The sequence below is a fragment of the Paenibacillus sp. FSL R5-0810 genome (genome assembly GCF_038002285.1).
GTDB classification, from domain to species: domain Bacteria; phylum Bacillota; class Bacilli; order Paenibacillales; family Paenibacillaceae; genus Paenibacillus_AQ; species Paenibacillus_AQ lactis.
The window spans coordinates 6243258-6299585 of sequence record NZ_JBBOCF010000001.1 but is presented as its reverse complement, the minus strand read 5'-3'; the positions used below and the strand labels follow the sequence as shown (position 1 = coordinate 6299585).

The 56328-nt window shown below is 53.8% G+C and carries 56 protein-coding genes and 2 riboswitches (1 of these 58 cut by a window edge); of the genes, 15 read left to right on the top strand and 41 right to left on the bottom strand.

Translation table 11 applies throughout. The features are described from left to right. The 7 genes from MKX76_RS28175 to MKX76_RS28145 all read right to left on the bottom strand — a co-directional run. Window positions 1-144 carry the beginning of a phage tail tube protein gene (locus MKX76_RS28175; RefSeq protein ID WP_028404834.1) on the bottom strand. Its footprint begins 264 nt before the window's first position, so the window shows 144 of its 408 coding nt (coding positions 1-144); its start codon is at window positions 142-144; its stop codon lies beyond the left edge, outside the window. A gap of 154 nt (window positions 145-298) precedes the next feature. Beyond that, complete coding sequence (locus MKX76_RS28170; RefSeq protein ID WP_251535647.1) at window positions 299-1768, bottom strand: phage tail sheath family protein; 1470 nt, start codon at window positions 1766-1768, stop codon at window positions 299-301. A gap of 2 nt (window positions 1769-1770) precedes the next feature. Then, on the bottom strand, window positions 1771-1980 hold the full coding sequence (locus MKX76_RS28165; RefSeq protein WP_251535649.1) for a hypothetical protein: 210 nt from the start codon (window positions 1978-1980) through the stop codon (window positions 1771-1773). A gap of 12 nt (window positions 1981-1992) precedes the next feature. Continuing rightward, window positions 1993-2847, bottom strand: coding sequence for a hypothetical protein (locus MKX76_RS28160; protein WP_251535689.1), 855 nt, complete (start codon window positions 2845-2847; stop codon window positions 1993-1995). A gap of 328 nt (window positions 2848-3175) precedes the next feature. Beyond that, window positions 3176-4132 carry an alpha/beta fold hydrolase gene (locus MKX76_RS28155; RefSeq protein WP_251535650.1) on the bottom strand — a complete coding sequence of 319 codons (957 nt, stop codon included), beginning with the start codon at window positions 4130-4132 and terminating at the stop codon, window positions 3176-3178. A 268-nt stretch (window positions 4133-4400) separates the two neighbouring features. Further along, window positions 4401-5198, bottom strand: a complete 798-nt coding sequence (locus tag MKX76_RS28150; protein ID WP_251535651.1) for a TetR/AcrR family transcriptional regulator — start codon at window positions 5196-5198, stop codon at window positions 4401-4403. A 318-nt stretch (window positions 5199-5516) separates the two neighbouring features. Beyond that, window positions 5517-6026 carry an ArpU family phage packaging/lysis transcriptional regulator gene (locus MKX76_RS28145; protein WP_007132041.1) on the bottom strand — a complete coding sequence of 170 codons (510 nt, stop codon included), beginning with the start codon at window positions 6024-6026 and terminating at the stop codon, window positions 5517-5519. Between the two features lie 277 nt (window positions 6027-6303). Between MKX76_RS28145 and MKX76_RS28140 the strand changes: the two genes are divergently transcribed. After that, on the top strand, window positions 6304-6744 hold the full coding sequence (locus MKX76_RS28140; RefSeq protein ID WP_186311104.1) for a transcriptional regulator: 441 nt from the start codon (window positions 6304-6306) through the stop codon (window positions 6742-6744). 76 nt (window positions 6745-6820) lie between these two features. Beyond that, window positions 6821-7246 (top strand): ImmA/IrrE family metallo-endopeptidase, encoded by a 426-nt coding sequence (locus tag MKX76_RS28135; RefSeq protein ID WP_007132039.1) that lies wholly within the window; start codon window positions 6821-6823, stop codon window positions 7244-7246. A gap of 179 nt (window positions 7247-7425) precedes the next feature. Here the strand turns inward: MKX76_RS28135 and MKX76_RS28130 are convergent, their stop codons facing one another. From MKX76_RS28130 to MKX76_RS28085, 10 genes are all read right to left on the bottom strand, one after another. Beyond that, window positions 7426-7986, bottom strand: a complete 561-nt coding sequence (locus MKX76_RS28130) for a TetR/AcrR family transcriptional regulator (RefSeq protein WP_251535652.1) — start codon at window positions 7984-7986, stop codon at window positions 7426-7428. Continuing rightward, window positions 7983-8402: a YvaD family protein gene (locus MKX76_RS28125; RefSeq protein ID WP_007132037.1), complete on the bottom strand. Its 420-nt coding sequence runs from the start codon at window positions 8400-8402 to the stop codon at window positions 7983-7985. Before MKX76_RS28125 ends, MKX76_RS28130 begins: the two co-directional genes overlap by 4 nt. Before the next feature lie 417 nt (window positions 8403-8819). Next, window positions 8820-9557 carry a hypothetical protein gene (locus MKX76_RS28120; RefSeq protein ID WP_251535653.1) on the bottom strand — a complete coding sequence of 246 codons (738 nt, stop codon included), beginning with the start codon at window positions 9555-9557 and terminating at the stop codon, window positions 8820-8822. A 330-nt stretch (window positions 9558-9887) separates the two neighbouring features. Next, complete coding sequence (locus MKX76_RS28115; protein ID WP_007132035.1) at window positions 9888-10667, bottom strand: AraC family transcriptional regulator; 780 nt, start codon at window positions 10665-10667, stop codon at window positions 9888-9890. 6 nt (window positions 10668-10673) lie between these two features. Continuing rightward, window positions 10674-11270 carry a LysE family translocator gene (locus tag MKX76_RS28110; protein ID WP_007132034.1) on the bottom strand — a complete coding sequence of 199 codons (597 nt, stop codon included), beginning with the start codon at window positions 11268-11270 and terminating at the stop codon, window positions 10674-10676. Window positions 11271-11396: 126 nt separating this feature from the next. Further along, the gene (locus MKX76_RS28105) at window positions 11397-11765 is read right to left on the bottom strand and encodes a DMT family transporter (protein ID WP_007132033.1); all 369 of its coding nucleotides are present in this window, start codon (window positions 11763-11765) and stop codon (window positions 11397-11399) included. 4 nt (window positions 11766-11769) lie between these two features. Next, window positions 11770-12339, bottom strand: coding sequence for a TetR/AcrR family transcriptional regulator (locus MKX76_RS28100; protein WP_007132032.1), 570 nt, complete (start codon window positions 12337-12339; stop codon window positions 11770-11772). Window positions 12340-12701: 362 nt separating this feature from the next. Continuing rightward, a complete protein-coding gene (locus tag MKX76_RS28095) occupies window positions 12702-13508 on the bottom strand; it encodes an energy-coupling factor transporter transmembrane component T family protein (RefSeq protein WP_028404826.1) in 807 nt (268 codons plus the stop codon). Then, window positions 13505-15301: an ABC transporter ATP-binding protein gene (locus MKX76_RS28090; protein ID WP_251535654.1), complete on the bottom strand. Its 1797-nt coding sequence runs from the start codon at window positions 15299-15301 to the stop codon at window positions 13505-13507. The genes MKX76_RS28095 and MKX76_RS28090 overlap by 4 nt, the downstream gene beginning before the upstream one ends. Continuing rightward, window positions 15294-15914: an ECF transporter S component gene (locus MKX76_RS28085; protein ID WP_244869264.1), complete on the bottom strand. Its 621-nt coding sequence runs from the start codon at window positions 15912-15914 to the stop codon at window positions 15294-15296. Before MKX76_RS28085 ends, MKX76_RS28090 begins: the two co-directional genes overlap by 8 nt. Before the next feature lie 107 nt (window positions 15915-16021). Next, window positions 16022-16134, bottom strand: a riboswitch (TPP riboswitch). 167 nt (window positions 16135-16301) lie between these two features. On the opposite strand from MKX76_RS28085, the gene asd reads away from it, so the two are divergent. Next, complete coding sequence (asd, locus tag MKX76_RS28080; RefSeq protein ID WP_028404823.1) at window positions 16302-17147, top strand: archaetidylserine decarboxylase; 846 nt, start codon at window positions 16302-16304, stop codon at window positions 17145-17147. 79 nt (window positions 17148-17226) lie between these two features. Here asd and MKX76_RS28075 read toward each other — a convergent pair whose 3' ends face one another. The 3 genes from MKX76_RS28075 to pdxR all read right to left on the bottom strand — a co-directional run bounded on the left by MKX76_RS28075 (window position 17227) and on the right by pdxR (window position 21026). Further along, entirely contained in the window at window positions 17227-18078 is an 852-nt protein-coding gene (locus MKX76_RS28075; protein WP_251535655.1) for an SDR family oxidoreductase, read from the bottom strand. A gap of 642 nt (window positions 18079-18720) precedes the next feature. After that, window positions 18721-19506 (bottom strand): helix-turn-helix domain-containing protein, encoded by a 786-nt coding sequence (locus tag MKX76_RS28070; RefSeq protein ID WP_251535656.1) that lies wholly within the window; start codon window positions 19504-19506, stop codon window positions 18721-18723. A gap of 23 nt (window positions 19507-19529) precedes the next feature. After that, window positions 19530-21026 carry a MocR-like pyridoxine biosynthesis transcription factor PdxR gene (gene pdxR, locus MKX76_RS28065; RefSeq protein WP_251535657.1) on the bottom strand — a complete coding sequence of 499 codons (1497 nt, stop codon included), beginning with the start codon at window positions 21024-21026 and terminating at the stop codon, window positions 19530-19532. Between the two features lie 123 nt (window positions 21027-21149). Between pdxR and MKX76_RS28060 the strand changes: the two genes are divergently transcribed. The 3 genes from MKX76_RS28060 (at window position 21150) to MKX76_RS28050 (ending at window position 23448) form a co-directional block, all read left to right on the top strand. After that, window positions 21150-21764, top strand: a complete 615-nt coding sequence (locus tag MKX76_RS28060) for a pyridoxamine 5'-phosphate oxidase family protein (protein ID WP_007132024.1) — start codon at window positions 21150-21152, stop codon at window positions 21762-21764. 127 nt (window positions 21765-21891) lie between these two features. Then, window positions 21892-23190 carry an aminotransferase class I/II-fold pyridoxal phosphate-dependent enzyme gene (locus MKX76_RS28055; protein ID WP_007132023.1) on the top strand — a complete coding sequence of 433 codons (1299 nt, stop codon included), beginning with the start codon at window positions 21892-21894 and terminating at the stop codon, window positions 23188-23190. 132 nt (window positions 23191-23322) lie between these two features. Continuing rightward, window positions 23323-23448 carry a sporulation protein YjcZ gene (locus MKX76_RS28050; RefSeq protein ID WP_077568058.1) on the top strand — a complete coding sequence of 42 codons (126 nt, stop codon included), beginning with the start codon at window positions 23323-23325 and terminating at the stop codon, window positions 23446-23448. A gap of 185 nt (window positions 23449-23633) precedes the next feature. Here MKX76_RS28050 and MKX76_RS28045 read toward each other — a convergent pair whose 3' ends face one another. The 3 genes from MKX76_RS28045 to MKX76_RS28035 all read right to left on the bottom strand — a co-directional run bounded on the left by MKX76_RS28045 (window position 23634) and on the right by MKX76_RS28035 (window position 27098). After that, window positions 23634-24854 carry an ABC transporter permease gene (locus tag MKX76_RS28045; RefSeq protein ID WP_210094551.1) on the bottom strand — a complete coding sequence of 407 codons (1221 nt, stop codon included), beginning with the start codon at window positions 24852-24854 and terminating at the stop codon, window positions 23634-23636. Continuing rightward, a complete protein-coding gene (locus MKX76_RS28040) occupies window positions 24851-25603 on the bottom strand; it encodes an ABC transporter ATP-binding protein (RefSeq protein WP_007132021.1) in 753 nt (250 codons plus the stop codon). The genes MKX76_RS28045 and MKX76_RS28040 overlap by 4 nt, the downstream gene beginning before the upstream one ends. Before the next feature lie 151 nt (window positions 25604-25754). Then, window positions 25755-27098: a DEAD/DEAH box helicase gene (locus MKX76_RS28035; RefSeq protein ID WP_341034953.1), complete on the bottom strand. Its 1344-nt coding sequence runs from the start codon at window positions 27096-27098 to the stop codon at window positions 25755-25757. Between the two features lie 192 nt (window positions 27099-27290). Between MKX76_RS28035 and MKX76_RS28030 the strand changes: the two genes are divergently transcribed. Beyond that, window positions 27291-28124: a nucleotidyltransferase domain-containing protein gene (locus MKX76_RS28030; RefSeq protein ID WP_007132019.1), complete on the top strand. Its 834-nt coding sequence runs from the start codon at window positions 27291-27293 to the stop codon at window positions 28122-28124. A gap of 8 nt (window positions 28125-28132) precedes the next feature. On the opposite strand, the gene MKX76_RS28025 is transcribed toward MKX76_RS28030, so the two are convergent. Both MKX76_RS28025 and MKX76_RS28020 read right to left on the bottom strand, forming a co-directional pair. Then, complete coding sequence (locus MKX76_RS28025) at window positions 28133-28906, bottom strand: SDR family NAD(P)-dependent oxidoreductase (protein WP_007132018.1); 774 nt, start codon at window positions 28904-28906, stop codon at window positions 28133-28135. A gap of 100 nt (window positions 28907-29006) precedes the next feature. Beyond that, window positions 29007-29465 carry a chemotaxis protein CheX gene (locus MKX76_RS28020; RefSeq protein WP_007132017.1) on the bottom strand — a complete coding sequence of 153 codons (459 nt, stop codon included), beginning with the start codon at window positions 29463-29465 and terminating at the stop codon, window positions 29007-29009. Window positions 29466-29875: 410 nt separating this feature from the next. Between MKX76_RS28020 and MKX76_RS28015 the strand changes: the two genes are divergently transcribed. Further along, window positions 29876-30778 (top strand): LysR family transcriptional regulator, encoded by a 903-nt coding sequence (locus MKX76_RS28015; protein WP_341034952.1) that lies wholly within the window; start codon window positions 29876-29878, stop codon window positions 30776-30778. A 68-nt stretch (window positions 30779-30846) separates the two neighbouring features. Then, window positions 30847-31656, top strand: a complete 810-nt coding sequence (locus MKX76_RS28010; RefSeq protein WP_213616290.1) for a histidinol-phosphatase — start codon at window positions 30847-30849, stop codon at window positions 31654-31656. A 315-nt stretch (window positions 31657-31971) separates the two neighbouring features. Here the strand turns inward: MKX76_RS28010 and MKX76_RS28005 are convergent, their stop codons facing one another. Then, window positions 31972-32880: a metallophosphoesterase gene (locus MKX76_RS28005; protein WP_213616288.1), complete on the bottom strand. Its 909-nt coding sequence runs from the start codon at window positions 32878-32880 to the stop codon at window positions 31972-31974. 156 nt (window positions 32881-33036) lie between these two features. Here MKX76_RS28005 and MKX76_RS28000 point away from each other — a divergent pair, with 156 nt between their 5' ends. Next, window positions 33037-34416, top strand: a complete 1380-nt coding sequence (locus MKX76_RS28000) for an aldehyde dehydrogenase (RefSeq protein WP_213616406.1) — start codon at window positions 33037-33039, stop codon at window positions 34414-34416. A gap of 197 nt (window positions 34417-34613) precedes the next feature. On the opposite strand, the gene MKX76_RS27995 is transcribed toward MKX76_RS28000, so the two are convergent. The 5 genes from MKX76_RS27995 to MKX76_RS27975 form a co-directional block, all read right to left on the bottom strand. Beyond that, window positions 34614-35306, bottom strand: a complete 693-nt coding sequence (locus tag MKX76_RS27995) for a potassium channel family protein (RefSeq protein WP_007132012.1) — start codon at window positions 35304-35306, stop codon at window positions 34614-34616. Between the two features lie 121 nt (window positions 35307-35427). Beyond that, window positions 35428-36228 carry an aminoglycoside N(3)-acetyltransferase gene (locus tag MKX76_RS27990; protein ID WP_341034951.1) on the bottom strand — a complete coding sequence of 267 codons (801 nt, stop codon included), beginning with the start codon at window positions 36226-36228 and terminating at the stop codon, window positions 35428-35430. Window positions 36229-36346: 118 nt separating this feature from the next. Further along, on the bottom strand, window positions 36347-37111 hold the full coding sequence (gene sdhB, locus MKX76_RS27985; protein WP_007132010.1) for a succinate dehydrogenase iron-sulfur subunit: 765 nt from the start codon (window positions 37109-37111) through the stop codon (window positions 36347-36349). Between the two features lie 15 nt (window positions 37112-37126). Next, on the bottom strand, window positions 37127-38872 hold the full coding sequence (gene sdhA / locus MKX76_RS27980) for a succinate dehydrogenase flavoprotein subunit (RefSeq protein WP_028404808.1): 1746 nt from the start codon (window positions 38870-38872) through the stop codon (window positions 37127-37129). 200 nt (window positions 38873-39072) lie between these two features. Then, window positions 39073-39741: a succinate dehydrogenase cytochrome b558 subunit gene (locus MKX76_RS27975; RefSeq protein WP_028404807.1), complete on the bottom strand. Its 669-nt coding sequence runs from the start codon at window positions 39739-39741 to the stop codon at window positions 39073-39075. A gap of 263 nt (window positions 39742-40004) precedes the next feature. Here MKX76_RS27975 and MKX76_RS27970 point away from each other — a divergent pair, with 263 nt between their 5' ends. Further along, entirely contained in the window at window positions 40005-40931 is a 927-nt protein-coding gene (locus tag MKX76_RS27970; RefSeq protein ID WP_007132007.1) for a LysR family transcriptional regulator, read from the top strand. A gap of 21 nt (window positions 40932-40952) precedes the next feature. Here the strand turns inward: MKX76_RS27970 and MKX76_RS27965 are convergent, their stop codons facing one another. Both MKX76_RS27965 and MKX76_RS27960 read right to left on the bottom strand, forming a co-directional pair. Next, window positions 40953-41627 (bottom strand): potassium channel family protein, encoded by a 675-nt coding sequence (locus tag MKX76_RS27965; protein WP_007132006.1) that lies wholly within the window; start codon window positions 41625-41627, stop codon window positions 40953-40955. Window positions 41628-41643: 16 nt separating this feature from the next. Further along, window positions 41644-42972: a TrkH family potassium uptake protein gene (locus MKX76_RS27960; RefSeq protein ID WP_373872059.1), complete on the bottom strand. Its 1329-nt coding sequence runs from the start codon at window positions 42970-42972 to the stop codon at window positions 41644-41646. Window positions 42973-43047: 75 nt separating this feature from the next. Then, a riboswitch (cyclic di-AMP (ydaO/yuaA leader) is annotated at window positions 43048-43194 on the bottom strand. A gap of 291 nt (window positions 43195-43485) precedes the next feature. Between MKX76_RS27960 and MKX76_RS27955 the strand changes: the two genes are divergently transcribed. Then, window positions 43486-45174, top strand: coding sequence for a CPBP family intramembrane glutamic endopeptidase (locus tag MKX76_RS27955; RefSeq protein WP_341034950.1), 1689 nt, complete (start codon window positions 43486-43488; stop codon window positions 45172-45174). On the opposite strand, the gene uvrC is transcribed toward MKX76_RS27955, so the two are convergent. Both uvrC and trxA read right to left on the bottom strand, forming a co-directional pair. After that, entirely contained in the window at window positions 45146-47260 is a 2115-nt protein-coding gene (gene uvrC, locus MKX76_RS27950) for an excinuclease ABC subunit UvrC (RefSeq protein WP_341034949.1), read from the bottom strand. The genes MKX76_RS27955 and uvrC overlap by 29 nt on opposite strands. A gap of 302 nt (window positions 47261-47562) precedes the next feature. Further along, window positions 47563-47880 carry a thioredoxin gene (gene trxA, locus MKX76_RS27945; protein ID WP_007132002.1) on the bottom strand — a complete coding sequence of 106 codons (318 nt, stop codon included), beginning with the start codon at window positions 47878-47880 and terminating at the stop codon, window positions 47563-47565. A gap of 250 nt (window positions 47881-48130) precedes the next feature. Here trxA and MKX76_RS27940 point away from each other — a divergent pair, with 250 nt between their 5' ends. Further along, window positions 48131-48286, top strand: a complete 156-nt coding sequence (locus MKX76_RS27940; RefSeq protein ID WP_007132001.1) for a hypothetical protein — start codon at window positions 48131-48133, stop codon at window positions 48284-48286. A 101-nt stretch (window positions 48287-48387) separates the two neighbouring features. Here the strand turns inward: MKX76_RS27940 and dnaI are convergent, their stop codons facing one another. From dnaI to MKX76_RS27925, 3 genes are all read right to left on the bottom strand, one after another. Continuing rightward, the gene (gene dnaI, locus MKX76_RS27935) at window positions 48388-49341 is read right to left on the bottom strand and encodes a primosomal protein DnaI (protein WP_210094560.1); all 954 of its coding nucleotides are present in this window, start codon (window positions 49339-49341) and stop codon (window positions 48388-48390) included. A gap of 35 nt (window positions 49342-49376) precedes the next feature. Then, entirely contained in the window at window positions 49377-50879 is a 1503-nt protein-coding gene (locus tag MKX76_RS27930; protein WP_341034948.1) for a DnaD domain protein, read from the bottom strand. Between the two features lie 263 nt (window positions 50880-51142). Beyond that, on the bottom strand, window positions 51143-51442 hold the full coding sequence (locus MKX76_RS27925; RefSeq protein WP_007131998.1) for a YuiB family protein: 300 nt from the start codon (window positions 51440-51442) through the stop codon (window positions 51143-51145). 262 nt (window positions 51443-51704) lie between these two features. On the opposite strand from MKX76_RS27925, the gene hemQ reads away from it, so the two are divergent. Then, the gene (hemQ, locus tag MKX76_RS27920) at window positions 51705-52454 is read left to right on the top strand and encodes a hydrogen peroxide-dependent heme synthase (RefSeq protein WP_007131997.1); all 750 of its coding nucleotides are present in this window, start codon (window positions 51705-51707) and stop codon (window positions 52452-52454) included. Between the two features lie 368 nt (window positions 52455-52822). Here hemQ and MKX76_RS27915 read toward each other — a convergent pair whose 3' ends face one another. Continuing rightward, window positions 52823-53077, bottom strand: coding sequence for a hypothetical protein (locus MKX76_RS27915; protein WP_007131996.1), 255 nt, complete (start codon window positions 53075-53077; stop codon window positions 52823-52825). Continuing rightward, window positions 53078-54271, bottom strand: coding sequence for an NAD(P)/FAD-dependent oxidoreductase (locus MKX76_RS27910; protein WP_210094562.1), 1194 nt, complete (start codon window positions 54269-54271; stop codon window positions 53078-53080). Between the two features lie 480 nt (window positions 54272-54751). Here MKX76_RS27910 and MKX76_RS27905 point away from each other — a divergent pair, with 480 nt between their 5' ends. Continuing rightward, window positions 54752-55753 carry an NAD(P)/FAD-dependent oxidoreductase gene (locus MKX76_RS27905; RefSeq protein ID WP_007131994.1) on the top strand — a complete coding sequence of 334 codons (1002 nt, stop codon included), beginning with the start codon at window positions 54752-54754 and terminating at the stop codon, window positions 55751-55753. 212 nt (window positions 55754-55965) lie between these two features. Here MKX76_RS27905 and MKX76_RS27900 read toward each other — a convergent pair whose 3' ends face one another. Next, entirely contained in the window at window positions 55966-56109 is a 144-nt protein-coding gene (locus MKX76_RS27900) for a sporulation histidine kinase inhibitor Sda (RefSeq protein ID WP_028404801.1), read from the bottom strand. Window positions 56110-56328 lie beyond the last annotated feature (219 nt).

Sequence of the window (56328 nt, the reverse complement as noted above, 5' to 3'; positions counted from 1 at the left end):
CACCGTCCAGTCGTTGCCGACCAGCTTCAGCTCGCGCTTCTCAAGCTCCACGCTCGCTTCCAGCTTGTTAATATGCGTCTGCCATACCCCGTCGATATAGGCCTGGCCATACGTTCCCATAATGACTCTTGAAGCATCCAACATAGATATTCCTCCTCAGCATTTTTGAATGATTGGATATTGATTGGACCTCACGGCACAGTAAGCCGAACCGTCCGGACTGATCCCATCCGTTTCGTCCTGAATCGTCCTAAGCTCGTGCGACGCGGCTCTTTAGGTTACCGGAGGCCATCTTCCTTTACTGCACGTAAAACGTGCCGAACAGCTGCTCCATCACATCGGTCAGCTTCACGTTCCATTGCAGGAAAACTTGATCCGGCTCCGGCTGCTTCACGGCGGAATCGCCGTAATAGGCAGGATCCAGAATGACGTCATAGCCGTCCGGCTCGATGACGTTGCTCAGCGACAGCTGGCCCAAATATTCTTTCACGGCGCCGATCAGGGCAAGCCTTCCTTCCTCGGTGTTATTCACCTTGCCGATGTACGTGCCTTCGGCGGCCGCCTGCAGATCGGCATGAATGGCGTCCATGACGCGGATCGAACGGATTTTCTTCCACGCATTGTTCTGCCCCTCCGCCGGATTTACGAGCGTATTGATGCCGCGCAGGGCTTTCACCTGACGTCCGTCAAAAATCAGCAGGAAAACGCCGTTTTGAACCGCAAGCTCCTGTTCCGAGCGGCTCCAGCGGCGGGTGACATCCTCAAACGGCGTCACCGCGTATGTAGCGGACTGGTTCAGCCGCTGACCTGCAATCAAACCGGCAACATAGGCGGCCGTCTGCGCGGAGCTGTAATCGACGCCGGACAAGCGTACGCCGGTGCCGACGTTCACAACGCCTTCGTGGTTTAGCGCAAGCGAACGGGCAGCGGCAGTCTTCGGCGCATCCTTGGCCACATCGTCGGCCGCGCTTCCGCCGAATACGGCCATAACCCCGCGGCCTTCCTGGCGGAGACGCTTCACCCAAGCGGCAAAGCTCTGAAGCAAGGACATGTCGGCCGCATAGTCCAGTGCCACGACATCGAACTGCTGGCCTTGGGCGGCTTCTTGAAACTCAAGATAATCCGCATTGGTAATTCCGCTGCTGCCGCTGGTTCCGCCGGTGAATGCCGCGCCGTTGACGTCGGCCGGCACTGCGCTGCCGTCGCCGAGCACGGTTGCGCTTACCCAGACGTTCTCCTCATCCTCATTCACCTTCGCAGCGATCGATGCGGCCGTACCGTCCGCGCCAACATAGGTGCCAAGCAGCTTGGCCCCTTCATACAGCCGAAGCTCCCGAGCGGCCGGATCCATCAGCGACGGCTGAATCGTTACCGAGAAGCCGTTTCCGCGGCTGCCCGGGTATTTAGCCTGAAGCTGCAGCACATCGGACGGCGTCGCTTCGCCATTTTGCAGCGTAACGGATGCAGCCGAAGCCGTACTGTCTGCAAGACGGTACGCGAGCAGCTTTTTCGGACCGCCCAGCAGCGCCAGATACAGCGTCCGATAAGCGGTTGCTCCATTATCTTGATCTGCGGAGAACGACTCGCCGATCGCATGCTCGCTTCCGATCTCGACAAACTCGCGTACCGGCCCCCAGTTCGCTTTAACGGGAACGATGACCGTTCCGCGTGCGCCGCCCTGAATCGCTGAGGCTGCCGCCGCTTTAAAATTCATATACAAACCCGGCAATACCGGTTTATTCGTGCTCTCCCATGTTCCTCCCGCCATGATTAATCCACCTTCGCTTTCATAAAATGTTTGATTTGTTCCTGCACTTCGGCCACAGTAAACAGCTCGCCCGCTGCTCCGTACATCGCGCCGGCAATAACTTCCGGCCGGACGCCGAACCGCTCCTTGGCATGAGCCGTCAACTCAGCCAATGTGTAACGCGGTTCGCTGCCGCTATTCACTTCCATCTTGGTTGATTTCTTACCCGCCATTTCGAGCCCCCCTTAATTTAGAATCGGTTGAACATGAACGCGGCGAATCCTTGCGGCTTCCTGCGCCGAACGCATCTGCCGCTGGATGAGCGTCAGCTTGAGCTGACCGTTCAAAATCGGATCGGCCTCCAAATCGCCGGAAATGCCGGCGACGGACAAATACCGGCCAGCATCGGGATCAAGCGGCAGCTGGGCCTGGGAGCCAAGCGACTCCACCAGCGAAAATGCCGTTAACTGTTCATGCTCTGAAGAAGTAGACGCCACATGACCCGTGAAGCTCTTGCTGATTTCGTAGACGGAGGCTCCCGCCATCTTCGTCTCGCACCCCGACAATCGCCACAGCACGGCATGATCTTCCCGGTCCGCCGGCCAAGCCGTGCGGTACACGCTCCAGCTGCTTCCGAGCTTCTTCGAAGTCCACGCGATCAGCGCGGAGAGCCACTCATCCGGTTCGACGATGCTGCCGGGGTCTCCGCCGCCGGCTGACGCCTCCGGAACATAAACGCCGAAACGGATAACCCGGACCGTGCGGCCCGGACCGGAATCCCATTGATCCGCCTCCGGAACGCCGAGATAATGAAGCTTGAAGGCGCGGTTCTCCGGACCTGTTACGCGTTTGCGATGCAGTCCCTGTATGAGCCGCTCCGCCTGCGAATCCAGCTGCCGGGAGACGATAGCCTCGCCCGCGTACAGCTTCAGCCTAATCACCTGCCGGTAGCCGACCCAAGGTGATTTCCATACATCCTCGCCAAGCTGCAGAACCGCAAAAAAATCATCTACAGCGCTTTCGGGCGGATGCACGTCATAAATTCGTCCCGCAAGCTCCGGCACCAATTCCATAACGGCCTGTTTGATCGCCTCTCTCATCGAAAGCACAGCCGAAGCGCATCCGGTACCCGCTGAAAAAACGGCTTGCCGATCAAGTCGTTTGTTTGCCCATTCATACGGCCCCCTCCTTCCTGTGTTGTAATGAACCGGGAATGAGGCTAGGGAGGCTGTCCGCATAAAAAAAACCGGCTCCATGGCCGGTTCACATTTCCTGTGTGAGATTAACGGTGCTGCCCTTTCCTTCATTCCCGATGCTATAATCTTACACCGGTTCGCACCAAGCGAAGACGGGGAATCGGCGAACATTCGGCGAAGTTTGGGAGGACTTGCGGCGGTAAAAAGACGATACCTTCCCGAAGGCTTCCCACTAGTGCGCTTCGATTGCCCCGTCTTGTTCTAGCGAGGTCAACACGTGTATGCTATCCATCACGATGCCGGGATGCAGCTGCGGAATCATATGCCCGGCATTGGGGTGCATGATAAGCTTGGAGTGTGGGATATCCTGGTGCAGCCAGGTGCTGTGCACCAGCGTTGGAAACGGATCCGCTTCGCCGGCTGTGATTACGACTGGCACCGTGATCTTCCCGTATCTCCCGGAAACTTCGTCACACGCGTGGACGAATGCCAGCACGTCCTCACGGTTGGCCCGAAATTGACCGGGCCGGAACCATAAAGCGCGGACGGCCCTTCCGTACTCTTCCGGAACCGGTTCGGGAGCAAAGGTGGCCCGCATCATACCGTTCGATAGCAGCCATCCCATCGGGGCCAGAAGCGTATGGAGGAACAAGCTGCCGAGAATCGGCATGGTCACGAGCTTCGACAGCAGGTCTCCTTCCGCAGCCGGATAATGCTTTCTATACATCCCTCCGCCTATAATAACCAGCCCTGACAGCTCATCCGGATAATCGAGCGCGTAGGTCAGTGCCAACACCCCGCTCCATGAATGCGTGACCAGTACCGGCCGCTCGGCTCCCAGCTGATGCAGAGCGCCATTCAGCATTCTTGCCTGGTCCTTCGGCGTTGTTTTTCCCTTGCGGACTCTTCCGCTGTAGCCATATCCGGGACGATCAAAGGCTAGCGCCCTGTACCCTTGGCGGACTGCCAAAGCTGAAGCTTCTTTGAAGTCCTCCCCCCACAGCACCCCGCCATGCAAAAATACGATCGGTTGTCCGGTTCCTTCGTCGTGGACATGCTGCCGAACGCCCTCTACCTCGACAAACGATCCGGCAGGCGGATATAATCGCTCCGCGCGGCGTACTGTGAATACGCTAAATATATATAGTAGAAATAAAATAGCGATTGCTGTTCCAAGCACATATAACATGCTGATCCCTCGATTCTTTTAAGTATATTTTCCACGTACTAAAAAGTATGTTTATCACACAAAAAATGCGGGTTGACCACCCAAAGCCTGAGCGAGAGCAATAAGCCTCCGTCTGAGCGTATTGGATGGTCAAGCCCTAGCATTGAAGGCTTGTCGCCCGAGCGTCGACGCTGATCATCGTGCAGCAGTCATCAGTACGCCGCCGGGAGATGCACGCCTTAAGAAGCCGTCTGCCTGTGAACGCATTTAGAGAATATCCCCGTGCTGCTCAGCGCCAGGGAGAGGAACGTGGATCTATTCCGTTCCACAGCATGCCGGCAAAATCGTCCATCATCGAATCCAGCTCCAAATCGTCCCGATGGATGACAGCGGTAACCAGCAGTCCATGCATAACGGATTGGATGTACACGGACATCGCTTTAGCATCCGCTTTGCCGGACAGTCGGCCGCTCCGCTGGAGCTCGGCGAGCATGATCGACACCTGCTCATGCATCTCGTCGAATACAGCCGCCAGCTTCTCCCGGATACCCGGCTCGCGGCTGGATACAAGAAACTCCAGGAACAACAGCGCGGAGTCCGGATGCTCCAAACAGGCACGGAACTGCCCGCGGAGCCAGGATGATAGCGCTTGGATCGGATCTTCAGCCTCCAGGACGGCTTGTGCCTGCATGGGAATCAGCCGCCGCTGCGCGGCAACATTATGCTCGAGCAGTGCTACGTAGAGATCTTGCTTGCTGGCATAATGCCAATAAACCGCCCCTTTGGTCATGCCTGCATCGGCAGCGACCTGATCGAGCGTAGCACCATTGTAACCGCAGCGAGCAAATACCCTTCGAGCCGACTCTAAAATCTTCGTACGCGTATCGGCCTTTGCCGGATCTCTCCCTTGATCGCTTAGCTGACCGGCGAGGTAGGCCCTCATCTGCTCCTTGCTGCCCAGATGGCGCCTGACCGTTGTCCAATGGACCCCGGCCGCTTCAGCGATATCGGCGTAATTGATTTTATCAAGAGGCAGGCGGTCCGCCAAACTCAACGCAATTTCTATGATTCTGGACTTGGAATCCATTTCGGCCTACACCTCGTTCTGTGTATTCATATTATGCTTACATACTTTTAGGTATGCTAATATAATATATTCTCAACAAGCTCCTTGTCAATGCACAGCATGAATCGTAAAAAAACCGACCCTCAGCAGAGTCGGTTCTGGCCCACAGTCGTCCATTATTGTCCAAAGAGTCATCCATTATTGTCTAAAGGAGTGATCCATCCATTGTCTAAAAGTCATCCATCTCTTGACTAAAAAAACCTCCAAGCATTCGCCCGGCCCATCAACCTTGCATGATCCACATTCCCGCGTCGGAACTCCCCCGATCATGGGCCGCGTTTATCGCAAGGCGCCTACCGCTTGCGCCCCTTCATTCTTTTTCAGCCGGGTTAGGGGCTTTACGAGGGTATCCAGCGATAACAGGCCCAGATCGGCAAGCACCAGCGCCATTTTATAAAAAGCTCGGGTGCGGATTTTTACATACGTGTCTTTGCTGACCGGCGGGTCAAAAATATGGTTGTACACCTTGTAGTCGTACACATCGTCCTGCTTCATGTACCGTTCCCTTATCAGCAGCTGCTCGCGTTCTCCCAGCCGCTCCACGATCGATTCGATCGTTTCGCAGTAGTGCTTCCTTGCCGCAGGCATGTCTACATTATATATCGCTACCTTTGCCGTCTGATCCGAGGTCACATTCGTCGGTCCGTGGAACCGCTCGGTGTAAGAGGCCGTCACGCTCGCTTCCCTCATTTCAAACGTTATCGTTTTATAAATTCGATACTTCTCGAATACCGCCTCAATCGCGTATTGGGTTTTTCTGCGATCCAATTCAGGTAACATATGATTCATACCGTTTCACTCCCCATTGATGGTTTATCCTAGCTTTCCTTTGCCATTTGGCAGAAAATCAAGGCCATGCCGACTGTTCGTATATTTGTTCGTATTTTTCGTTATAATACCACTATCTGGAGATCTTCGTAAACGTTCAATTGGGCGGCAAAATTCCAGAAATGGGCCTTATCGCTCTCTAATTCTTGCCTTTTGGCAATATTCCTTTGTTTTTATTTTACCTGTTGGCAAAGGCATCGAATGGGTTTATACTATAAACAGAGGTTACAGATGGATTATGGTGAGGAGTGGCCGGAGCGTGGATCACAGATTTGGAGCATACTTGAAGCAGATCAGGGAAGACAAAGGCTTAAGCATCAATCAACTCGCACAAGCCGCTGACATCAGCGGATCGCAAATCTCGAGAATCGAGAACGGGCTGCGCGGCATTCCAAAGCCGCAGACGCTTCGCAAAATCGCCGACGCGCTTGAGGTTCCCTATGAAGAACTGATGAGCAAAGCCGGCTATTTGGACTCGGAGCTTTCCCTGCATGAGGACCTGACCGTTCCCGACTGGGCCACGGCCAAAGATAAACGGGATTTCAAAAAAATGCTGGAGGACGACGGAGAGCTGATGTTCGACGGAATCCCGTTAAACCAGGAGGACAAGCAGCGCATCAAGGATGTGCTGACCGGCTTATTCTGGGAAGCCAAGCAGATGAACAAACGGAAAAAATAGCATGTCATGAAGGAGTACATAGCGATTACAACCCTACGACAACCCATAACAATCTCGATATTGCAGGTGAACCGGCATGGATGATCTTTTACAACCGTTAATCCGTCAGCTTGTCAGAAAACATCATACCAATTGCCCCTTCGAAATTGCAGCTTCGCTCGGCATTCATATCCGGTACGCGGACCTCGGCAAGACAACGAAGGGGCTGTATTTCCGCAAATTAAGACGCAGGTTTATCGTCATTCATAGTCAACTGCCGCCGCAGTGGCAGCGCTTCGTCTGCGCCCATGAGCTCGGTCACGATCGGCTCCATAAGGGAATCAGCCGATTTTTTCTTGAGGAGCATTCCTACTTCAGTCCGGGCAAGCTTGAGCGTCAGGCGAATCGGTTTGCGGTTGCGTTATTGACGGCGGATTTGACCATTGGCCCGGGAGAGTCGTTGCATGAGTTCTACCTTCGGGCAGGCATTCCACAGGAAATGCTTTTATTTTTTAGACTCTAATCGAACATACGTTCCGATTCAGTGAAACCTTTAACCTATCATGATCCAATCATGTACGGGAGGCAGACACGCGAATCTGTGAGTGGCGCATTCGTAGGAAAGCCAAAAGCGGCTGCACAGCAGCCGCAATTCTCCACATCTGCGTGGCGTTTGTATGCTTGGCGGACTACAGAGGGGACTTACCGGTTAGCGGGCGAACGGATGCCTTCCATCAAGAAGCCGACCATCTGCTCCAGTGCTTGCTGCAGCGTCAGCCGGCCACCGGAAGCATACTGGTCGATCAGCTGATATAATGCTCCAACATATACCTGAATGAACAACTCGACATCAAAAGGACGGAAGATGCCTGCAGCAGCCCCCTCGTGAATGATCAGCCGGATATTCTCCCAGCCTGTATTCATGTAGGCATCGATTTGCCTCCACTGCTCCGGGTACCGGAGCTCCAATTCCTTCATCACGCGAATATCGTGGAAGGCGACACCTTGCGGAAGGAGCGTTAATGCCAGGAATAGCTTATCCATTAAAGGAATCGAATCGTCCTTCATCAGCTTCTCCTCCTCCGCCATCATATTCCCGATGGACTGGACCACGATATGGTCGACCAATTCCTCCTTGGATTCAAAATGCTGATACAGGGTCTTCGTGCTGATCCCGAGACGGCCTGCAACATCCCGAATAGAGAACTTCAGTCCGCGCTGTGCGATTTCCTGAACAGCGGCCTGGGCGATTTTGTCCTTCATAGCGCCACCGTCTCCTTCTCGTTCACTAGATGTCCGCTTCCGATCAGCCTCGGCAGGAAGAAGAGCGGATACAGCATCAGGAACAGATTCGGCAGCCACCAGAAGAGATCGAAATCAAGCCGGATGCTCCAAAATGCAATGGCCTGCAGCCCTGAGCAAAACGTCAGCACGAGCGAAACCAGACACCACGGCTGCCATTTGAAATGGCCTTTCCTATAGAGATACATGCTCCATAAACCGGTTCCGGAGATCAGCAGATCCAGCGGAAGGAACGATAAGTTCCACGCCACCAGCAGCGGATTGTCATAATCCTGATACAGATACTCCTTCGGAATCAGGCTCAAGCCGATGAGCAGCCAGTATATAATAAATCCGATATCGGTAGCGAGCATCAGTGATTTTAAGGTTCGGTTCATCCCCATTCTCCTTTGCCCATGATCTATTATCCATTCTCAGTCCTCACGCAGAAATCACGGAAAGCAATTCGGTTTATTTGTTTTCCATCTTACCCCACCTTCAGCTCATAATCAAGAGCGATTTAGGCATGGCTTTATAACAACCGACTGACTGCATACAAAAACAGCCTCCGCTCTCCCGGTATTGTAACCGACAGACGGAAGCCGTCTTTTTAGTTGTTTAGAGTTTTTGGCCGGGCTTGGTACCCTCTCTAACTGACCCCATTTTGCCTGTATTAAAACCGGCAAACGGGAGCCGTCTCTTAGCGGTTTATGGTTCCGCTGACAGGCTGTTGCCCTCTCTCCTGCGGTTTATGGTTTCTCCCAAGCCTGTTGGCCCTATGTCTAGCCCTCGATCCGGCCGACCGGCACAGCGCGTCATTTCCCCAGCGGTTCAAAGATCGCGGCCTGCCGCTTGCCGATCTTCATATGCTGGAGCCTTCTGAAACGGTCATGCTTTAATTTTTGGCCTTTGTCGGAAATGACTGCGACAACCGAACGGGCGGGATCGAGAATCGGGTGGATCTGCTCGAAAAAGCGCCCCACCGGATCTTCGCTTCCACCGCCCCAGCTGACCAAGTCCCCGTACGGGAGATCCGTCATAACGATGTGAGTTCCTCGGGCTCGGTCCAGCCCCCCCTTCGGATCCGTAATATCGCTCTGGAAGCATGCCGCTTCTTCGATCGCGGATTCGGCGATCAGCTCCTTCAGGCGAGTTGCGCTTTCCAGCGCATCCCGATGGGACGGCTTTCCGTATTGTTCATACAGCGACTTGATCTGCTCGGCTCGCTGCTCGAGCCCCTCCTTACGCAGCAGGGACAGGTTCTTTCCCGCGATGGGGAGCACATCGGGCTGAATGTCCGAGCCGATGATCCGGCCCAGCCGCCGTCCATGAAGCAGCCCGACCACAGTCAGCAAATACGCGCCTCCGCAGCAGGGATCATATAACGTGTAGGGGCCCTCAGCCCCCTTTTGTTCCAGAAGGTGAAAGCATCGCTGAGCCAGCTCGCTTGCCAGTCTTACGGGAAACGAGGTTGTGCCTCGAGCGTTGTAAAGCACCCGGCCGCTGGCAAAATCCTCGAAACTGCGCGGTGCTGATTCATATAGGTATTCCATGGCCATAATTCCTTCCATCTCTGTTCATGCAGCTGCATGCTTATCCTGATTAGATTCAACTACAGATTAACATCGATTCGCCGGATCTCCAAACCCTTTGAAGCAAGCAAGGCAGCGATGCGGCCGTTACCTCCCCGCAGCCCAAAGAAGCAACCCTAGGGCGAACCGACACGCGGGTCTCCTGAGGGTTGCTCCCATTAACTTGATCATTAGGTCGGACGAGCAAAGGGCTAAAGCCCCGACCGGTCCCTCATCCGCTCATTCGCTCATCTGCCGCCGATGCTAACCGCCTCTTTCCCCTGCATATTGTCCATGCGGACAAGAAACAGATTATCGCTCCAAATGGGACATGTAATCATAGGCCGTCGTGCCGTACACATTTTTGAAATGCCGGTTCAAATGCGCAAGATCCGTAAATCCGCATTGGGAAACGGCGAGATATACGTCGCGGCTGTCCTCGATGAGATGCTTGGCCCGCTCCACCTTGCAGTTTAAGTAATATTGGTAAGGCGACATGCCGGTGTTCGCTTTAAAGGAACGGATGAACTGATATTTGGACATGCCGAAAGCATGACTGATTTCATCCAATCGCAGCACATGATCCAGATGCTCCTGCATCAGCGCCTTCGCCTTCTTGGCAAATCCGCTGTCCCGCTTACCTTCAAACCTCAGTATATCTTCATTAAAATGCCCCGCCAGCCCCAGCAGCAGCTCGCTGCACAGCGCCTCCGGCTTGCCGGTGAATATCGCCCTCGTTACATTCAGAATGCTCTGCCTTAGGCCGGCATGATACACGATCGGCGTATGGAAGCGGATGATGTCCCTCTTCTGGATCAGCTCATGAAACAGCTGCGGATGAATGTAGATCATCACATAATCAATGCCCGTGCGCTCCTGCGACCAGCCGTCATGGCTCTGCTCCGGATGAAACAGCATCACGCCGCTCTGATAGGAAGCTTGCTGGCTTCCGTCGAGGGAATACTTCTGAATTCCGCGCAGGGTGACGCCGAGAGCGTACTCCTCGTGGTAATGCTTCTTATATTTGAAATCGGTAAAGCTCGCGGACAGGGCCGTGATGCCGCACGCTTTTTTATAGATAAACCGCTCCATCTTCCATCACCCCCTCAGAAGATTCGGTAGGTCCGACACGACGATGGCTGAATACAGCAGGAACAAAGCCAAGACCGTGTTGGTCGTTCTCCGGTATTTTTGCAAAACGCCCTGAAACAGATTGCCGCACACCGCCCAGGTCATATACGCAGCCAGCCCGATCAGCGAGACAGCGACAACGAAGACGGAAATGACCGGCCCCTCGGTATAATAGGGCATGACATAGCTTGGAATGACCGTAAGGGTAAACAACACGACCTTCGGATTCAGAAACTGCATCAAAAACCCCGATGTGAAGGAAGCCGTCTGGTTTGTCGACGCGTTGGAAACGTCCATATGATATACCTGATACGCCAGATACAGCATGAAGAGACAGCCTACTACCCGCAGCACCGGCAGAATGAACGGCATTCCGGAGGACAGCGTCTCGCCGAGGACGACAGATAGGGCAATCAACAGGAAAAGAGCGATCGATGCCCCGGCGATATAGCGGAGCGTTCGTTTGATCCCCGACTGCTGGACCGATGCCAGAATGACGATATTCGACGGCCCCGGAGAGAACGCAACGATAAAGCAATAAATAAAGAACGAAGAAAAATTCATGACCTGCAGCTCCTTACAAGGAATTCCCTTGCATTATAGAGCGGCCGGTCGAAAAGGGTATAGTACATTATTGCGCATTCAAAAGAGCTGCCCGAGTATTCCACTGGCCGGATCCAAGGCCTTTTTTCAACCTGCCTGAACGTCCGTTTGCTCCGCCTTCGGCTGTTCCTGCGCATGGGCGCCGCCCGACAGGTTCAGCAGCACAACCCCTGCGATGATCAGCAGAATCGAGAATATCTTCAAACCGTTAATTTGTTCCGAAAAGAACGAATATCCGATCAGCGTGATGATCATAATGCCGAGGCCGGACCAGATCGCGTACGCCACCGAAATTTCGATCTGCTTCAGGCTCAGCGTCAGAAAGCTCAGGCTGCATACATAAAAAACGACCAGCAGCACGCTCGGCAGCAGCTTCGTAAATCCCTCCGACATTTTCATATTAATGGTGCCGGCTACTTCAAACAAGATCGCCAGAGCTAAATAGAACCAGTGCATCGTTTCATTTCTCCTTTCCCTGCCCCGCGGCGATGCCGAACAGCAGGATATCCATGATCGACTTCAGCAGCTCCCCAAGCGGCATCTGATGCTTCACCGTTGCCCGGGAGTCGTACATTTGCTGGATTGCGCCCAGATACAGATCGATAAACAACGGAAGCGAGATCGGCTTGATGACGCCCTCAGCCATCCCCTGCTCCATCAGCTTGCTGACGATGCCCCACTCTTCTCTGAAAAAGGTATCGAGCTTCTCCCATTGGTTATAATGAAACTTTTTGAGATCCGTCAAAAGGCGCATATCCATCTTCTCAAGCTCTTGCGGCAAACAGATCAGGATTTGATGGATTTTCTCCAGAACGCCCAGCTGTCCATCTTCCGCAATTTCCCGCTCCCGCTGCTGGATATGCTGAATTAAGCTATCAACGATCGACTCGACGATCTCTTCCTTGGAGGAAAAATGCTCATAAATGGTCCGCTTGCTGATCGCAAGCCCCTGCGCCAGATCACTGACGGTAAAGGCAAATCCCTTCTGCTGGATCAAACGCATCGTTTCTTTCAAAATACGCTCCCGCATATTCGAGCCTCCTTGTTCTTCTTACGTTGAGCCACTTGGATACGGTGCTTTACTTCCGCTTTGCCTCTGACCGGGTTGTCGTCCGCTCAAGGCGTGCTTTGTCTTTCCTGTTCTTATCCCTCAACGTGTGCTTGGTCTCTTCTGTTCTTGTCACCTCAAATGGGTGCAGCCTCCAAGTGGAACGCATACCGATCCAGGTATGCAAGGTTGGTACCGACAATAACATATTGGTACCAACCGTATTATATACCATTCGAACGAAAAATCCATCTCTTTTTTCACTGGTCCCATGCAGCGCCAGCCAAACGCAAAAAGGGCATCTTACGTGAAATTACGAACTTTCACGCAAAATGCCCTCGAATTTAATCAAAGCGCACATCCCCGATGCCGAACCATGGAAAATGCCCCGCAGCCGCATAAGCGCCATATGCCGCCGCCGCTAAAAGTGCGATGGTGAGCAGATCATAGCGGGAGTAGCGCGAAGGGTAAAAATAAGTTCTGCGCCGTCCCCGGTCACCGTCAAACCGCTTGGCTTCCATCGCCGCCGCAACCCGGTGCGCCCGGCGGATGCTCTGTGCCAGAAGCGGCACCACATACATCCCTGCCCGGTTCACCGCCCCGCGGACACCGCGGATCGGGACCACTCCCCGCACCTTCAGCGCTTGCCGGCGGATCACATATTCCTCCCACACCATCGGCAAAAGCCGGATGGAAGCCATAAAGCTGTAGGCGTACTTGGGAGCAAGCTTCAGCTTTTGCATCAGGCTGTAGAACAAATCGACCGACGACGTTGTCGTCACGAGCAGAAGACCTTCGCAGGCAAAAGCGATGCCTTTAAACCCCAGATGCAATCCACGATAAAAGCTTTCCTCCGATACCTTGAACAGACCCCATTCCCACCAAACCGTGTCTCCCTTCCCGAACAGCATCATGGAGGATGAGGAAGAGATGAACGCGAGCAGAAACGGAATGAAGAACAGCAGCATCTTCCATGTGCGGACACCGGACAGCGCCAGGAGACATAGCATAAAGATCAGCGCCTGATACGCCACAAAGTCAATGTCATGCGTCAGCACCGTCATCAGGAACAGGGAGCAGACGAGAAGCAGCTTCACCACCGGATTTGCCCGGTGCAGCCACGTGATGCGGACCGGATTCCATATATTCATGACCTCACCTCCGCGTACGGTCTGCCGGAAGATTCCTTGTTGTCCTCACGGGCGCCAAATTCCTTGGCTTCGTCCTCCGCCCTCATTGGCGGATAACCGTTCTCCTGGAAGCCGGGAGCTCTCCTTGCCGCCAGCCTGGGCGATGCCATCCTGGAGACCAGCTGCCCTTGACGGATCTCCCAAATATGGGTGGCCGCCTGCTCGGCGATTCGCATCTCGTGGGTAACCATCACGATCGCCGTCCCGGCCTGGCGCAGCCGTTCGCACATCTCCAGAATCGCAAAGGTATTCCGTGCATCCTGGCCAAACGTAGGCTCATCCAGCAGCAGCACCGCCGGCTGTCTGGCCATGGCTGTGGCCACGCTGAGGCGGCGTTTCTGGCCCGTGGATAGCTGGTATGGATGCCGGCTCTCCTTGCCGTCTAGTCCGAATCGCTCTAGCGTCCGGCGGGCCTGCTCAGCCGCCTCATCCGCGGACATGCCGTCCACCAGCAAGGAGTACGCCACCTCATCCGTAACGCGCTCCGTCACGAATTGCAGCTCGGGATTCTGAAATACGAATCCGATTCGGCGGAGCATCCGTTCCCTTTGTTTGCGGTTTCGTCTTCCTTTCCCTAACGGAACCTCCCCCCCGCCGAGGAGGTACATGCCTTCCGCATTCAGCAGCCCCATCAGGCTCAGAAGCAGCGAGCTCTTCCCCGCTCCGTTCGGCCCGACAATCGCAATAAAATCGCCCGGATACACCTCCGCCCCTTGGACGGTAATAACGGCTTTGTCCCACCGCTTGCCTGAGAACTGGGCCAGCTGAACGGCAGGCTTGCTCTGTTCTGCCGACGTAAAGTCGGCTCCGGTAAGCCGTCCGGACTCCTCAACGGAATGGAGTCGTTCCCGGTTCTGTAGCCGAGCGGCTTTTCCCAAATCCCTGGCGAAGGAGTCATCCTGGCGGGATCCGCCGGAGGAGGTTCCAAGCGGTGCAAACACCTCCATGCCGGATGGGGACACTGCATAATCGTCCCATACGCCGGGATACCAGATGCCGAATTCCTTCAGCTCCCGCGAATAGCGGGCGAATACGTCGGCCGGCGTGCCTTCACCCAGAATCGTCCCATCCGGGCCAAAAAGCACGACCCGGTCTGCATATTCAGCCATTTCTTCAATCCGGTGCTCCACGATGATCAAGGTGCGCCCTGCGGACACAGCCTTCACCGCCGTCCAGATTTGCTCGCGGCCCTCGGGATCGAGCAGCGCCGACGGTTCATCCAGCAGCAGCACCTCCGGCTCCAGCAATAGGGCAGAAGCCAGTGCAAGACGCTGCTTCATCCCTTGCGATAAATGCGCGATTTTGACATGGAGCGACTCCAGCTCCAAGCCGACGGCTTGCAGCGCTGCCTGCATCCGCTCTTCCATCTGCTCCCGTGGAACGCATTGGTTTTCCAGGACGAATGCCAGCTCCTCGTCGACGAACGGCATGCAGAACTGGGTGTCCGGATCCTGGAACACATATCCCCAGGAAACGGGAAGCTTCTGCGCCTGGCATTTCATCGGCACCTCCGTCGCCCGGGGAATCATCCCGCTCAGCACCTGAAGAAGCGTCGATTTGCCGCAGCCGCTTGGACCCAGCAGCAGCACCTTTTCTCCGCGGGCGGCGGAGAACGAAAGATCTTTAAACATCAGCCGCTCCTCGCCCGGGTATTTAAGGCGCAGCCCTTCTACATAAAGCGCCGGTTCCTCCTGCGGATCATTAGGCGCATCCACCGTGTTTACGAAGTGTACGCCCGTTTGCATTTTAGACATGGCGCGAATCGTCCAGCGCCTCATATTCTTTTTGCGATGCCGGACGCAGCAGGGAGGTTACGCCGGTACGCTCCAGCGCTTTGGCGAGGACGAGCATCAGAAGGCCTGCAATGACGGCGCCGCTGAAGATCCGCATGCCGTATTTCGCCAGGAACATCCAGGTCTGAAGATCGTCCGTGTAGCTGTAGAAGAAATCAAGGAGCATCGAGCCGACGGCGGCAGCGGCCCCCGCCAGAGCCACCGTGAAGGCAGAAGAGCTGCGGTAGCGGGTTGCGGCAAATACGAGCTCGGCCCCCAAGCCTTGAATCAAGCCGTACATCAGGAGCGTAAGCCCCCACCCGCTGCCGAACAGCACTTCGACATGCGCGGCTGCAACCTCTGCAATGATCGCCACGCCAGGTTTCCGGATCAGCAGATAGGCCAGCGTCGCCGCGGCAAACCACATGCCATACAGCAATTCGTCCGCTTCGAAAAAGAGCGGCTTCAGCAGGTTGTATACCGATCCCCAAAAGTGATACACCACGCCCAGCACCAGCGATACAAGCACCGTCACCAAAATATCGCTCAGTCTAAGCCCTTTTCTCGGCTGAGCCCCCATTATGCCTTGCCTCATCGTTTCCATCGTACAATTACCCCTCTCCATCGCAATTTTTTAAAAGTGGAAAAAAATCACAACAAAAAACCGTCTGGAAACGCGCAGACGGAAATTAGGCCCTAATATGAGCAGGGTCGGATATTCTCTACGCTGGCATTACCCAGTTCAGATTAACGGTCAACAGCGGATAGCAGCTGCAATCTCAGCCTGATTCACTCAAGCACCCGTATTCCCTATTCGGTTTTATGTTAACTTTAAAATACACAGCCTTTCCTGATTTGGCAAGGGTCTTTTTTTCTTCAAGGCCTGTTTGTTGATTTCCAGCCGATTCTATGTCAATATCAGAGTGATTGCTTTTCAAGCATCATCGATAGCTTAGGTCTTTGCACAAAAAAGGAGAATAACATGGCCAAACGATTGCTGCGTCTGATGACAGAGCTCTCCTCCCGAAAGTGGTTGTCCCATTTGGTGGGGCAGTTCTCCCACAGCCGGTTGAGCCGTCATCTGATCCCTGCATTTATTCGAATATACCAAATCCCGGCGCATGAAGCGGAGAAAGAGCTGCATGAATACCGCTCGCTCAATGAATTCTTCTCCCGCCGATTAAAGCTCGGCCTGCGGGCCATAGATACGACCGCCGACGCGATGGTGAGCCCGGTTGATGCGACGATTACCGCCATGGGCACCATCGATACCGGCACCATCCTCAACGTCAAGGGACAGGATTACACCATTGAAGAGCTGCTTGCGCAGTCTCCGAGAATCGAGAATTATGTGAACGGTTACGCGTTCGTCTTATATTTAAGCCCGACGGATTACCATCGCATTCACGCCCCCGTTACCGGCGTGCAGATCGAGCGGGAGCACCTCAAGGGCAAGGTGTATCCCGTCAACGATTTTGCCATGACCCATATCCGGTCGGTGCTTAGCCGCAACGAAAGGCTCATTACCTATATCAAGCATGACTTCGGTGAGGTTGCCGTGGTCAAGGTCGGAGCATTGAACGTAAGCAGCATCCGTTATGCCGACGAGAACGTGACGAAATGGCAGATCGGGGATGAGCTTGCATACTTCGAATTCGGCTCAACCGTCGTGCTGTTGACCGAGAGCGGCACCTTTACCCCCCGGGGAGATCTTACCCTCGGGACGACGGTTAAAATGGGCGAGCTGCTCGGCATCCTCCATCCGCCCGCAGACAAGAAGCAGAAGCGGGATGCGTGCTTGGAGAAGGAGCTGTGTACGGAAAAATAAGAACGTCCTTGCGGATGCCTTCATTCATGACCGCAATGACTCCCGTTGCGTCCCTATCGAACAAGGACAATGTTAGACCTTATTCTCTTCCCAATAGCCGGACGATCAGCCGCTGAAAGAAGCGGTCGGGCAGCCATGCCTTGATCCGCCCGGTCAGCCGGGTGCTGCGGGGAAGCCGGTACCGGAAGCTCGGATGCTTCATACCGGCGATTCGAGCCACCAACCTTGCAACCTCGAGCGGATCCCCGCTCTTTTTGGCGGTCCGTTCGGAGTACGCCAATACCCGCTTCAGCATCCCGCTGTATGGCGAACCCTCCCTCACCTTCAACTCCCCGAAGCTCTTCCTCCAGATCGGCGTGCCGTAAGCGCCGGGCTGCACCAGCACCACATCGATGCCTAGAGGCATCAATTCCATGGCGAGACTTTCGCCAAGGCCTTCAACGGCAAATTTGGAAGCGGCATACGGGCCGTACCCCGGAAAGCCGACAACGCCGCTGATGCTGCTGATCAGAATCATTTTGGATTTACCGGTCCGCCGCATCAACGGCAGCATGCTTTGCGTCACGGAGACGGTTCCGATCACATTGGTCTCGAGCTGTCGTCTCCACTCGCTGAGCGGCACCTCTTCCACGAATCCGCCGACCGCGATGCCTGCGTTATTCACCAGCACATCCAGGCGCCCGAGCTCCTGCTCCACGGAGCGTGCAGCTGCCTGTACCTGCTCTTCGCTGCAAATATCCAGCTCGATCACTCGAATCCGCTCAGCCACACCGAACTTCGCCGCCTGCTGCAGGAGCTCCCCGGCTGCCTCCGGCCTTCGCATCCCGGCTGCGACATCATACCCGCCTTTCGCCAGCTCGATGCTGATCAGCACTCCGAAGCCGCTGGATGCGCCTGTCACCAGGGCTGTCTTTTGATTCGCCGCTTTCATAAACTCCATCCCCCCAGCTTTCTCAATCATGCAGTCGCCAGTTCCCTGCTTGGCCTTATACCTTGCCGCAACTCGAAAACCTCTTATAAACCGCTTCCGAATATCCGTAAACTGATCATACACGGGGTCGGTCCCAAGCTCAATCGTGAAACTTAGAGCTCGAGCATAAAGCCAAGGGGCATCACGCAAGCCCCATGTAAAAAGAGAGCCCTCCCGGACTCCCTTTTACGTTTAACTTATAAAATAATTCCAACATGGTGCTTCTCACCAACCAGGTATGTACAAGGTACTTGAAGATCACCCGGCTGGGCTGCTAGCTTCGGATCATCGTATATAAAATCGGGGTCACGCCTGTTATCCCCGGACAAAATACTCAGGCTCCATCAAAACCATACATCAAGATGCCCTTGGTTTATGGTCGACTTCATGCGACGCAGCCGATTTCGAAAAATACTGCCGCCGCCGCGACTGAAAAACCGCCCGCGCACCCGTCTTCTTGGGCTCATTCCCGTACACCCCCTTTCAAAGCTCACTTGCTCTCTATATACCGTAAGCGAGGATTACCCTAAATTGCTTACGTTGAAACCCCGAGGCCCCTTCCGCTTCGCGAAGAGCATGCGTGAACGGTAGGGAGCGGGGGAATCACCTGATTTCGGACGGACTCTTTCCGGTATACTGCTTGAATTGCCGGCTGAAAAAGAAAATGTCGCGATACCCGAGGGCGTCGGCCACTTCCGTGACATTCATTCCCTGGTGCACCAGCAGATGCTGCGCCCGCTCGATCCGCATCTGGATAATATAGGATTGGACCGGCGTACCGATCAGCTCCTTGAATTTGATCGAGAAATAACGCGGGGACAGTCCGGCTCTTGCCGCCAAATCCTCCACGCGATGTGGAATCCCCGGGTGCTGGCGCACATAATTGGCGATTTCGTGAATCGCCTCCATCAGCTGGTTGCTGGCTTTTTTTACGACAGGCTCATTCAGGTCAGACCGCAGCAGATGAATCATGAGCTGCTTCAGGATAAGCTGGCCCTCTTCTTCCGCCCCGTAAGGCTTGTCCAGATACAACCGGACATACCGGGCCAGCAAATATTCGAAATCCATCGTCTCGCTCAGCTGCCGGTACGGGGCCGGAATGTCCGTAACCGGTTCCTTCACGTCAAAATGTATATATGTTAAAACGAGCGGCTTCTGCGGATTATGCGTCGCGCTGGTATGGTCGCCCGGACGGAACAGGAAGCAGCTTCCTTTACCGATCTCATACGGCTTATCATTCAGTTCCAGCGTACCTTCACCGCTCCATACATAAAACAAATCGTAGTTCTGCATGGGCCGCTCGCGTTTCTGCCACTTCCAGCCCGGCTCGCAGACGATCTTCGCGAGCGCGGGCATTATTACAAAAGAAGACGGCGATGCATTCAGCATCACGTCATTCCCCCTCATCTCTTTTAAAAATATTCTCTCTCCATCATACCCGGTTTTCCGTTTTTTTGCATGTCCGCCCATGCCGATGCCAAACGGAGAACGCCTGCTTCGATATTTGCCCGCTCCAACTGGGAAAATCCAAAGCATGCGCCGGGCGGACCAGGCGTGCAGCTGTAAACGGTCGCATCGCGAAACAGCACGCCGCGACTGCGCGCGGCTTGGCGAAACGCGTGATACTCGGCGGGCGATTGCAGCCAGTCCGCATACACGTGAAGCCCCGCGTCGCAGGGCCGGAGCCGGAATAAGCCGCCTGCATGAGCGTCCATCGCTTCGCGAAGCGTTCGATACCTCGCGCCGTAGCGCCGGGTCATCCGCCGGAGATGCCGCCCGTAACCGCCGCTGGCGATGAACCGTGCCAACGCCCGCTGCTCCAGCACGCCGGGCGAGATCGGATCATACAGCGACTTGGCCCTGACGACGGCATTCGTAAGACTCGGAGGGAGCACCGCATAACCGATCCGCAGACCGGTGAACATCGTCTTGGAGAAGGAGCCGACGAAGATCACCCTTCCCTCGTCATCGAGCATCTTCAATGGCTCGATCGGCTTGCCTCCCCAGCGAAGCTCGCTGTCGTAGTCATCCTCGATAATGTAAGCCTGGCGGGTTCTCGCCCAGTTCAGCAGCGCCCGCCGCCTCTCTAGCGGAAGCACGGCTCCCGTAGGGTACTGCCGGCTCGGACTAACGACCAGAAGCCTGGCGTCCCAGTCGACAGGGACAAGCCCGGAAGCATCAACCGGAGCCGGCAATGGAATCCCGCCGGTAGCGGACACGCCCCTGCGGATCCCGTCGTAGCCGGGATCCTCGATCACCGCGCGGTCGCCGGGGTCCAGCAGGAGCTGGAAGAGCAGGACGATGCCCTGCATCGACCCGCTGAAGATTACGATATGCTCCGGCTCCGCCTGGATGCCCCGCGTAAACCGAAGATGTCCGGCAATCGCCCGCCGAAGCTCCAGCGCGCCTTCGGGCGGAGCGCCGGAGGACAGCTCCTTCCCTCCGCTCCCGCCGGCATAGTTCAATGCGCTCCGCCATTCGTCATACGGAAAATCCTCCATCGGCATGCGCGCATCGGCAAAGGATATGGTTCCTTCAGGCGGCGCCAGCTCCGACCGGCGGGCTTCGGCGGATTCGTCCCGGAGCTCCGCAAGCCGCCGGCCCCAGGCCGACAGCAGCGGGACCGCTTCGGCAGGAGGCGGCTGCTCAGGAACCGTGAACCCCTCGGCGACATAAGTGCCGCTCCCCTGCCTTGAGACGACATAGCCTTCCGCCATCAGCATGTCATAGCTTTGCGCAGCGGAGCCTCTGGATATGCCGTAAAGCTTGGCAAGCTCCCGGGTAGCGGGCAGGCGCGTCCCTTCCGGCAGTCTGCCGCTGTGAATCGCAGCGCGAATGGCATGATAAAGCGCCAAATATTTATATTTATACTGCTCGACGTATGTCTCGAACGGAAGCCCAAGCTCCACCGAAGGGACCTCCCTTATTTTAAATTGGACTATATAAATTAATGTAAATTGGCGCTTTTTCCTTGTCAATGTTCGTCGTATGCTGATACTCATCACAATGCGATGGAGGGAGAGCGTAATATCATGAGAAGAGACGAATTTGCAATCGAGGATCCGAAGGAGATCGAAGACTTCCTGAACGGAATGAGCTTCGGCTTTCTCGGAACCGTGGATGAACACGGGCTGCCGCGGGTTACGCCGCTGAATTTTGTTTATGTACAGGGGAGCTTTTACTTTCACGGCAGCCGGCTGGGGGAGAAAATGGAGCACTTGCGCCGCACTCCCGCCGTCAGCTTTACGGTGGCCGATGAGTATGCTTTGATCCCTTCCTATTTCTCGGATCCGGAAATGGCATGTCCCGCTACGGCCTACTTCAAGAGCGTAACGGCAGCAGGAGAAGCCGTCCTCGTCCATGATCTTGAGGAGAAAGCATTAGCGATGGAAGCCATGATGCGCAAGCTCCAGCCCGAGGGCGGCTACCGTACCATCGACGCCGGAGACCGCGCCTATGCTTCCCGGCTCAAGGGTGTAGCGGTAATCAAGCTCGTTCCGAAGCGGATGAGCGCCAAATTCAAATTCGGCCAAAATTTGAAGCCTGATCGGCTGCAGGACATGATCGGACGGCTTGAGGAACGCGGCCGGACCCGGGACGGCGAGACGGCTGCGCACATCTGTAAATATTACCCTGGACCGCGTTAAATCTGGGCATTTATCCGTGACGGTTCCCGGGTCTGATGGTATAATGAAAGGCAATGAAAATGTAAGAAGCTTTCATGCATTCGCCTCTTACCTTAACCAAAAGTACTCGGAAGGAAGGAACCATTTCATGAACCCATTGGCTGGACAATTGAACGAGAAACTGTTAGCAGGCAACCCGCATGTGTATGACATGCTCTCTACGCTCGGCAAAGAAATATACTTCCCGAAGGAAGGAATTCTGAGTCAGTCGGCGGAGGCATCCGCCCAAGCGAAGAAATATAACGCGACGATCGGCATCGCCACCGAAGGCGGCATCCCGATGCATCTTGGCGTGATCCAGGATAAGCTTTCGGCTTTCCAGCCGAAGGATCTGTATCCTTATGCCCCGCCGGCAGGCAAGCCTGAGCTGCGCTCCGTATGGCGGAACAAGATGCTCCGTGAGAATCCGTCCTTGGAGGGAAAGAGCTTCAGCAATCCGATCGTCACCAATGCCCTGACTCATGGTCTCAGCATCGTGGCCGACCTGTTCGCCGATGAGGGCGATGCGGTCATTTATCCGGACAAGAACTGGGAGAATTACGAGCTGACGTTCGGCATCCGCCGCCATGGCGTTCATGTAACCTATCCTCTTTTCACTGAAAATATGAAGTTTAATGCGGAGGGACTTCGCGAGGCTCTTCTGAACCAGAAGGATAAAGGCAAAGCGATCGTTCTGCTGAACTTCCCTAACAACCCGACAGGCTACACGCCGGGAGCCGAGGAAGGCGCAGCCATCGTATCCGCGATTACGGAAGCCGCCGAAGCCGGCATCAATGTTGTCGTCGTGACCGATGACGCCTACTTCGGACTGTTCTTCGAGAACTCCTTAACAGAATCGCTGTTCGGTCATCTTGCCGGCCTCCATCCGCGAATCCTGCCTGTGAAAGTCGACGGCGCTACGAAGGAAGAATATGTGTGGGGCTTCCGCGTAGGCTTCATTACCTTCGCCTCGGAGAACCAGGATGTGCTGGATGTACTTGAGCAGAAGACCCTCGGCATCATCCGGGCAACCATCTCCAGCGGTCCGCATCCTTCGCAATCGTTCGTCCTCGAAGCGCTGAAGGCTCCGGAATTCGAGGAGCAGAAGCAAGAGAAGTTCAGCATCATGAAGGGACGCGCCAATAAAGTAAAGGCCATTCTCGACAGCGGCAAATACGGTGATGTCTGGGAATACTATCCGTTTAACTCGGGATACTTCATGTGCCTGAAGCTGAAGACGGTATCGGCTGAAGCGCTTCGGTCCCATCTGATCCGCCAATACGGCGTCGGGACGATTGCCCTGGGCGAAGAGGATCTCCGGATTGCATTCTCCTGCATTGAAGAGGAGTACCTGGAGGATCTGTTCGACCTGATCTACCAAGGAATTCAGGATTTGCAGCAGGCTTAAGCCGATAGACCCTTGTCCCGCTTTGCATCAGATCATCTTTCTGTGATAAATAAACGCTCGCCCATACACATAGCCCCCCTGCAACATACAATACCATGTACTACAATTCAACTAAGTGAAAGGGGAATGAACATGGGTGCAGTTGAAGATGTAAGAGGATGCGGCGGATACGGCGGATATGGCGGTGGATACGGAGTAGGAGCCATTCTGGTTCTCTTTATCCTGCTCGTTATCATCACTCGTTCTTTCTGGGTCTAAGCCACTTCCTAGCTGGCGGCACGGATAATGACAGGTCGTCCGACCCCGAAGGACACTGCGGCTTCTGCTGCTGATACGGCTACTATTCATACGAAAGCAATAGAGGAAGGCCGGGATGGATGCATCCCGGCCTTCCTCTATTTATCATCATCTTCGTCTATCTCTTTATCATCATCTTCGCCTATCTATTCATCATCATCGTCGGCTCGCCGGTTCTTTCGCACGGCGTTCCAGCGGGACAAAAGAACCAGCGCGATCCCTCCTGCCAGCGTGAGAAGCGTCCGATCCGGCGTTCCGGGAACGGCCGGGATCAACGGCAGCCACAGCAGCACGACCCAGAACAGCTGCACCTGAAAGATCAGCTTGTTCTCGCTCTCCCGCCTTGTCCCCTCGGGGAGCGGGTAAATATGCAGCCAGAATGATTCAGGATGAAGCTTGCGCAGGGCGGACAGCTGCAGTCCGATGATCAAGAGCCCGATCCAATATACGGCTGCCGAAGCCCAGTCCTCCCGGGTGAGCCATACGAGCAGCACTCCCAGTAGCCCGACCCGCACCAGAATGCCCAAGATATCGCTGCGGGCAAAGCTCTTGACGAGCAAATACCGGTAGGCCTCGTCCTTGCCCCATGGAACGCCCCTTCCCCATCCCGACAGCCATTTCCTGGCGTGCACGCGCTGTTCGCGCTGCGGCACATTCACGAACCAGCTCAGCACCAGCATGACCCGTCCGGCCTGTCTGCGTTCAATGGCGATTAACCGCTCCCAGGCGACAAGGTGCCGGACAGGAAAGCGCACAGCGAATCCATACGCGAGACCGAGCAGCGCAATAAAAATCAGGCTTCGCCCGGACGGATGCCACAGCCAAGCGGCAATGCCGAGCGCCGAAACGGCCCACCGCAGTAAACGGTAAGCGCCTGCCGCGGTACGGGACACCATCAGCTGCTCCCTCCAACTTCCGTAACTGGCGAGCAGCTTGAGGGCAACCAGCACCAGGAATGTGACCAGAAGCGTCTTAGGTGATGTATCACTGCGTATGTACAGAGGCCATAAGATAAGGAGCACGATGCCTAAACCGATGATTTTGTACACGACACCGCTAATCCAGCCTTTGCGAAAATAAGTGCTCATTCGGGATTCCTGCGGCAGCAGAAAAACGGTGTCCGCCGAGCGCAGATACGTGCGTACGCTGCTGTTAATGACGATCGGGAGCAAAATAACCAGCATGATCCAGCGAATCGGGAGCCCCTGCGGAATATGCTGCAGAAAGGCCGTATACCACGCCGCGAACGCGATCAGCAGGAACAGCGTAACGACGGCGACCCCGCTTTGTATGACATAACCCAGATAGGGCAGGATATCGCCCCAGAACTGACCGCGCCGTTTATCATACAGCTCGCGCAAGTTCATATGCCGCTACCGCCTTGAACCAATACATTAAACAGCTCCTCCAGCGGAAGGCCCGGCCTTCCCGCTTGCTCCCGCATTTCCTCCAGCGTTCCTTGGGCAATAATGCTGCCGCGGTGCAGCACCACAAACCGGTCGCAATAATTCTCGATGGTGGAGAGGATATGCGAGCTTAACAGGATGGAAGAGCCTGAAGCCTTTAGCTCCAGCATGAAATCGAGCAGGGAGCGGATCCCTAGCGGATCCAGCCCGAGGAAGGGCTCATCGATAATATAAAGGGAAGGTCTGGCCACGAATGCGCACATGATCATCACCTTTTGACGCATCCCTTTGGACAGATGCGTTGACAGGCTGTCCATCTTCTCCTCCATCCGGAACAGCCTCGCCAGCTGCTCCCCCCTCGATTCATAATCCTCGCGGGAAACGCCGTAGGAACGGGCCGTAAATTCCAAGTGCTCGCGTACCGTCAACTCATCGTACAGAAGCGGGGATTCGGGAACAAAACCCAGTGCACTGTGATACGCCTCGGAGTCCTCCGTCCGGCGCTTGCCCTGGACCTCAATCTCTCCCTTCTGCGGATTCATCAGTCCGAGGATATGCTTCATCGTCGTGCTCTTCCCCGCCCCGTTCAATCCGATCAGACCGACCATCTCCCCCGGCTGCACCTGGAACGTGATATCATGCAGAACCGGACGGTTTATGCTGTACCCGCCGCTTAATCCTTGAACAGACAACACCGGCTGCTCACTCATTACCACATCACCTCTTCTACTTAAAAAACACCGAACCCTGCCTCGGTCAGAAGCGCTTGTGCGCGTGAATCCAGTTGAGGATACCGGGCCTGGCCCGGTTCTAAGCCGATTCTACGGATTCGTATTGGTTAAATATAAGCCGTGCCGCAGGTCAGCCCCGCGGCGGTTTATTCTTCAGCCATTTCGGCGCACCCTTGTTCTTGCGGTCGCGCTCCCTCTCGCTCGGACGTTCTCCGTTCGCTTTGCCGTTGCCTGCCCGTCCCTTCGAGCTGATCGACGCCGGCTTCCGGGCAGCCGGCTTGTTCGCTCGATTGCCGGCATGGGAACCACGACCGACACTGTCCCGCTCCGAAGCGGAGCGTGGCGTGCGAATTTTCCCGCCGTATAGGACTCTCTCTTCGATCGAAATGCCCAGCTCGCGGTTGAACTTACGCATAATGAAGGTTTGCCGGTCAGTCACAAGGGTAATCGCAAGCCCCTTACGCCCCATCCGTCCTGTCCGTCCTGCACGATGGGTATAGTGCTCGGCATCAATCGGCGGATCATAGTTGATGACCATGCCGAGACCTTCGATATCCAGCCCACGGGCAGCAACGTCACTTGCTACAAGCAGCTTCGTCCGCCCTTCCCTGAATGCGTTCAGGACCCGGCTCCGAGTCAGCTTGTCGGCGTCTCCGTACAAGGCGGCTGCATTCAAGCCGAGATAATTCAGCTTGGCTTCCACCTCGGCCAGATCCTCAGTGGCGTTCACAAAGACGAGCGCCCGTTCGGGATCGTAATGGCGGACGATCCGGCGAAGCATGTCCAGTTTGTCCCGTTCTTCGGATACGAAATAATAATGCTCCAGACCGGACGGCGTCCGGCGCTCCGGATCGATACCGATCTCAACCGGCTGATCCATTTCCTTCTTAGCCAGCTCGGCCGTCTCAGGACCGACCGTTGCCGATAGGAATACGAGCTGACGGTCGCGCAGCGCGCTGCGCAGGATCCGTTCCACATCGCTCGCACCGCCTGACTGAAACACCTGATCCACCTCGTCAATGACGATGGTGGTTACCTGGTGCATTTTGAGCTTGCGAATTTCGATCAGCTCCCGGATGCGTCCCGGCGTTCCGACGATCAGCTGAGGATGCTGCTTCAGCTTCTCGATCTGTCGCTTGGCCGCCGCGCCGCCGATTAATCCGATGACGCCGATGCCGCGAGCCTCCCCATAACGCTCGCCCTCTCTAACGATCTGGATCGCCAGCTCCTGGGTTGGAGCGACAATCAGCTTCTGTGCTGCCTTTACCTCCGGGTCGATGCCCTGAAGGATCGGAAGCAGGTAAGCCAGCGTCTTGCCGGTTCCCGTCTGGGACGTTGCAAGCACGTCCTTGCCCGCAAGGATCGGAGGAATGGCTTCGGCCTGAACCGGTGACGGCGCCACAATGCCGAATTCCGAGAGCCTTGCCGTTAAATCCTCTGCTATTCCCAATGTATGAAACGTAGTTGAAGTCATATGATCGTCCATCCTTTATTTTATCGGGTCTCATTCGTTCCTTCTCATTATATGCCAAAACCGGGCGCTCACCAAATACAACCTTTCGGACAAGCATTTGGGAAGAAAATCTTCGCTTTATCATAACCACCTGTTATTTGCCGATTTTAGTGTAAAATGAATTAAAAGGATATGACTGGGGGGAGATTTACCATGACTGCAAAGGTCGAAGCACTGCTTGATAACATCACGAAAGAACTCCGTCATCTGCCCGGCGTTGTCGGCGTCGTGCTTGGCGGATCCAGAGCCAAAGGGACAGCAAGGCCGGATTCGGATATCGATATCGGCATTTATTATGATGAATCCGAGGGATTCCAGGTCGAGCATATCGCGAAGGCGGCGAAAAAATTGGATGACGAGCATCGCGAGGGCATTATCACTTCGCTCGGGGAATGGGGTGCCTGGGTTAACGGGGGCGGCTGGTTAGTGATCGAGGGGTACCACGTGGATTTCTTATTCCGCGATATTCACCGCGTGTCCAGAATCGTGGAGGAATGCACGAAGGGATCGGTTTCAGCCCATTACCAGACCGGGCATCCGCACGCTTACCTTAATGTGATGTATATGGGTGAGCTGTCTGTTTGCCGCATTTTGTCCGATAAGGATAACCGCATTCAGACGCTTCAGGCGAAGACGAAGCCTTATCCTCAAGCTTTGAAGAGCGCCATCGTCGGATTTTTCACCTTCGAGGCATCCTTCTCCCTGATGTTTGCGGACGATAACGCGTCCAAAGACGACATCACCTACGTTGCCGGCCACGTCTACCGGTGCATTGCCTGCTTGAATCAAGTGCTGTTCGCCAAGAATGAGACCTACTGCATTAACGAGAAGCGCGCGGTGGCCATGATCGAGTCCTTCCCGCTCAAGCCGGATCGCTACAAGGAACGGCTGGACCAGGCGATCACCCTGCTCTCGGCGGATGCCGGGCAGACGAAACAAGCTCTCCGCCTGCTGCGCGACATTCTCGCGGAGACGGAAAGCCTGTAGGCTGTTGTTTATTTCTGATTCATCCACCGATGGGATACACGATCCGCAAATCTCGGAAACAGCTGATATAAGCGAATGCCGACAGCGGCCAATCTTGGCAGATTGAGCTCTTCCTTGCGTTTGATAATGAGCTTGACGACCTGTTCGGCTACATATTCCGGCTTCATCATAAGCCAGCCGACATTTTTGACGTATCCGCCCGAAGGATCGGCCAAGGAGAAGAACGGCGTATCAATCGGTCCCGGATTGACGGTCGAGACGGTGATGCCTGTATGCCGCAGCTCCTGCCGCAGAGCATTGCTAAGTCCCAATACGGCATGCTTCGTGGCAGAGTAGGCAGTGGATTTGGCAGTGCCGATCTTCCCTGCCATCGAAGCGATATTGACGATCTGCCCGTCGCCTCGCTCCAGCATCCCCGGCAGGACTGCCTGGGTGCACCGTACAATCCCCATATAATTGACGTCCATCATATCTTCAAATTCAGAGGCAGGCATATCCAGGAATGCCTCGAACTTGCCGTATCCGGCATTGTTCACCAGCACATCGATTCTGCCGTGCTTCCGGGATGCCTCTTTCAACACCGAATCCACCTGATGGGGGTCTTGTACGTCCATGACGACCAGCTCATGGGGTCCTTTCAAGCGGCTGCCGGCTTCCCGCAGACGCTCCATCGAACGTCCGGCCAGTATAACGACCGCGCCTTCGTCGGACAGCCGCTGGGCTATCAGGGCCCCGATGCCGCTGGAAGCGCCCGTCACCGCGATCACTTTATTTTTGAGCATGATTTCGTTATCCCTTCCTTTACCGCTAGAGCTGCCTACCAGTGCCTGCCGGCTTCCCGGCATTGCTCTGCAGGAGCCCGGCGGCTCACTTGGTCTTATTTTACGAAATCATGACTTGAATATCCAGTTCGCCGATGCCTTCCATCATGAGGGGAATGCACAGCGCCTTTTTCTGAAACAGGCCGGAGGCATGATCCGATTTAATCACCCGCGGCGGCGTAATATCAACGCTTACTCCTTGGTTGGACAAAATCATGCTGGCATTGCCGCTAATCATATTGCCCAGCTCTGATATCGCACTCTGTCCCATCTCGTCCATTTCGGTAATGACATATCCGCCCATCATGGCCGATACCATGTGCAGCGCTACCTTCTCCTGGATCCCAAATACGATATCCCCGTTCATTTGCCCTGTCATTCCGATTTGGATCCAGATATGATTCTCGATAAATCCGATCTCCTTGACCCCAAGATTCCCCGTGGAAGGTGAAACCTGTATGACTTGCTCGATCACATGTCGTGCGGACTCTAAAAAAGGATTGATGACTTCCGCTTTCATTCCTTACTTTCGCCCCTTTCACTGGGTTGTTGGTCAGGGTCCCAAAGTCCCAACGATTTATTTAAACATTATAATGGATACCCTTTAATAAATCATCACAAATTAGCGACAACCCCCTATTCCAACAGCTCTTCCAACTTTGGAGCTATCGTAATAACGTCGATTTCGCATTCGGTCATCCATTCGCTTAAAAGGTACTTTGGTCTCACCTGAAGCTATGTCTACTTTACTATTATCGGATGCATTCGCAATCTTTTAATAATAAATGTCCGGATTTCGAAACTTTTTAGCTGACACAAGCGGAATGCTGCCTCAATTGCTCCTTCAGGCAGAATACCCTATAATTTAAATAAAGCGGGCTGCACGTGGATTTACGAGCGGAAGAATCATATCAAGTAAGGAGGAAGGCTATGAACATCAGCCAATTGGAAACGCTAATTACCATCTCCAAAACGATGAGCTTTCGCAAAGCCGGAGAGCTTCTTAATCTGACACAACCGGCCGTATCGGCTCAGATCAAGAGCTTGGAGGAAGAGTTCAAAACCGTGCTGGTAGACCGGAGCCAACCGGTAACGTTAACCGACCGTGGACAGGTGTTCGTGGAGCATGCCGAGCAAATTCTGAGCATCGTGGACGAGCTGAAGCAGCGGCTGTCGGATCTAGACCAGACGCCTCAAGGGCATATTCAATTAGGTACGACCACTTCCATCGCCATTCAGATTCTGCCCCGGGTTCTTTCCTACTTCCAGGATCAGTTCCCCCACATTAAAACAACCATTCAATCCATGGCATCCTCACAAATCTACCATAGCGTGGAGAATGGTCTCATCGACATCGGAATCGGTTATTTGATCGAACGCAATCCCAACCTCAGCACATCCATCCTGTACTACGATACGTTTGAATTAGTTGTATCCCCTCAGCACCCGCTGGCCAAACTATCCAAGGCAAGCATCGATGTGCTTGGCAGCACGCCTCTTATTTTGCTATCGCGCGATACCGTTGGCCGCCGTTTCGCCGACGACGTCATGAAGAAGCACGGCATCGATCCTCAGGTGGTCATGGAGCTGTCCAGCAGCGAGGAAATCAAACGGATGGTTGAGATTAATCTTGGCGCTGCCATCATTTCGAAGCAATCCGTAGCGACAGAGCTTCGAAACGGCACCCTGCAGATCGTTCCGCTCAGCGAGCTGGAGGTAAGCCATCCGGTCGGCGTCATCTATAAGAGCAGCCGTTATGTAAGCTCGGCCATGCGGCAATTTTTAAGCGACTTGAAGGGCATGCCGGAAACGCAATTCATCAGCACCGAGTAAGTCACGATGATCATGACCAGAATCGGGATGCTATATTATGACGATAACAGCATGAAGGAGGGCTTATCATGAAATTTGATCTGCACACCCACCATTTCCGCTGCGGCCATGCGGACGGCAATATCCGGGATTATATCGAAGCGGCCATTGCTGCGGATTTACAAGTCATCGGGATTTCGGACCATACGCCATACTTCGGAAGCGAGGAGGAGCATCCTTTTCCTTCCATCTCCATGGCTAAAGCCGACTTTGACGGGTACGTCCGGGAAGTGCTGCAATTGAAACGGGAGTACGAGGGCAAGATCAAGGTTCTGCTGGGAATCGAATCGGACTTCTTTCCTGAGCATGCCAATGTATATCAACAGGCTATGTCTGCCTACCCTTTCGATTACATTATCGGATCCATCCACCACGTGAGAGGCGTCAGCATATTTAATAAAAACCGGTGGAAGAAGCTGACTCCGTCCGAGCAAGTGGCCGATAAGGAGGAGTATTTCAATCTGATCCGGCAGTCCGCGCGAAGCGGGATGTTTCAAATTATCGCGCACATGGATGCCATGAAGGGCAACTATCCGTTATTCTCCGAAATCAAGGCAGACGAAGCGATAGAGGAAACGCTGAAGGTCATCGCGGAATCCGGGCTGGCGATCGAAATCAACACCTCCGGCAAAACGAAGCTGTGCGGCGGATGGTATCCGTCCAACGAAATTCTGGAGGTTGCGCATCATTACGGCGTCGATGTGACCTTCGGCTCCGACGCGCATAAACCGTCCCGGGTCGGCGACGAGTTCGAGGAAGTGGCCAAGGTTCTGAAAGAGATCGGGTTTAAGGAATGGGTCTATTACGAGCAAAAACAGAAGGTTGCCGTACCTCTTTAACAGGGGTACCCCTTCTGTTTTTTTATTGCAGATCCATAAATAATACACAGGAACAAAAAAAGTGGACCCGCACAGCGGATCCAAAAGCATCATATATATTCTCAAAAGGGGGTCATGTGATAAGTTTAACCTCTCGCTGTTAGAGTTTCATAACAGGTATATTTCAATTGTGTAACAAAAATTCAAATTGTACGTTTCATATTGATCCATTCGCCAGGACATGCACGGCCATTTGAATGGTATCGCATCTTGTTATTATTGCAACTTGTTATTTATCAATACTATGATGGCGATTTGGCACCAAGACTTTCACGATCACACGTCTGCCCCCCGGAGCGTCAATACCGTCAGCTCCGGTTGACATAGCAGCCGGATCGGCAGCTGCGTCATCCCGATCCCACGATTGACATACAGCGGCATCCCACGGCTGCCGACATGATACAAGCCTTGTACATAACGTTTTGCCCCAGGTGGCGTCACAACCTCCCCAAGCCAAGGCAGCCGTACCTGCCCGCCATGGCTGTGGCCGGACAGCTGCAGATGAACCGGGTACTCCGCAGTTGTATCACCATAGTCCGGCTCATGCATCAGCACTATCTTGATCATCCCCTCCGGGAGTCCTTCAAGCGCCGATGCCGGATCAGGATGCCCCCATATTCCGTCATCCAAGCCCACAACCGCGATCTGTTCGCCGCCTCGTCTGAGCTTGGCATGGCTGTTACGAAGCACGGTGAATCCCGCCTTCTCCTCCATCCGGATCAGCTTCTCTACATCGTAGAAATCATGGTTGCCGAGGATCGAGTATTTTCCGAACGCGGCTTCGAGGCCGGACAACGGCAGAATCGCTTCCTCCAAAGCATCAACCTCCCCGTCCACCATATCCCCTGTAAAGCATATGAGATCCGGCTTCTCCCGGTTAATGGCTTCAACCACCCGCACGGCGGCCTTGGCACCTGCATAAAAGCCCAGATGCATATCGCTGAACTGAACAACCTTCAGGCCGTTGAAAGCGGCAGGCAGACCATTCAGCGCCAGTGTTAGCCGCCTGACCTCCAGCCGGTTAGGCTCCCACAAGGAGGCGTAGGCACCCACCGCAAGGCCTGCTCCCAGGACGGCAGCCGCCCCATGCTTCAGAAACCTGCGCCGCGTCATGGTCGTGCCCGCTGCCGGCTTGGCATCCGCTTGGCTGGATGGCCGCTGCGGCCCTGTGGATGAATTTTTCATAAACGGACATCCTCCTATATAATATGGAAAAGAACACCCTGAGTGTATTGGCATGAACTTATCTGAGGACATGCTCGATAGCACGGTTAGATTTATTACTTTTATACGATAAATCGTTACAAGTCTATGCCCATGGAAAGGAGCCTGCAGCTGCTTATGATTGTTAACGAATCCATCCCGTCATTAGTTTCATCGCAGAAGCAGTTTTTCCTGAAAGGATTCACGAAGGAGCCGGAATTCCGGATCCGGCAGCTCACCAGACTCCGCGAGGTCATCGTCGCCAGAGAGAGCGAGGTAATCCAGGCGCTGCGCCAGGACCTGAACAAGAGCGAGCAGGAAGCCTATACGACAGAAATCGGCATCGTTTACAAAGAGCTCTCACATATCTTGAAAAATATAAAGCGCTGGAGCAAACCCGAGCGCGTGAAAACGGCGCTGACGCATGTCGGCAGCAAGGGGATGATCTATCCCGAGCCGTACGGCAGCGTGCTAATTATTGCTCCTTGGAATTACCCTTGGCAGCTTGCCATCTCTCCCCTGATCGGCGCGCTGGCTGCGGGCAATACCGCTGTTGTTAAGCCGTCCGAGCTGACGCCGGCCGTCTCCGCGCTTATTACGTCCATCCTGGAAGAAACGTTCCCGCCGGAGTACGTCGCTTCTGTTGAGGGCGGGCCCGAGGTCAGCACCGTGCTGCTGGAGCAGCCGCTGGACTATATCTTTTTTACCGGCAGCGTGAATGTGGGGAAAATCGTGATGGAAGCAGCAGCCAAGCGCCTGACTCCCCTCACGCTCGAGCTCGGGGGCAAAAGCCCCTGCATCGTCCATGAGGACGCTCCACTGAAGCTGACGGCATCGCGCATTGCCTTCGGAAAGTTCACGAATGCCGGGCAGACATGCGTAGCACCCGATTATGTATTGGTTCACAGCCGCGTAAAAGAGCCGTTCATCGCCTATTTAAAGGAAGCGATCATTGAATTCTATGGCCCTGAGCCGCTGAACAACCCCGATTACGGCCGAATCGTGTCGCAGAAGCACTTCAATCGGCTGGCAGGCTTTCTGGATAACGGCCACCTTCGGCACGGCGGCAAGGCCGATAAGGACAAGCTCCGCATTGAACCAACGGTTCTTGATCAAGTAGCTTGGGATATGCCGGTGATGGAAGAGGAGATTTTCGGACCCATATGCCCGATCCTGACTTATGATGACATGAACGAAGCGATCCGGGCCGTTCAGTCACGCCCCAAGCCGCTTGCATTCTATTTGTTCACCGAGAATGAGGACCTACAGGAGCATGTGCTGTCCTCCGTTTCCTTCGGCGGAGGCTGCGTCAACGATACGCTCATGCATCTGGCTACGCCGTATTTGCCGTTCGGCGGTGTCGGCGAGAGCGGGATGGGCTCGTATCACGGGCAGTACAGCTTCTACACCTTCTCGCATATGAAGAGCGTGCTGAAGCAGACGAACCGGTTCGACTTTAAATTCCGGTATCCGTCAAAAAACGGGCTAGGCATTCTCAAAAAGCTGCTGAAGCCGTGAACCGGGGATAGCCATCCACGAGAGCGGACCCGGGAACTTGATGGCGTCGATTGATCCCCACTCCCTTGCAGGCTGTACGCCTATCAACGTGTGATGTCAATTATTGATGACTGCTGGGTGTTACCGCTGCCCGTCAGCGTCAGCTGACAAAGCACCTTGAGCCGAAATCAATTCCTGCGCTCATCAAATTTGGCTGACTATCGGGTAAAATGCTTGCGCTCATGCGGCGGGGCGGCCGTTCCCGGTTCGCCCTCTTCAGTGCTGTAGGTTTCAGGCCGATCACTACCCGGCTTGAATATTTGCCGCAGGGTTCCAAGCATGGACAGCGCATAAGCAACGGTGATAAAGCTAAAAGCGATCTCCAAGATGACGACCAGTCTTGAAGTGTTGTCAACCGGACTTACATCCCCATACCCGACCGTCACAAACGTGGCCATGCTGAAATATAGAAACGTAATGAACTGCGACAGCGGGTCCTGCCCTAGATTATCCCCTTCAAAGGATACACCGCCAAACAGCTTGTAGATTGACATATAGACCAGCGTGAAAAATAAAATACACATGGCAGCGGCCATGCTGATTCGGATGAGGGTTGTCTTCATATCGACATGCCGGTTCACGGAATCCGCGATTTTATCGAAGATGTACAGCACATAGAAGACAACCGAGCACAAGGAGAAGATCACAATGAGAGCACGCATCCCTCCCTTGCCTGGTACAATTTCCATCAGATCGATCCAACCAAGCAAATCCTCCACCGACACCAGCACATAAATCAGCAAAGGCGCGAGCAGCAGCGGCCGGCTTGACCATTTCTTGTCCATCATGTAGAACGCATAAATCAAGGCTATCAACCCCGCCAAATTGAGCAGCCACATCCACCAGCTCATGAGCGTCCCCTCCTTCCTACGGCCCCATATCGATCGTTCGTACTCCGGCCGCATTACACCTAATCATTTATTACCCTTGGAGAGGAGCTCATGCAACTGGCGTTCCTTGGCAATCCGACTTTTACCGGTTACGGGCAAGCCACTCTACGGCAAAATCCACCATTCTACGCTGTTTGACCAGGACGCAAGAGGCTGCGCCTACGTTCCCGTAACTGCAGGCTTCCTTGCACTCCTGCTCGAATGCAGCCCCCAACGCTTCAAAATCGTCGGCATGATAATTGATATCCGAAAAGGACACCCATTCCGTCTTGCCTCCAGCTCTCGATACCGGCGCTTGGGACGTAATATGCTCTTTGCCCCTCCACGCCGCGCGATACTCGGCCAGATGGAAGGAGGTATTGCTGCCATAGCCGGTCCCGAGCATCAGCACGAAGGCGTCTGCATCGTACAGCCGGGCCAGAGGCGAGGATTCCCCGAGGCCGTCTGTCAGCGGATGCGGGTCCATCAGCCCCTTCGCTGCACGGCCTCGAGCCGCGAAGGAGACATGCGGATGAAGGCTCCGGATGACCCCCTTCTGCTTACGGAACGTTTCCGGAATAACCCCCATTCCCGAGGTTACCGTAGCATCGGGATCAAAGGGAGGCATACTGTCCCGGATCAGCTGCCACCATTTCGGATCGGCGGGCGGATTTCCCCAGGTCTCCGGGTTCGTCAAGTTCGGGGACTGTGTGGGCATCACCAGCGTTCCTTCCTTACCCAGCACCTCCGTTAGCGCGAGAATGACGGCTTCAGCCCCGCCGACGATCCATCCGCCGATGCTCTTAAGCGAAGAATGGAGAAGCACCGTCATCCCTTCCTTAACGCCTAAAGCGGCGAGGTCCCGACTCAAATCCTGAATCGTAATCGGTCTTTCTGTAATCATGATTGCGTACCACCTTTAGATAAAAAGTTCTGCTATTATCGTACAACATAACAGCGCCCGACCGCGAATGATACAAGCGGTCAGGCGCTGTTGTTGCCATTTCGTAAGCTTTTCGGTTCTAGACGCTGAGCCAGCGCTTGAACAGATGCTTCGTTGTTTCTTTATTCATCTCCGCGATCGATGTCGTCAGCGGAATGCCTTTCGGGCAGGAGCGTACGCAGTTCTGCGAGTTGCCACAGCCTTCAATGCCGCCGTCCTGCATCAGCGCCTCCAGGCGTTCCTCCTTGTTCAGCTCGCCAGTTGGATGGGCGTTGAACAAGCGGACCTGGGAAATGGCCGCTGGACCGATAAAGTCGGTCTTCTCGTTGACATTCGGGCAAGCCTCAAGACATACGCCGCACGTCATGCATTTGGACAGCTCGTAAGCCCATTGGCGCTTCTTCTCCGCCATGCGGGGTCCGGGACCGAGATCATACGTGCCGTCGATCGGAATCCAGGCTTTAACCCGCTTCAGGGCGGAGAACATCCGGCTCCGGTCGATGACCAAGTCGCGCACGACCGGGAAAGTCTTCATCGGCTGGATGCGGATCGGCTGCTCCAGCTTGTCGATCAGCGCCGCACAGGCTTGGCGCGGCTTGCCGTTGATGACCATTGAACAGGCACCGCATACTTCCTCCAGACAGTTGGAATCCCAGCATACCGGGGAAGTCGTTTGGCCTTGCGCATTCTTCGGATTGCGCTGAATTTCCATCAGCGCGCTAATTACGTTCATGCCGGGACGGTACGGAACCTCAAATTCCTCTGTATACGCTTTGGATTCCGGGTTGTCCTGACGAGTGATGATAAATTTTACTGTCTTTGAGGCGGCTGCCGTTTGAGCCATGGTAAATCCCCCTTCTTACTTTTCTTTCGAATAGTCGCGAATACGCGGCGGGATTAAGGAAACATCCACTTCTTCGTACGAGATTTGCGGTCCTTCTGGCGTCCATTTCGCTTTCGTTGTTTTCAGGAAATTCTCGTCATCGCGATCAGGGAATTCCGGCTTATAGTGAGCTCCGCGGCTTTCATTCCGGAGCAGGGCTCCAAGCGTCATTGCTTCCGCAAGCTCCAGCATGTTCCACAGCTGACGCGTGAATGCCACGCCTTGGTTGTTCCAGCGGGACGTATCGGTCATGTTGATGTTGCGGTAGCGCTGCTTCAATTCCTTGATCTTGTTGATCGTCTCCTGGAGCTTGTCGTTGTAGCGGACAACGGTCATGTTGTTGGTCATCCATTCGCCAAGCTCTTTATGAATCACGTAAGCATTTTCCGTGCCTTCCATCTTCAGAAGCCCTTCGTACTTCGTGGTCTGCTCTTTCGTGTACCGGTCGAAGACGCTGGAGGAGATATCCTCGGACGATTTCTTCAAGCCTTTAACATACTCGATCGCCTTCGGACCTGCGACCATGCCGCCGTAAATGGCCGATACGAGCGAGTTCGCGCCCAAGCGGTTGGCTCCGTGATATTGATATTCGCATTCCCCGGCTGCGAACAGGCCAGGAATATTCGTCATCTGGTTGTAATCGACCCACATGCCGCCCATGGAATAATGGACTGCAGGGAAGATCTTCATTGGAATTTTGCGAGGGTCGTCACCCATAAACTTCTCATAGATCTCGATGATGCCCCCTAGCTTCACGTCCAGCTCCTTCGGATCCTTGTGGGAGAGATCCAGGTATACCATGTTCTCGCCGTTAATGCCAAGGCCCATGTCCACGCATACGGAGAAAATTTCGCGAGTCGCGATATCCCGCGGAACGAGGTTGCCGTATGCAGGATATTTCTCTTCGAGGAAGTACCAAGGCTTTCCGTCTTTATAAGTCCAGATCCGGCCGCCTTCACCGCGGGCCGATTCCGACATCAGGCGCAGCTTGTCGTCGCCTGGAATGGCGGTCGGGTGAATCTGGATGAATTCGCCGTTAGCGTAGTATACGCCCTGCTGGTATACCGCGCTTGCTGCCGTACCGGTGTTGATAACCGAGTTCGTCGTTTTACCGAAAATGATGCCGGGGCCACCGCTGGCCAGAATGACGGCATCTGCCTTGAACGCCCGGATCTCCATGGAGCGAAGGTCCTGGGCGGCAATGCCGCGGCATACGCCCTCGTCATCAATAACCGCGTTCAGGAACTCCCAGTTCTCGTATTTGGTCACGAGACCTGCAGTTTCCCAGCGGCGCACCTGCTCGTCAAGCGCGTACAGCAGCTGCTGGCCGGTGGTCGCTCCAGCAAACGCCGTGCGGTGATGCTTCGTTCCGCCGAAGCGGCGGAAATCCAGAAGGCCTTCAGGCGTACGGTTGAACATAACGCCCATGCGGTCCATGAGGTGAATAATGCCCGGAGCGGCTTCGCACATCGCTTTAACCGGCGGCTGGTTCGCCAGGAAGTCCCCGCCGTAAACCGTATCGTCAAAGTGCTCCCACGGGGAGTCGCCTTCACCTTTCGTATTAACCGCTCCGTTAATGCCGCCTTGCGCGCACACGGAGTGAGAACGTTTCACAGGTACCAGTGAGAACAGATGAACATGGGCTCCTGCTTCGGCCGCTTTAATGGTTGCCATCAGTCCGGCAAGGCCGCCGCCCACTACGATAATATTAGATGCTGCCATTTATACGTTCACTCCTTTAAGAGGTTGTTCAAAAAGTCGTCTTTTGATCACGTAGTGTATCAAGATGTAACTCGGCATCGAATCTTGAACTCAGCCGGGCCTTCCAGTGCTCACGTACCCAAATCGTACGCTCCGCCCTTCAGTCCCTAACTTCATCCAACCTTCTCGGTGCTGAAAAACCGGCTTTTTGAACTTGCACTTTAAGCCAAGACTGTCTTAACTACATCGATCGCTGCTTGCGCAGCTTGGAACTCGGAGTTTCTGAATCCGGTCATCGCAAGGATAAACAGGACGCTCATAAATACGAACAAGCCCATGCAAATGTATGTGGATACTCGCTGCGCGCGCGGGCCGACGGTAATGCCCCAGCTGACGAGGAATGCCCAAAGGCCGTTCGCGAAGTGGAACGTAGCCGATACAACGCCGATAATATACAGAACAAATAATACAGGATTGCTCACGATATCGTGCATGACGGCACCCAGATCATCATGGGTGATCTTGCCGATCATGATCTGAAAACGGGTGTCGTACATATGCCAGATCACAAATACGAACGTAATAACCCCGGTAATCCGCTGAACGGTAAAACGGATGTTCCGCTCATAATTGTAATTGCCGATGTTGTTTTTGGCCTGATACGCAATGTACAGACCGTAAATGCCGTGGTACATCAGCGGCAGCCAGATCAAGAACAGCTCAAGGAAGAAGATTAGAGGCAAGCTGTTCAGTAAATTCACGGCTCCCTTGAAGCCTTCCTTTCCACCCTCGAAAGCCTGAAAGTTGGATATCATGTGGCTGAGCAGAAATGCTCCAAGCGGTATGACACCGAGTAAGGAATGCAGCTTTCTGGAATAATACCCTTTCATCAGTTGACGTTCCCCTTTCCAATGTGCAGCGTTTTCAATTTCACTCTTTCCTATTTACGGAACAATTACACTTACTTACACTGTGCTTTTCGCGTGCAACGACAAAATGTTCCCTTTTTCCACAAACGTGTGAACATCCTGTGTCATGTTTCATGTTACTCCTTTTTTTCTTATAAGGGAATTGCAATATAATTATTAATCGTTATAATCTATACGCATAAGTAGTTATTGGAACACTATCCTATATATAATGGAGGAATATCATGTTCGAAGATCTGGACATGTTTGCCGTTGTGGTGGAGCAATCCAGCATCAATAAAGCATCCAAGCTGCTGAACCTGTCCCAGCCGGCGCTCTCGCGGAAGATCGCCAAGCTCGAAGACGAGCTCGGCCTGCCCCTGTTCAACCGGCGCGGCAAGCGCCTTGAGCTGACGTCGATCGGGCAGATCGTATATACCTTTGCGCTGGAGCAGCGCCAGCAGCAGCTGAAGCTCATGCAGACGCTCGCCCACTATCGGGAAGGGGAGCAGATCTCGATTAATCTGGGCGCGAGCCTGACGACGCTGCAGACGACGCTGCCCCCGCTCGTCAACGCGTTCATGGAGCGGCATCCCGCCGCGGAAATCAAGCTGATTACCGGCAAAACCCATGAGATCGTTTCTTATGTAAGGGATAAACGGGTGGATGTCGGCATCGTCGCCTCTTCCATCAACCAACCGGGACTAAACTGCATTCCCCTGTTTGACGATCATCTGGAGCTCGTCATTCCCGCCGTCCATCCGCTGGCGGAGCTGGAGGATGTCGAGGTCGAGCACCTCCAGGGGCTTCCGATGATTATTTTCTCGACCGGAACCTGGTACCGTAAGCTGACGGACGACCTGTTTCACCGGTGGGGCATCATGCCCGATATTCGGATGGAGATCGATTCCTTCGAAGCGATCGTCCGCTTGATCCCGACCTGCAAAGCAGCGGCCCTGCTTCCGAAATCATACCTCCGTCCGCAGCTGCTCTCCGACAACGGGCTTGTGGACATTCACATCCCCGCGCTCATGGAGACGCGGCGGACGACCTCGTTGATTTACGGGGATGCTTCAGAGCTTAGCAGCGCCGCCCGCCGCTGGATTAACGAAACCGAGGTGCTCTTCCGAAGCCTTGCGGAAGAGAAGCAGCGAAAAAACCTGACGACCTAGAGATCGTCAGGTTTTTTTGTATTATTTCTGCTGCAGATTCACGACTTCCGTCTCAAACCGCTCCACATTGTCGTTGGAGCCGATGACGACCATAACATCGCCGGCGTTGACCACGTCCATCGCCGTCGGCGCGACGATAATGCCGGATCGCTTGTTGAGGGCGACCACCGTGACACCGTAACGGACGCGCGTGTTCAGTTCGCTTAACGTCTTGCCGTCCATACAATCGGTTACCGTCATTTCCACGATCAAATAATCCTTAGATAATTCGATATAGTCGAGCAGATTCGGCGTAACCAGCTGGTGAGCCACACGGATTCCCATATCCCGTTCGGGGAAGATGACCCGGTCCACACCCAGCTTCTGCAGCGCCCGGCCGTGCAGCACGGAAATCGCTTTGGCCACGACGGTCGATACGCCAAGCTCCTTGAGCAGGATGGCGGACAGAATGCTCATCTGGATATCGTCTCCGATCGCGACGATCCCGCAGTCGAAGTTGCGGATGCCGAGCGATTTCAGCATCTCCTCATCCGTAGCATCGGCGACCACCGTATGGGTCAGATACTCGCTCATATCCTCGACGACCTCTTCGTTCCGGTCAATGCCGAGAACCTCATAGCCTAGTTCCATTAGTTCCAGTGCCAGACTCGAGCCGAACCGCCCCAAACCGATCACTGCAAATTGCTTTGGTTTCATGTCTCTCCTATACTCCTTATCCAATAATCATTTTGCCTTCCGGATGACGATACAATTCTTTACCCTTTTTCGGACCGAGTGCATAAGCCAGCGTCAGCGGACCTAGACGTCCGGCAAACATCGTTAAGCTGATCAATATTTTGCCGAACACCGTCAAATCCGGCGTCAATCCCATCGACAAGCCGACGGTGCCGAAGGCCGAGGTCGTTTCGAATAGAATCTCCAGAAAATCCGCATCCTCTGTCGTGGACAGGATCATGGATACCGTCAATACGAGCAGCAGCGCAAGAAGCGCAATCGTTAACGCCTTTAAGACCCGCTCCTGAGCGAGGCGAAACCGGAATAAGACGATGTCCTCACGCCCTCTCATCATCGCGAACACGGCCCCTACCATCACCATAAAGGTTGTCGTCTTGATTCCGCCCCCGGTCGATCCCGGCGACGCTCCGATAAACATAAGTATAATAATGAAAAATTGCGTAGCTTGCCTTAGGCCGCCGATATCAATCGAATTCGCGCCCGCTGTTCGCGGACTGACCGATTGGAAGAACGAGGCGAGCACTTTACCTCCCCCGTCCAAGGAGCCCAGCGTTAACGGATTGGTGAACTCAAAAATAAATATGATGATCGCCCCGATGAAGATCAACGCCCCCGACATCGAGAGAACGACTTTGGAGTGAAGCGACAGCTTCCTTTTTTGACGGAAATCGATCAAATCGGATAATACAACGAACCCGATGCCGCCGGATATGATCAACAGCATGGATACGATGTTTACCAACGGATCATCGACATAATCCGTGAGACTATGAAAATCACCGAACAGATCGAAGCCCGCATTGTTAAACAGCGAAACGGAATGGAACACCCCAAAATAGAGGGCTTTTCCAATAGGCATATCCCATGCCCAGCGCAGTGTAAACAGTACGGCAGCGCACGCCTCGAAGGTCAAGGAATAGATAAACACCCGCCGGATCAAACGAACGATCCCTTCGATGGAGGACTGATTCATCGCTTCCTGCAGAACAAGCCGGTCCTTGAGCGATATCCTCCGCTTGAATACCAGGGCGAACAGGGTTGCCATCGTCATAAACCCAAGCCCGCTGAGTTGAATGAGCAGAAGGATCACCGTATGTCCGAAAGCACTGAAGCTTGTGCCTGTATCCACGACAACAAGCCCGGTCAGACAGACGGCGGAAGCCGCCGTAAACATGGCGTCAATCCCGCTGATCGGTTCGCCGGTCCTGCTGGATACGGGCAGCATGAGCAGAATGGTACCGACCAGGATCGCCGCCGCAAAACCGAGCGCAAGGATCTGCGGAGGTGACAGCTTAAGCCACTTCATTTTTGAGTTCAAAGTTTCACCTTCTCCAAAAAAATCAAAGAAAAAAGACACTGGAAAACAGTGCCCTTCACGGTCTGGTTCCTGTGCAACAGCCTACGAGGTTAGCTGACGGATTCGGGCATTATCACAGGCCGCCCTATCCATGATCCGAAAGAGATCATGAAATTCACCCCAATTACATGGTTCCCCCGTTCTCATTACGAAATTCGGCTGGTTTATTCGGTTCCTTGAAGCATGATGTGATTATAACGCAATCCGGAAGCGAACCCAACGTCGTTTTTTTACCAAAAAGTCTTTAAATGAGCGCGAATTGGGCATATTCAAGAGTACAAGGATATGGTTCTCTAACGTTTTCGAAACCTTTCATTCCTTTTCAGCGTTTTATTTCATTATTGGCCCTTTGGGATAAGCAGGGCTTGTTCTTCATATGTATGTTATATTGACTCTATGATCCGCTTTTTGCGGGGCCGGTTATTCATATCGGAAAGCACTAAAATTAAGAGGAGGAATTTCATGAACCGTGCCGAAGAGCCCCTGAAGCTGACGCCTAACCTAAAGAAGCTTATCGCACCGGCCATCATCGGTCTGATCCTGTTTCTTATATTCCAGGTACTCCCATCCACTTCCTTCGAGTCGACCGATACGCCCTATCCGCAAATCATTTCCAAGGATGAGGCTGCGCAAGCGGCGTCACGGTTCGCTCGCGAACGTTTAGGGTTTCCTGCTTCCGAAGGGCAAGACCCCCTTGTTACATACCAGTCCAACTCCGAGCTGTACGGATATTTGGCCAAGGAAAAGAAGCTAAAGGAGTATAACAAGAATTACGAAGCCAAATACCCATATGACGTATACCGCGTCCGCTTCACCTTGCCGGGTGGCGATGCGCTGAACGTGGATGTGCATATGCAGAATGCCGGCATCGCGGGATTCTCCTATGATTCCGCCCGCTCCAGTTACGACAGGATCGAGCTGAATCAAGGGGAGGTCCGGAAGCAAATGCTGCTTCTGGTTGAGGAAGGCATGACGCTGGCCGAGAAGCAGGCGCTCGCGGAGCCGTGGCTCAAGTGGGCCGGATACGATGCGACGCAGCTGCAGCTTTCTACCCGGGAAGGCGAACCTAAGCTGAGATATACCGTCACGGAAGCCGCCATCGGGGATTCGAGGCTGCAGCTGGCATTTACCTTTGAACATGGGACACTGCGTTCCTTCGAGCCCGCGTTCTCGGTTCCGGCAGCGCATGCTGCCTATGTGAACAAGCAGACGCAGGATGCAACGCTGCTGACGCTGGTCGGGTACGGTTTGTTTACGCTTGTGCTCGGTATCCTGGCCATCGTCTACAGCGTCAAGACCAGAGCCTATACCTCGTTTAAGCGCGGTATCCTGCTGTCCGTCCTGTTGTTTGTCATCCAGATGCTGAATACGTACAACCTGGTTCCGGTCTTTAAGGCACAAGGAATGTCCGAGACCGGCATCATCGGGATGATGATCTTCTACGCCATCTACTCCCTCGTCTTCTCCGCCTTGCTCTATTTCTCGCTTGTCGGCGGAAGCGGTCTATGGCGGAAGGAAGACGGGCTTAATCCGTGGCCGCGTGCCAAGGAGCCCGGGTACGGCCGCTATGTCTTGGAAAGCATGAAGGTGGGCTATTTGTGGGCCCTCATTCTGCTCGGCATTCAGTCCTTGATCTTCATCGCGCTCGGCCTGACCTTGAACACCTGGTCCACGACCGATGCCTCGCAGTCGCCTTACAACATGCTCTATCCATGGCTGTTTCCGCTGATGGCTTGGCTGGCAGGCATTTCGGAGGAAGCGGTGTACCGGCTGTTCGGCATTAGAATGGTGAAGAAAATCGTGCGCAGCACCTTTGTCGCGAGTTTGATCACCTCGATCATCTGGGCGCTAGGCCATACGCTGTATCCGATTTACCCAGTCGTATCCCGCCCGATTGAGCTGGTCATTATCGGCCTGCTGTTCAGCTATATTTTCCTGAAATACGGATATATTGCGGCCATGTTCTCGCATGTCGTCTTCAACAGCATTCTCATGGGAATCAGCCTGGTCATGCTTCAAGGGACCCCTAATGTGCTAATCGGCCTGTTCTATATGGTGCTGCCGGCAATCGTGGCTTACGTGATCTATCGCTTGAATCCAACAAAAAAAGAGAAGCCGTATGTCACGACTCCTCATCACGAAGGGCATTGAGTATATCTGTAGCTAATTTTTCACCGATCGAAAGGGGCTTAAAGTCTTCGACTGAAGCCTCTTTTATTTTTTTGATCGAGCCGAAATGCTTCAGCAGCAGCTTCCGCCGCTTCTCGCCGATGCCCGGGATCGAGTCCAGCTTGGACGAAACCATCGATTTGCCGCGCTGCTCTCGATGGAAGGAGATCGCAAACCGGTGGACCTCATCCTGGATGCGCTGAAGCAGATAGAACTCCTGGCTGTCCCGCGGCAGGGACACCGGCTGCGGCGGATCGCCGACCATCAGCTGCGCCGTTCTATGCTTGGCATCCTTCACAAGCCCGCAGACCGGAATAAACAGTCCCAGCTCATTCTCCAGCACATCGATCGCAGCCGATATCTGTCCCCTGCCGCCGTCGACCACGATCAGGTCCGGCAGCGGCAGATTCTCCTTCAGCACCCGCTCGTACCGTCTCCGGATGACCTCACGCATCGTCTCGTAATCATCCGGCCCCTGCACGGTGCGGATTTTGTACTTCCGGTATTCCTTCTTATCCGGTTTCCCGTTTGTAAACACGACCATCGCCGAAACCGGATTCGTTCCCTGTATGTTCGAGTTGTCAAACGCCTCGATCCGGTTCAGGGATTCGATGCCGATCACTTCGCCGAGATTGGCCGCGGCAATCGATGTCCGCTCCTCATCTCGTTCGATTAAGCGGAATTTCTCATCCAGCGCAACCTTTGCATTTTCAATCGCCATCCCGACCATCTGGCGCTTTAAGCCGCGCTGCGGCACATGCACCTTAACGCCGAGCCATTCCTGCAAGGCAGCTGCACCTCCGGCGGCGTCCACCAGGCCGGCAGCCTCCGCCCGCTCGTTCTCGGCTTTTGTCGCGGCGGCCAGACGTTCGGCCTCCTCCCCTTGCCCGGGGCTTTCCGGACCGCCGGCCGAACCTGAGCCGGACGGGTCCTCAGCGACTGCTAAGGCAGGCGATCCAGCGGTATCGCCCTCACCGGCGCCTGGGGCCAGGCCGCTCTCGTTGGAAGCAGCGGCTCGGCTGCCTGCTCCCTCCGATATCGAATCATTCTTGGCTGCGATGCTGTCTTGCGCATCGGAGTCGGCCTCCTCAATCAAGATCGGTCCGGGAAGCAGGATTTCCTGCGGGACGGCAGGGTTATCGCTGTAGTACTGCGCGATGAAGGACATGAAGTCGCTGTGCGCGTCACCGTAGAACGGAAAAATCGACTTGTTGCGCTGCACCATTTTCCCCTGGCGCATATACAGAATTTGCACGCACATCCAGCCCTTATCCACGGCATAACCGAAGACGTCACGGTCCCGGGTGTCTGTTGTGGTGATCTTCTGCTTCTCCATCAAGGTGTCGATATGGATGATCTGGTCCCTCAGCTCCTTGGCGCGTTCGAAATACAGGTCTTCTGCGGCTTCCTGCATTTTGCGCTGCAGCTCCTTCTTGATCTCTTCATGGCCGCCGCTTAGAAAGGAGGTGATTTCGCTGGTGATCTCCTCGTAGGCGGTCTTCGGCACCTCTTTCACGCATGGAGCCATGCATTGGCCCATATGATAATACAAGCACACCTCTTTCGGCATAACCCCGCATTTGCGCAAAGGATACATGCGGTCGAGCAGCTTTTTCGTCTGTTGGGCGGCATAGGCGTTCGGGTAGGGTCCGAAATACTTGGCTTTATCTTTAAGCACCCGGCGCGTTACTTCCAGGCGTGGATGCTCTTCGTTCGTAATTTTTAGATATGGATAGGTTTTGTCATCCTTCAGCAGTACATTATATCTTGGCTGGTGCGTCTTGATCAGGTTGCACTCCAGGATGAGCGCTTCCATATTGCTGCCCGTTACGATGTATTCGAAATCGCGGATTTCGGCCACCAGCATCTGGGTCTTGCCGTTGTGACTGCCGGTAAAATAAGAGCGCACCCGGTTCTTCAGCACTTTGGCCTTGCCGACATAAATAATGGTTCCTTCCCGGTTCTTCATCAGGTAGCACCCGGGCTGATCGGGCAGCAGCGCCAGCTTGTGCCGGATATTCTCCAGCGCCTTCTCCTGCTCCTGCAGTTGTTTGCCGAAGTCGTCCATCTTCTTCCTCCTCTCCAAGAAGATTATATATGATTATGATGATGAGATTGCTGCAAAAAATCCAAAAAGCGACGATCAATCTGCAATGTATAGGTCAACGGTTTTGTTCGTGGCGCCAAAGGCGCCAGCGGGCGGCTCGATCAAGATGGCGCTGTTTCGGGGTCTATATATTGTACCCGGAAGCGGCAGTAATCGAATGCTGCAAAATCCTGATGATAAACCGCATAAAGCGCCTATCGGATTGTTGACCGAAGGCGCTTTATGGAAGCTTTATTGCGGTAGCGGCACTTGCATATCAAGCATTATTGATGCTTCGCAATGATGCCTTTCAAGGCTTCTTTGGAGTTAAGCCCTACCACTTTATCGACAGGCTGGCCGTCTTTAAAGAAAATCATCGTCGGAATGCTCATAACGCCGAAGCGTGCTGCGGATTCCGGATTTTCATCCACGTTCACCTTTGCGATTTTTACATCGTCGCCGAGTTCTTGGGACAATTCGTCCAGAATCGGAGCGAGCATTTTACAAGGACCGCACCATGGGGCCCAGAAATCAACTACAACCGTTCCTTGACCTTCCACTTCGTTGGCGAAGGTTTGATCGGTAACATTAACGATAGCCATTGTATACTCCTCCTTACAGGATAATTTCAAGATATAGCGCGAATCATAATGTCGAATGCGTCGACGGTTTTAGTATACCACAAACTTTAAGAAAAAGTGAAATATACTCACCTAAAGAAAGGGGATTTCTCGGAATATTCATGCAATCTTTACAAATGATTTGGACATTGGGTATACTACTAATAATAAGTCGGGTGACCTGTCTTAGCCGTGCATACGGAATGTTCACCTTTTTGAGGAGGCAAGCACCATGGATGTAAACGTGCGCATGAACGATCCGCGGGAGCACATCAACGAAGAACCGCGCAATGATTTCAGCGATTTGATGATGGGCTTTCTTGGGATGTTCGGTTTCATGACCATCATCTTCTTCGGATTCGTCATTATCAAATTTTTGGTCGGCTAATTGACGGCTCCTTGCGCTAAGAAAAGCCTGATCCCTGTCATCGCGTCCTGTGACGCTAAAGGGATCAGGCTTTTTTACATTTCTATAGGCAGCAGCCTTGCCTAGAATTTTCCCCTCTGATTCTCGCCGTATAAATGAACGACGTCCACGAACGGTGCAATGCGGTTCATCAGCCGCTGCCCCTTATGGGCCTCTTCCCCGTCCTTGCTCGTAAAGCTTAGGTGCCGCTCGAGTCCGTCCAGCGGATAATTCGACGTGTAGAAGGTCGGCTTGCGGTTCATCCGGTAATTCAGAATCGACCCCAACACATGATCCCGTACCCAAGGGCTTAAATTCTCGGCGCCGATATCGTCGAAGATCAACAGATCGCAGTTCTTCATCGTCTCGACCATTTCCTTCAGCTTCGGCCCGTCCTGCATCATCGTTTTTAGATCCTCTACAAAATCAGGCATATACACGATTACACCCGAATACCCCGCCATCGCCAGCTCGTAGAGCAGATAGCCCATCAAATAGGTCTTGCCGGTGCCGAAGGATCCGGTCAAATACAATCCCCGGGGACTAAGCCCATTCTCCTTCGTCTCCTTAATATACTTGAACACCTGATGAACTCCGGGAGCTCTCAGCCGGTCCTTGGCCATAATCTCCATATGGTCATAGCCTTCATTCAGCGCTTTGTCGTCGACATAGAAGCTGCGGATCCGCTTCCGGATCTGATCCTCATTCGTTTTGGCAACCTGCAGGGAGCACGGCGTTTTCCGTTCATAAATCTCCACCGTTCCGTTAACCCGCTGAATATCCAGCTTGCTGTAGTGTCCCTGGAAATCATTCGGGCAACGGTCCAGTCCCGGACACTGCTTGCAGTTGGCCTGATCGCCGGCATACTGGTACAGCTTGCTTAAATTGATGCGCAGCACCCGGTCGTCAATCTCCGGATATTCCGCACGCATCGCCTGAATAAGCGGATTCTTCAGCAGCTCCTCCGTAATCTCGGCCGTTCTGCGCCGCAGCGCAGAGCTCTTCATACTTTCCAGCAGCTCGCCAAGGGATTCCATCTCTCTCCCTCCTTCATCTATAGCATCTTTGGTTCTTATACGCCTTTCTTATTGCCGGCCTGCATCTCGGCAGCGAACCTCATCATCTCTTCGAATTCTTCATCCGTTACTGCCTCGCCCTTATCGGTCTCCAGCGCCACCGGAATTTCGGGCTTCGCCTGTCCGCTTCTAGCGTATGTACGCGTGCGTGCTGAGCCCTGCTTCTGCTTGCCTTTCATCTTGGCTTGGTCCCTTATATATTGAACAGCCTTCTCATAGCTGTTAACCTGCTTCAGCAGCATGTTGGAAGCGATCGCCTCCACGAAATTACGGTTGATCCGCTGCTCGCCGCCGACGGCGATCAACGACACCAAATAATGAATCAGTACGTTGATGACCTCGCCCGGCAGCTTGTAACTAAGGTCGATCTTCTCGAAAATGTCCAGGAACTGAGCGGGTACGGTCCCCGGGAAGAACGTCTGCAGCAGCCGGGTATACGGCTCATTGCGCAGCATCATATTATATTGATGAATATCGCACTTCGACTGGAACTGCGCAGGCACCTCGACGTAATACTCCATCTGCACGGCATGCTCCTCGGCAGGCTTATCCGGATCCGTATTCAATTCCTGATGCAGGGCTACCACCTTGCCGGCCGTAATCTGCCTCTTCTCCTGAAGCTTCATTCCCTGGCGGAAATGAAGGCTCGCCTTGTGCTGCAGATCGTCCAGGACAATTTCCCCGTGCTCGGTGAAGATTCCGTCCTCGTCCAGAAGACGGCACAGGTCCTGAACGCTGAGATCATACTTGCGGACCACATAATTCACGATCCCCATCTGCTCATGATCGTAGCGAAGACGCTCCACGAACACCCGGTTGCGGGACTCGCGCGGGAAGCGGAGGATAATGTCCGCATAATTGAGCCCTTCTCCCGGCGGGGTCGGCGGCAAGGCCGGCCTGGACACCGCTACCTCCTCCAGCGCCTGCTCCAATTCGTAATCGATCACATGGGTATTCAATTCGAAAATATCATAGAAGGGAACCGAAATGTTCTCCTTGTTCAGCGAAATGCCCGACCATTCATGAGGCTCCTTGCTCCACAGCTCCTCGCGGAGCGAAAGTACGGCGAATTTGCCGACCTTATCGCGGAGCAGCAGTGTCAAATGCTGCGTGTTGAAAAATTCGGCAGGACTGAGCGGAGCTTGCAGCTCATACTCGTAGATGTAGTCGTCCGTCTCGGGGACGAACATCCGGCTCGTCTGCAGTAAGCCTACTGCCTCCAGCTTGGAGGTTTGCTCAATCAGATACCGGCGTCCTTTCTCACTGGGCTCCAGCCCCAGCGTCAGAAACAGCCGCCGCTGCTGTTCGATCGCCGAATACCCGACCTTCTCGGCCGGCACATGCTGGACGAAAAGACGGTACAGGCTGATCGCAAAGGCGCCTACCATCGGCTGATATATCGAGCTGAGCATCTTGTCGTCCAAGCTGCTCAAACAGAAGTCACGGTATACGCAGTAACGGTGATTCTCGGTAAAATATAAAAAATTAGTCATGCGCATCGCTGTTGCTCCCCCTGTCGCCCAAAAATAGACTTCCTCTATTCTATCACAAATCAAGGGATCGGAAGTCGGTTCTTTTGCATCAAAAATATTGGAATTCCATGCAAGCGCCTCATTCGTTCAGAGCGAATAATAAGCGGCGGCCCCCAGTATCGAAGAGCCGCCGCCATCATCCTATTCGCCTATTGCTCCTGCTTCAAATCCCTTGAAGCGGATATGCCGCAAGTGCGTAAAATGTTCCTATGAAATCGTTGCTGCATGTTCTAAAACATTTTAAAGCCTTTGATCCGCAAAGTCTTGATCGTCCATCCGCTCATATAAGCGCCGATCAGTCCGGCAACGCCGGTCAGGTAATCCACCAGCTGGAATGATCCGACGTGAGTCCAAAACGGCGTCTGACTCCGATCCCACAAGCTGTATACAACGACCGGCAGAATGACGATGACAAACAAAAAGCACGGAAACCAGGTCGTCTTCATCAGCATATTAAGGATAAAGCCGATACCGAACATCATGACAAAGAATAGAATCATCAGTACAAGTACAGGAATAAATTGAAGCATGGTCGCCTTATTCACCTCTTCTTTATCGCCTACGCATAGCAGCCTATCAGGTTGCTGCTGTGCAGCAAGATACAGCAAGGCCTCAGCTTCAGCTAATAGCTAGTTTACTAAAAAAAATGTCACAGATCAACGAACAATCCGTGAATGAATTGTGACGCGTTTGCTCTGCGGACCGCGTGTACAGTACAATGTAGGGAGTTGTCATGATAGCAAGCGGTGATCCGCTCGGGAGCTATCGAACATATTGTTTAGGAGTGATCTCATGAACGAAGCTGCAATGACGCTTGAAGGCTGGTATGCCCTGCATGATTTCCGCACGATCAATTGGTCCGCCTGGAAAGCCGCGGACGATGAGGTTCGCGCCTTTGCGCTGGACGAGCTGAACGGCTTCCTTGAGGAGTGGGCTGCCGTTGACGAAGCCAAGCAGGGAAGCACCGCCGTATATACGATTGTCGGTCAGAAGGCCGATTTTGTGTTCATGCACCTGCGCGAGACGCTGGAGGAACTGAACGCGATCGAGAATGCTTTTAACAAAACAACCTTCGCCCAGTTCACAACCAAAGCCTACTCTTATGTAAGCATCGTCGAGCTGAGCAACTATTTGGCAGGCTCCTCGAACGAGGATCCGATGCAAAATCCGCATGTCGTGGCCCGCTTGAAGCCATCCCTGCCGAAAGCGAAGCATATCTGCTTCTACCCGATGAACAAAAAGCGCGATTTGTCGGACAACTGGTACATGCTGAGCATGGATGAGCGCCGATCGATGATGCAAAGCCATGGCCTGATCGGCCGTGGATATGCCGGCAAGGTGAAGCAGATCATTACTGGCTCCGTCGGCTTTGACGACTGGGAGTGGGGCGTTACCCTGTTCGCGGACGATGCGCTGCAGTTCAAGAAGCTTGTCTATGAAATGCGTTTTGATGAAGTCAGCGCACGCTTTGGCGAGTTCGGGCCGTTCTATGTCGGCAACTTGCTGGACCAAGCCTCGTTTACCGAGCTTATGAAGGTTTAAACGTCGCCAATCGCTGCAACAATTAAGAGGGTTTCCCAAAAGATCTTTGATCTGGCGGGGCCCTCTTGTTGTGTTTGGGGACAATGCGAGAACTGCTTATAGTTCCCATCGCTGTCCCCACTTCAATGGGGATCCTCTATCCAACGGAGACATTCAGTCTAGGCATGTGTGTCCGGTGCAAGATTTTCCTTTGGGAAAGCCTTCAACCACCAAGCCGCTCCCTTAAACGAAAAAGGTGGAGGACAGGTGCTCTCTTCGAGCATGTCTTCCACCTTTTTTGGGATTAGAACCAAGAAAGCGATCGTCTATACTAGAATACAGAATGAAAATCTTCATGTGCTTCGTGGCACTCCAAGACGTCATCCCTCTTACTCGTCGTCTTCCTGCTCCTGCTTACTCAGGCTTTCCAAATACTCGGCCGTCGCCCGGTCCCGGGCACGTCCCTTTTCCTTCAGTCGCTCAATGGCGGGAAGGATGAGAATATCCACTTCCTGCTGAATCGTATACGCCAGGTCGTAGCGTTCCTGCGATTCCAGATAGGATCCGACCTCCATCAATGCATTATAGCGGTCCAGCTCCTCTCTCGTGAGCAGTCCCCGCACCTGAACGCTGCAGTGTCTCATTTACAGAAACCTTCCCTTTCTCAGGACAAGCGGAATGCCGCCGATAATAAAGAGGTATCGCAAATCCACCAGCTTCTTGAGCTGAGCGGCCTTCCAGCCCTGATATTTCTTGTCGCCGACGACGGCGATTCCCTCTCCCTTGCCGAGAGAGGCAACCGTGCCTTTGTTATGGAATTCGAACTTCCGCATCGCCTTGCCGCGGATCGAAGCCACGATATTCTGCGCACAGCAAACGCCTTGCTGCATGGCAATCTGGGCGGTAGGCGGATAAGGACGGCCTTCATCATTAAAAATCAGCGAGTTGTCGCCGATAATATAAATGTTCTCGTATCCCGGAGCCCGCAAATACTCGTCCACCTTGACGCGGCCGCGCATCGTCTCGAAGCCCGCCGCTTCAACAAGGCGGTTCCCCCGGATCCCGCCGGTCCACACAACGGTTTGGGAACGGATCTCTTCCCCGTTGTTCAGAAGGACGGCGCCAGGCAGGCACTCTTTAATGGCTACGCCGAATTTGAAGGTGACTCCCTTCTTCTCCAGCACGCGGATCGCGTAATCGACCAGCTCCGGCGCAAAGCCGGGCAGCGCGGACGGCGCAGCCTCTACGTTGTAAATGTTCACCAGCGTCGGGTCAACGTCATATTCCTTGCACAGCTTCGGAATGCGGTCAGCCAGCTCCGCGACGAATTCGATGCCGCTGAAGCCCGCGCCGCCAACGACGAAGTTAATGCGCTCCTGCGGCCTGCGTTCATTTTTATACAAAGCAAACTGATACTCGATATGCTCCCGGATCAGCCGCACCGAGTTAATGCTCCGGATCGTCATCGCATGCTCGGCAAGCCCTGGAATGCCAAACGTCTCCGGCTCGCCGCCGAGTCCGATCACGAGATAATCATAAGATAGGGTGCCATCCTCAAGAATAACCTTCTTATCATGAAGTCGGATCTCTTGAACCGAGGATTTCACCAGATCGATCTTGAATTCGTCGATCAGCTTCGAGATGGATACCCGCGTATTCTCGATGCTGTCCGTTCCTGCTGCCGGCATATGTAAATGCGTTGTTATATAATGGTAGTCATGTCGATTCACCAAAGTAACGTCGGCCTCATTATAATTCAGCTCTTTTTGCAGCCGCTGCGCTGTCAATATGCCCCCGTAACCCGCACCAAGGATTACGATCTTCGGTATGCTGCTCATTCTCCTGCTCCTTCCGGCTTGACTCTTTATATATATAGTATGGTTTACTTGTTAACATTTTGTGAAAAGCATGCAAAAAAAGAGAAGAGCCCCTCATCAGAGCCCATTTCACGATTTGACCTGACTGTGTCCGTCCATGCTCGTCCAGGCCCGAAAACCCGGGTGGATTCGGATGTTTATCCAGATGCTGTCCTATTCAGTCAACCTGCTATGAACACAAGTTATCACGTTAATAATATGCATAAAGCAAGCAAAGATCAAGTTTTTTTTGCCAGTTAATATGTAGGCCCCGCCGCATCGCATCCCCCCTCGTGTAAAGTAAGCGCAATCATCGCAAGTGTAGGTATTTTAGCTCAATTCTCGACTTTTCATGCCGGGTCGTGACGATTATAATAGTTAGGGAATTCATGAATCAGCATAATCTTAGACAATCGTCTGTCTGATTCGAATAGAACCCTAATAAACGGAGGTGCTTACCGCATGACAACGACGCCACAAGACAACAGCATGACCGACCTATTGATTATCGGCGGCGGACCTGCAGGGATGTTTGCTGCGTTTTACGGCGGGATGCGCCAAGCGTCGGTAAAGCTGATTGAGAGCATGCCTCAGCTTGGCGGCCAGCTGGCAGCGCTGTATCCTGAGAAATATATTTATGATGTGGCAGGCTTCCCGAAGGTTACGGCCCAGGAGCTTGTGGACAATCTGTCCAAACAGATGGATCTGTTCAACACGGATATCCGCCTGGAGGAGAAGGTCCAGTCTGTCGAAAAGCTGGAAGAACGCCACTTTGTCGTCAAGACGAATCTCGGAGAGCACCACGCCAAGGCGGTTATCATTACGGCTGGCGTTGGCGCATTCCAGCCCCGCCGCCTGGAGATCGAGGGCGCGGAGAAATATGAGAAGAGCAATCTTCACTATTTCGTAAACGATCTAAGCCGCTTCAAAGGCAAGAAGGTGCTGATCAGCGGCGGCGGCGATTCGGCCGTAGACTGGGCGCTGATGATCGAACCGATTGCCGAGCAGGTGACCCTGGTTCACCGCCGCGACAAGTTCCGCGCGCATGAGCACAGCGTCGAGCAGCTGATGGCTTCCAAGGTGAATATCATTACTCCTACAGAGATCACTGAGCTGCACGGTGAAGATACGATCAGCAAGGTGACGCTGACCCACATCAAAACGAAGGAAACACAGGAGATCGAAGTGGATGACGTGATCGTCAATTTCGGCTTCGTTTCTTCGCTTGGACCGATTTCGGAATGGGGAATCGCGATCGAGAGCAACTCCATCGTCGTCGACTCCCGCATGGAGACGAGCATTCCCGGCATTTTCGCGGCCGGCGACATCACGACATATCCGGGCAAGGTCAAGCTGATCGCCGTCGGCTTCGGCGAGGCGCCTACCGCGATCAACAACGCGAAAGTATACATCGATCCGGAAGCAAGACTGGCTCCGGGCCACAGCAGCAACATGAAGCTTTAATCACGGCCTAAGAATCTACTATCTATGAAATTGCTGCAATAGAGCAGTGTTTAAAGCAAGAAAAAAGGTATCTTTGATCAGAAGGGATGATCCTTCCATCGAAGATACCTTTTCTATTCGGTTGATCTACATATGTAGAACCAGGTTGTTTCATCCCGCATTATACGCATGCAGCGTCGTAATCTATCTGATCTTTATACGAAAAATGTGAATTAATGCAGGATGCTGCCGGAATTGGTGTCCAAGTTCCGTTTATGAATTTCGGCCAGCAGTAGAGTAATGAACTCACGCTCTAACTTCAATTCAACAGCCATATGATAGGAATCGAGCAGCATCTCATCCGTCAACATAGCCATCCCTCTCACACCCTTCCTCAAATTTCCTGAATCTATCATATCAGACATAGAAAAACGGAACAACTGTTCGCTTATCCACAACCTTCTGTGGAAATCCTGTGTATAATTTGTTGGTAAGTGTTAAAAACGAGGTCATATCAAAGTGGATTATGGGGATAATTGTTATACACAGGATCGTGAACAACTTCCTATAAAAAAATTTAATCAATAATATATTGT

Coding starts and splice junctions, on each gene's coding strand:
- MKX76_RS28170 (WP_251535647.1), bottom strand. CDS start 1,768: ATGGCGGGAGGAACATGGGAGAGCACGAATAAACCGGTATTGCCGGGT.
- MKX76_RS28165 (WP_251535649.1), bottom strand. CDS start 1,980: ATGGCGGGTAAGAAATCAACCAAGATGGAAGTGAATAGCGGCAGCGAA.
- MKX76_RS28160 (WP_251535689.1), bottom strand. CDS start 2,847: ATGAGAGAGGCGATCAAACAGGCCGTTATGGAATTGGTGCCGGAGCTT.
- MKX76_RS28155 (WP_251535650.1), bottom strand. CDS start 4,132: ATGTTATATGTGCTTGGAACAGCAATCGCTATTTTATTTCTACTATAT.
- MKX76_RS28150 (WP_251535651.1), bottom strand. CDS start 5,198: ATGGATTCCAAGTCCAGAATCATAGAAATTGCGTTGAGTTTGGCGGAC.
- MKX76_RS28145 (WP_007132041.1), bottom strand. CDS start 6,026: ATGAATCATATGTTACCTGAATTGGATCGCAGAAAAACCCAATACGCG.
- MKX76_RS28140 (WP_186311104.1), top strand. CDS start 6,304: ATGGTGAGGAGTGGCCGGAGCGTGGATCACAGATTTGGAGCATACTTG.
- MKX76_RS28135 (WP_007132039.1), top strand. CDS start 6,821: ATGGATGATCTTTTACAACCGTTAATCCGTCAGCTTGTCAGAAAACAT.
- MKX76_RS28130 (WP_251535652.1), bottom strand. CDS start 7,986: ATGAAGGACAAAATCGCCCAGGCCGCTGTTCAGGAAATCGCACAGCGC.
- MKX76_RS28125 (WP_007132037.1), bottom strand. CDS start 8,402: ATGAACCGAACCTTAAAATCACTGATGCTCGCTACCGATATCGGATTT.
- MKX76_RS28120 (WP_251535653.1), bottom strand. CDS start 9,557: ATGGAATACCTATATGAATCAGCACCGCGCAGTTTCGAGGATTTTGCC.
- MKX76_RS28115 (WP_007132035.1), bottom strand. CDS start 10,667: ATGGAGCGGTTTATCTATAAAAAAGCGTGCGGCATCACGGCCCTGTCC.
- MKX76_RS28110 (WP_007132034.1), bottom strand. CDS start 11,270: ATGAATTTTTCTTCGTTCTTTATTTATTGCTTTATCGTTGCGTTCTCT.
- MKX76_RS28105 (WP_007132033.1), bottom strand. CDS start 11,765: ATGCACTGGTTCTATTTAGCTCTGGCGATCTTGTTTGAAGTAGCCGGC.
- MKX76_RS28100 (WP_007132032.1), bottom strand. CDS start 12,339: ATGCGGGAGCGTATTTTGAAAGAAACGATGCGTTTGATCCAGCAGAAG.
- MKX76_RS28095 (WP_028404826.1), bottom strand. CDS start 13,508: ATGAATATATGGAATCCGGTCCGCATCACGTGGCTGCACCGGGCAAAT.
- MKX76_RS28090 (WP_251535654.1), bottom strand. CDS start 15,301: ATGTCTAAAATGCAAACGGGCGTACACTTCGTAAACACGGTGGATGCG.
- MKX76_RS28085 (WP_244869264.1), bottom strand. CDS start 15,914: ATGAGGCAAGGCATAATGGGGGCTCAGCCGAGAAAAGGGCTTAGACTG.
- asd (WP_028404823.1), top strand. CDS start 16,302: ATGGCCAAACGATTGCTGCGTCTGATGACAGAGCTCTCCTCCCGAAAG.
- MKX76_RS28075 (WP_251535655.1), bottom strand. CDS start 18,078: ATGAAAGCGGCGAATCAAAAGACAGCCCTGGTGACAGGCGCATCCAGC.
- MKX76_RS28070 (WP_251535656.1), bottom strand. CDS start 19,506: ATGCTGAATGCATCGCCGTCTTCTTTTGTAATAATGCCCGCGCTCGCG.
- MKX76_RS28060 (WP_007132024.1), top strand. CDS start 21,150: ATGAGAAGAGACGAATTTGCAATCGAGGATCCGAAGGAGATCGAAGAC.
- MKX76_RS28055 (WP_007132023.1), top strand. CDS start 21,892: ATGAACCCATTGGCTGGACAATTGAACGAGAAACTGTTAGCAGGCAAC.
- MKX76_RS28050 (WP_077568058.1), top strand. CDS start 23,323: ATGGGTGCAGTTGAAGATGTAAGAGGATGCGGCGGATACGGCGGATAT.
- MKX76_RS28045 (WP_210094551.1), bottom strand. CDS start 24,854: ATGAACTTGCGCGAGCTGTATGATAAACGGCGCGGTCAGTTCTGGGGC.
- MKX76_RS28040 (WP_007132021.1), bottom strand. CDS start 25,603: ATGAGTGAGCAGCCGGTGTTGTCTGTTCAAGGATTAAGCGGCGGGTAC.
- MKX76_RS28035 (WP_341034953.1), bottom strand. CDS start 27,098: ATGACTTCAACTACGTTTCATACATTGGGAATAGCAGAGGATTTAACG.
- MKX76_RS28030 (WP_007132019.1), top strand. CDS start 27,291: ATGACTGCAAAGGTCGAAGCACTGCTTGATAACATCACGAAAGAACTC.
- MKX76_RS28025 (WP_007132018.1), bottom strand. CDS start 28,906: ATGCTCAAAAATAAAGTGATCGCGGTGACGGGCGCTTCCAGCGGCATC.
- MKX76_RS28020 (WP_007132017.1), bottom strand. CDS start 29,465: ATGAAAGCGGAAGTCATCAATCCTTTTTTAGAGTCCGCACGACATGTG.
- MKX76_RS28015 (WP_341034952.1), top strand. CDS start 29,876: ATGAACATCAGCCAATTGGAAACGCTAATTACCATCTCCAAAACGATG.
- MKX76_RS28010 (WP_213616290.1), top strand. CDS start 30,847: ATGAAATTTGATCTGCACACCCACCATTTCCGCTGCGGCCATGCGGAC.
- MKX76_RS28005 (WP_213616288.1), bottom strand. CDS start 32,880: ATGAAAAATTCATCCACAGGGCCGCAGCGGCCATCCAGCCAAGCGGAT.
- MKX76_RS28000 (WP_213616406.1), top strand. CDS start 33,037: ATGATTGTTAACGAATCCATCCCGTCATTAGTTTCATCGCAGAAGCAG.
- MKX76_RS27995 (WP_007132012.1), bottom strand. CDS start 35,306: ATGAGCTGGTGGATGTGGCTGCTCAATTTGGCGGGGTTGATAGCCTTG.
- MKX76_RS27990 (WP_341034951.1), bottom strand. CDS start 36,228: ATGATTACAGAAAGACCGATTACGATTCAGGATTTGAGTCGGGACCTC.
- sdhB (WP_007132010.1), bottom strand. CDS start 37,111: ATGGCTCAAACGGCAGCCGCCTCAAAGACAGTAAAATTTATCATCACT.
- sdhA (WP_028404808.1), bottom strand. CDS start 38,872: ATGGCAGCATCTAATATTATCGTAGTGGGCGGCGGCCTTGCCGGACTG.
- MKX76_RS27975 (WP_028404807.1), bottom strand. CDS start 39,741: ATGAAAGGGTATTATTCCAGAAAGCTGCATTCCTTACTCGGTGTCATA.
- MKX76_RS27970 (WP_007132007.1), top strand. CDS start 40,005: ATGTTCGAAGATCTGGACATGTTTGCCGTTGTGGTGGAGCAATCCAGC.
- MKX76_RS27965 (WP_007132006.1), bottom strand. CDS start 41,627: ATGAAACCAAAGCAATTTGCAGTGATCGGTTTGGGGCGGTTCGGCTCG.
- MKX76_RS27960 (WP_373872059.1), bottom strand. CDS start 42,972: ATGAAGTGGCTTAAGCTGTCACCTCCGCAGATCCTTGCGCTCGGTTTT.
- MKX76_RS27955 (WP_341034950.1), top strand. CDS start 43,486: ATGAACCGTGCCGAAGAGCCCCTGAAGCTGACGCCTAACCTAAAGAAG.
- uvrC (WP_341034949.1), bottom strand. CDS start 47,260: ATGGACGACTTCGGCAAACAACTGCAGGAGCAGGAGAAGGCGCTGGAG.
- trxA (WP_007132002.1), bottom strand. CDS start 47,880: ATGGCTATCGTTAATGTTACCGATCAAACCTTCGCCAACGAAGTGGAA.
- MKX76_RS27940 (WP_007132001.1), top strand. CDS start 48,131: ATGGATGTAAACGTGCGCATGAACGATCCGCGGGAGCACATCAACGAA.
- dnaI (WP_210094560.1), bottom strand. CDS start 49,341: ATGGAATCCCTTGGCGAGCTGCTGGAAAGTATGAAGAGCTCTGCGCTG.
- MKX76_RS27930 (WP_341034948.1), bottom strand. CDS start 50,879: ATGCGCATGACTAATTTTTTATATTTTACCGAGAATCACCGTTACTGC.
- MKX76_RS27925 (WP_007131998.1), bottom strand. CDS start 51,442: ATGCTTCAATTTATTCCTGTACTTGTACTGATGATTCTATTCTTTGTC.
- hemQ (WP_007131997.1), top strand. CDS start 51,705: ATGAACGAAGCTGCAATGACGCTTGAAGGCTGGTATGCCCTGCATGAT.
- MKX76_RS27915 (WP_007131996.1), bottom strand. CDS start 53,077: ATGAGACACTGCAGCGTTCAGGTGCGGGGACTGCTCACGAGAGAGGAG.
- MKX76_RS27910 (WP_210094562.1), bottom strand. CDS start 54,271: ATGAGCAGCATACCGAAGATCGTAATCCTTGGTGCGGGTTACGGGGGC.
- MKX76_RS27905 (WP_007131994.1), top strand. CDS start 54,752: ATGACAACGACGCCACAAGACAACAGCATGACCGACCTATTGATTATC.
- MKX76_RS27900 (WP_028404801.1), bottom strand. CDS start 56,109: ATGGCTATGTTGACGGATGAGATGCTGCTCGATTCCTATCATATGGCT.